General features: G+C 45.3%; 77 protein-coding genes, 1 tRNA gene and 1 pseudogene (1 of these 79 only partly in view). 12 read left to right on the forward strand and 67 right to left on the reverse strand.

What is annotated here, in order from left to right; genetic code table 11:
* Positions 1-305: 305 nt before the first annotated feature.
* The gene (locus ACIFQM_RS00685; RefSeq protein ID WP_430039488.1) at positions 306-962 is read right to left on the reverse strand and encodes a hypothetical protein; all 657 of its coding nucleotides are present in this window, start codon (positions 960-962) and stop codon (positions 306-308) included.
* 270 nt (positions 963-1,232) lie between these two features.
* On the opposite strand from ACIFQM_RS00685, the gene ACIFQM_RS00690 reads away from it, so the two are divergent.
* The gene (locus ACIFQM_RS00690) at positions 1,233-1,457 is read left to right on the forward strand and encodes a helix-turn-helix domain-containing protein (RefSeq protein ID WP_283655091.1); all 225 of its coding nucleotides are present in this window, start codon (positions 1,233-1,235) and stop codon (positions 1,455-1,457) included.
* An 80-nt stretch (positions 1,458-1,537) separates the two neighbouring features.
* Here the strand turns inward: ACIFQM_RS00690 and ACIFQM_RS00695 are convergent, their stop codons facing one another.
* The 13 genes and pseudogenes from ACIFQM_RS00695 to ACIFQM_RS00755 form a co-directional block, all read right to left on the reverse strand.
* On the reverse strand, positions 1,538-3,463 hold the full coding sequence (locus ACIFQM_RS00695; RefSeq protein ID WP_430039485.1) for a DUF6382 domain-containing protein: 1,926 nt from the start codon (positions 3,461-3,463) through the stop codon (positions 1,538-1,540).
* A gap of 67 nt (positions 3,464-3,530) precedes the next feature.
* A complete protein-coding gene (locus tag ACIFQM_RS00700; RefSeq protein WP_430039483.1) occupies positions 3,531-4,043 on the reverse strand; it encodes an A24 family peptidase in 513 nt (170 codons plus the stop codon).
* 112 nt (positions 4,044-4,155) lie between these two features.
* The gene (locus tag ACIFQM_RS00705) at positions 4,156-5,148 is read right to left on the reverse strand and encodes a pilus assembly protein (RefSeq protein ID WP_430039481.1); all 993 of its coding nucleotides are present in this window, start codon (positions 5,146-5,148) and stop codon (positions 4,156-4,158) included.
* Positions 5,117-7,333, reverse strand: coding sequence for a hypothetical protein (locus tag ACIFQM_RS00710; RefSeq protein ID WP_430039478.1), 2,217 nt, complete (start codon positions 7,331-7,333; stop codon positions 5,117-5,119). Before ACIFQM_RS00710 ends, ACIFQM_RS00705 begins: the two co-directional genes overlap by 32 nt.
* A 39-nt stretch (positions 7,334-7,372) precedes the next feature.
* Positions 7,373-8,041 carry a TadE family protein gene (locus ACIFQM_RS00715; RefSeq protein WP_430039475.1) on the reverse strand — a complete coding sequence of 223 codons (669 nt, stop codon included), beginning with the start codon at positions 8,039-8,041 and terminating at the stop codon, positions 7,373-7,375.
* Positions 8,041-8,232 (reverse strand): Flp1 family type IVb pilin, encoded by a 192-nt coding sequence (locus tag ACIFQM_RS00720; RefSeq protein ID WP_013309278.1) that lies wholly within the window; start codon positions 8,230-8,232, stop codon positions 8,041-8,043. Before ACIFQM_RS00720 ends, ACIFQM_RS00715 begins: the two co-directional genes overlap by 1 nt.
* 13 nt (positions 8,233-8,245) lie before the next feature.
* Complete coding sequence (locus ACIFQM_RS00725; RefSeq protein WP_430039473.1) at positions 8,246-9,124, reverse strand: type II secretion system F family protein; 879 nt, start codon at positions 9,122-9,124, stop codon at positions 8,246-8,248.
* Positions 9,125-9,136: 12 nt separating this feature from the next.
* Positions 9,137-9,934 (reverse strand): type II secretion system F family protein, encoded by a 798-nt coding sequence (locus tag ACIFQM_RS00730; RefSeq protein WP_430039470.1) that lies wholly within the window; start codon positions 9,932-9,934, stop codon positions 9,137-9,139.
* Positions 9,931-10,299, reverse strand: a pseudogene (locus ACIFQM_RS00735) (CpaF family protein); the annotation flags it as partial. The gene ACIFQM_RS00730 and the pseudogene ACIFQM_RS00735, both read right to left, overlap by 4 nt.
* Positions 10,300-10,375: 76 nt before the next feature.
* Positions 10,376-10,636 (reverse strand): hypothetical protein, encoded by a 261-nt coding sequence (locus ACIFQM_RS00740; protein WP_430046220.1) that lies wholly within the window; start codon positions 10,634-10,636, stop codon positions 10,376-10,378.
* 352 nt (positions 10,637-10,988) lie between these two features.
* A complete protein-coding gene (locus tag ACIFQM_RS00745) occupies positions 10,989-11,366 on the reverse strand; it encodes a hypothetical protein (RefSeq protein ID WP_430046222.1) in 378 nt (125 codons plus the stop codon).
* A gap of 13 nt (positions 11,367-11,379) precedes the next feature.
* On the reverse strand, positions 11,380-11,505 hold the full coding sequence (locus tag ACIFQM_RS00750) for an AgrD family cyclic lactone autoinducer peptide (protein ID WP_430046224.1): 126 nt from the start codon (positions 11,503-11,505) through the stop codon (positions 11,380-11,382).
* 817 nt (positions 11,506-12,322) lie between these two features.
* Positions 12,323-12,658: a YolD-like family protein gene (locus tag ACIFQM_RS00755; protein ID WP_430064779.1), complete on the reverse strand. Its 336-nt coding sequence runs from the start codon at positions 12,656-12,658 to the stop codon at positions 12,323-12,325.
* A gap of 234 nt (positions 12,659-12,892) precedes the next feature.
* Between ACIFQM_RS00755 and ACIFQM_RS00760 the strand changes: the two genes are divergently transcribed.
* Positions 12,893-13,321, forward strand: a complete 429-nt coding sequence (locus ACIFQM_RS00760; protein ID WP_430064781.1) for a hypothetical protein — start codon at positions 12,893-12,895, stop codon at positions 13,319-13,321.
* The gene (locus ACIFQM_RS00765; protein ID WP_430064783.1) at positions 13,314-13,829 is read left to right on the forward strand and encodes a hypothetical protein; all 516 of its coding nucleotides are present in this window, start codon (positions 13,314-13,316) and stop codon (positions 13,827-13,829) included. Before ACIFQM_RS00760 ends, ACIFQM_RS00765 begins: the two co-directional genes overlap by 8 nt.
* A gap of 64 nt (positions 13,830-13,893) precedes the next feature.
* On the opposite strand, the gene ACIFQM_RS00770 is transcribed toward ACIFQM_RS00765, so the two are convergent.
* Positions 13,894-14,091, reverse strand: a complete 198-nt coding sequence (locus tag ACIFQM_RS00770; RefSeq protein ID WP_430064785.1) for a hypothetical protein — start codon at positions 14,089-14,091, stop codon at positions 13,894-13,896.
* Positions 14,092-14,248: 157 nt separating this feature from the next.
* Positions 14,249-14,410, reverse strand: coding sequence for a hypothetical protein (locus ACIFQM_RS00775; RefSeq protein ID WP_430064787.1), 162 nt, complete (start codon positions 14,408-14,410; stop codon positions 14,249-14,251).
* A 124-nt stretch (positions 14,411-14,534) separates the two neighbouring features.
* Here ACIFQM_RS00775 and ACIFQM_RS00780 point away from each other — a divergent pair, with 124 nt between their 5' ends.
* The 4 genes from ACIFQM_RS00780 to ACIFQM_RS00795 all read left to right on the forward strand — a co-directional run bounded on the left by ACIFQM_RS00780 (position 14,535) and on the right by ACIFQM_RS00795 (position 15,593).
* Positions 14,535-14,669, forward strand: coding sequence for a hypothetical protein (locus ACIFQM_RS00780; RefSeq protein ID WP_430064789.1), 135 nt, complete (start codon positions 14,535-14,537; stop codon positions 14,667-14,669).
* 106 nt (positions 14,670-14,775) lie between these two features.
* The gene (locus ACIFQM_RS00785) at positions 14,776-14,967 is read left to right on the forward strand and encodes a hypothetical protein (RefSeq protein ID WP_430064791.1); all 192 of its coding nucleotides are present in this window, start codon (positions 14,776-14,778) and stop codon (positions 14,965-14,967) included.
* A 170-nt stretch (positions 14,968-15,137) separates the two neighbouring features.
* Positions 15,138-15,356 (forward strand): hypothetical protein, encoded by a 219-nt coding sequence (locus tag ACIFQM_RS00790; RefSeq protein ID WP_430064793.1) that lies wholly within the window; start codon positions 15,138-15,140, stop codon positions 15,354-15,356.
* A gap of 51 nt (positions 15,357-15,407) precedes the next feature.
* Positions 15,408-15,593, forward strand: coding sequence for a hypothetical protein (locus ACIFQM_RS00795; RefSeq protein WP_430046055.1), 186 nt, complete (start codon positions 15,408-15,410; stop codon positions 15,591-15,593).
* A gap of 42 nt (positions 15,594-15,635) precedes the next feature.
* Here the strand turns inward: ACIFQM_RS00795 and ACIFQM_RS00800 are convergent, their stop codons facing one another.
* Positions 15,636-16,997: a DUF2325 domain-containing protein gene (locus ACIFQM_RS00800; RefSeq protein WP_430064795.1), complete on the reverse strand. Its 1,362-nt coding sequence runs from the start codon at positions 16,995-16,997 to the stop codon at positions 15,636-15,638.
* Position 16,998: 1 nt separating this feature from the next.
* Complete coding sequence (locus ACIFQM_RS00805) at positions 16,999-17,211, reverse strand: helix-turn-helix domain-containing protein (protein ID WP_430046241.1); 213 nt, start codon at positions 17,209-17,211, stop codon at positions 16,999-17,001.
* A gap of 172 nt (positions 17,212-17,383) precedes the next feature.
* On the opposite strand from ACIFQM_RS00805, the gene ACIFQM_RS00810 reads away from it, so the two are divergent.
* The 5 genes from ACIFQM_RS00810 (at position 17,384) to ACIFQM_RS00830 (ending at position 20,257) form a co-directional block, all read left to right on the forward strand.
* Positions 17,384-17,791 carry a hypothetical protein gene (locus ACIFQM_RS00810; RefSeq protein ID WP_430064797.1) on the forward strand — a complete coding sequence of 136 codons (408 nt, stop codon included), beginning with the start codon at positions 17,384-17,386 and terminating at the stop codon, positions 17,789-17,791.
* Positions 17,792-17,901: 110 nt separating this feature from the next.
* Positions 17,902-18,240, forward strand: coding sequence for a hypothetical protein (locus tag ACIFQM_RS00815; RefSeq protein ID WP_430064799.1), 339 nt, complete (start codon positions 17,902-17,904; stop codon positions 18,238-18,240).
* A gap of 66 nt (positions 18,241-18,306) precedes the next feature.
* Positions 18,307-18,984 (forward strand): hypothetical protein, encoded by a 678-nt coding sequence (locus ACIFQM_RS00820; protein WP_430046243.1) that lies wholly within the window; start codon positions 18,307-18,309, stop codon positions 18,982-18,984.
* A gap of 264 nt (positions 18,985-19,248) precedes the next feature.
* Positions 19,249-19,788, forward strand: coding sequence for a hypothetical protein (locus ACIFQM_RS00825; RefSeq protein ID WP_430046245.1), 540 nt, complete (start codon positions 19,249-19,251; stop codon positions 19,786-19,788).
* Between the two features lie 40 nt (positions 19,789-19,828).
* On the forward strand, positions 19,829-20,257 hold the full coding sequence (locus tag ACIFQM_RS00830) for a helix-turn-helix transcriptional regulator (protein ID WP_430046246.1): 429 nt from the start codon (positions 19,829-19,831) through the stop codon (positions 20,255-20,257).
* Positions 20,258-20,748: 491 nt separating this feature from the next.
* Here ACIFQM_RS00830 and ACIFQM_RS00835 read toward each other — a convergent pair whose 3' ends face one another.
* The 49 genes from ACIFQM_RS00835 to ACIFQM_RS01075 form a co-directional block, all read right to left on the reverse strand.
* Positions 20,749-21,216, reverse strand: coding sequence for a NucA/NucB deoxyribonuclease domain-containing protein (locus ACIFQM_RS00835; RefSeq protein ID WP_430064801.1), 468 nt, complete (start codon positions 21,214-21,216; stop codon positions 20,749-20,751).
* A 134-nt stretch (positions 21,217-21,350) separates the two neighbouring features.
* Positions 21,351-22,229 (reverse strand): hypothetical protein, encoded by an 879-nt coding sequence (locus tag ACIFQM_RS00840; RefSeq protein ID WP_430064803.1) that lies wholly within the window; start codon positions 22,227-22,229, stop codon positions 21,351-21,353.
* A gap of 78 nt (positions 22,230-22,307) precedes the next feature.
* On the reverse strand, positions 22,308-22,466 hold the full coding sequence (locus ACIFQM_RS00845) for a hypothetical protein (protein ID WP_430064805.1): 159 nt from the start codon (positions 22,464-22,466) through the stop codon (positions 22,308-22,310).
* Positions 22,467-22,627: 161 nt separating this feature from the next.
* Positions 22,628-23,179 carry a phage holin, LLH family gene (locus ACIFQM_RS00850; RefSeq protein ID WP_430064807.1) on the reverse strand — a complete coding sequence of 184 codons (552 nt, stop codon included), beginning with the start codon at positions 23,177-23,179 and terminating at the stop codon, positions 22,628-22,630.
* A 2-nt stretch (positions 23,180-23,181) separates the two neighbouring features.
* Complete coding sequence (locus tag ACIFQM_RS00855; RefSeq protein ID WP_430064809.1) at positions 23,182-24,189, reverse strand: GH25 family lysozyme; 1,008 nt, start codon at positions 24,187-24,189, stop codon at positions 23,182-23,184.
* The gene (locus ACIFQM_RS00860; protein WP_430064811.1) at positions 24,155-24,610 is read right to left on the reverse strand and encodes a phage holin family protein; all 456 of its coding nucleotides are present in this window, start codon (positions 24,608-24,610) and stop codon (positions 24,155-24,157) included. Before ACIFQM_RS00860 ends, ACIFQM_RS00855 begins: the two co-directional genes overlap by 35 nt.
* A gap of 106 nt (positions 24,611-24,716) precedes the next feature.
* Complete coding sequence (locus ACIFQM_RS00865; RefSeq protein ID WP_430045805.1) at positions 24,717-24,902, reverse strand: hypothetical protein; 186 nt, start codon at positions 24,900-24,902, stop codon at positions 24,717-24,719.
* Between the two features lie 22 nt (positions 24,903-24,924).
* Complete coding sequence (locus tag ACIFQM_RS00870; RefSeq protein ID WP_430045807.1) at positions 24,925-25,404, reverse strand: hypothetical protein; 480 nt, start codon at positions 25,402-25,404, stop codon at positions 24,925-24,927.
* Positions 25,405-25,416: 12 nt separating this feature from the next.
* Positions 25,417-27,909: a hypothetical protein gene (locus tag ACIFQM_RS00875; protein WP_430064813.1), complete on the reverse strand. Its 2,493-nt coding sequence runs from the start codon at positions 27,907-27,909 to the stop codon at positions 25,417-25,419.
* On the reverse strand, positions 27,902-28,450 hold the full coding sequence (locus tag ACIFQM_RS00880; protein ID WP_430064815.1) for a YmfQ family protein: 549 nt from the start codon (positions 28,448-28,450) through the stop codon (positions 27,902-27,904). The genes ACIFQM_RS00875 and ACIFQM_RS00880 overlap by 8 nt, the downstream gene beginning before the upstream one ends.
* Positions 28,443-29,510 carry a baseplate J/gp47 family protein gene (locus ACIFQM_RS00885; RefSeq protein WP_430064817.1) on the reverse strand — a complete coding sequence of 356 codons (1,068 nt, stop codon included), beginning with the start codon at positions 29,508-29,510 and terminating at the stop codon, positions 28,443-28,445. Before ACIFQM_RS00885 ends, ACIFQM_RS00880 begins: the two co-directional genes overlap by 8 nt.
* Positions 29,503-29,910, reverse strand: coding sequence for a DUF2634 domain-containing protein (locus ACIFQM_RS00890; protein WP_430064819.1), 408 nt, complete (start codon positions 29,908-29,910; stop codon positions 29,503-29,505). The genes ACIFQM_RS00885 and ACIFQM_RS00890 overlap by 8 nt, the downstream gene beginning before the upstream one ends.
* Positions 29,907-30,266 (reverse strand): DUF2577 domain-containing protein, encoded by a 360-nt coding sequence (locus ACIFQM_RS00895; RefSeq protein ID WP_430064821.1) that lies wholly within the window; start codon positions 30,264-30,266, stop codon positions 29,907-29,909. The genes ACIFQM_RS00890 and ACIFQM_RS00895 overlap by 4 nt, the downstream gene beginning before the upstream one ends.
* The gene (locus ACIFQM_RS00900; RefSeq protein WP_430064823.1) at positions 30,266-31,264 is read right to left on the reverse strand and encodes an XkdQ/YqbQ family protein; all 999 of its coding nucleotides are present in this window, start codon (positions 31,262-31,264) and stop codon (positions 30,266-30,268) included. Before ACIFQM_RS00900 ends, ACIFQM_RS00895 begins: the two co-directional genes overlap by 1 nt.
* A 4-nt stretch (positions 31,265-31,268) precedes the next feature.
* Positions 31,269-31,976 (reverse strand): LysM peptidoglycan-binding domain-containing protein, encoded by a 708-nt coding sequence (locus ACIFQM_RS00905; RefSeq protein ID WP_430064825.1) that lies wholly within the window; start codon positions 31,974-31,976, stop codon positions 31,269-31,271.
* Entirely contained in the window at positions 31,976-34,195 is a 2,220-nt protein-coding gene (locus ACIFQM_RS00910; RefSeq protein ID WP_430064827.1) for a hypothetical protein, read from the reverse strand. The genes ACIFQM_RS00905 and ACIFQM_RS00910 overlap by 1 nt, the downstream gene beginning before the upstream one ends.
* A 55-nt stretch (positions 34,196-34,250) precedes the next feature.
* Entirely contained in the window at positions 34,251-34,604 is a 354-nt protein-coding gene (locus tag ACIFQM_RS00915; RefSeq protein ID WP_430064829.1) for a hypothetical protein, read from the reverse strand.
* Between the two features lie 64 nt (positions 34,605-34,668).
* On the reverse strand, positions 34,669-35,598 hold the full coding sequence (locus ACIFQM_RS00920) for a hypothetical protein (protein WP_430064831.1): 930 nt from the start codon (positions 35,596-35,598) through the stop codon (positions 34,669-34,671).
* Complete coding sequence (locus ACIFQM_RS00925) at positions 35,595-35,729, reverse strand: hypothetical protein (RefSeq protein WP_430064833.1); 135 nt, start codon at positions 35,727-35,729, stop codon at positions 35,595-35,597. The genes ACIFQM_RS00920 and ACIFQM_RS00925 overlap by 4 nt, the downstream gene beginning before the upstream one ends.
* Positions 35,729-36,187, reverse strand: coding sequence for a hypothetical protein (locus tag ACIFQM_RS00930; protein WP_430064835.1), 459 nt, complete (start codon positions 36,185-36,187; stop codon positions 35,729-35,731). The genes ACIFQM_RS00925 and ACIFQM_RS00930 overlap by 1 nt, the downstream gene beginning before the upstream one ends.
* A gap of 118 nt (positions 36,188-36,305) precedes the next feature.
* A complete protein-coding gene (locus ACIFQM_RS00935; RefSeq protein WP_258012599.1) occupies positions 36,306-36,440 on the reverse strand; it encodes a hypothetical protein in 135 nt (44 codons plus the stop codon).
* Between the two features lie 228 nt (positions 36,441-36,668).
* On the reverse strand, positions 36,669-37,094 hold the full coding sequence (locus ACIFQM_RS00940; protein ID WP_430064837.1) for a phage tail assembly chaperone: 426 nt from the start codon (positions 37,092-37,094) through the stop codon (positions 36,669-36,671).
* Between the two features lie 25 nt (positions 37,095-37,119).
* Positions 37,120-37,587 (reverse strand): phage tail tube protein, encoded by a 468-nt coding sequence (locus tag ACIFQM_RS00945; RefSeq protein WP_430064839.1) that lies wholly within the window; start codon positions 37,585-37,587, stop codon positions 37,120-37,122.
* Between the two features lies 1 nt (position 37,588).
* Positions 37,589-38,911 carry a phage tail sheath subtilisin-like domain-containing protein gene (locus ACIFQM_RS00950; protein ID WP_430064841.1) on the reverse strand — a complete coding sequence of 441 codons (1,323 nt, stop codon included), beginning with the start codon at positions 38,909-38,911 and terminating at the stop codon, positions 37,589-37,591.
* The gene (locus tag ACIFQM_RS00955; protein ID WP_430064843.1) at positions 38,911-39,114 is read right to left on the reverse strand and encodes a hypothetical protein; all 204 of its coding nucleotides are present in this window, start codon (positions 39,112-39,114) and stop codon (positions 38,911-38,913) included. Before ACIFQM_RS00955 ends, ACIFQM_RS00950 begins: the two co-directional genes overlap by 1 nt.
* Positions 39,107-39,532 carry a phage tail terminator family protein gene (locus ACIFQM_RS00960; RefSeq protein ID WP_430064845.1) on the reverse strand — a complete coding sequence of 142 codons (426 nt, stop codon included), beginning with the start codon at positions 39,530-39,532 and terminating at the stop codon, positions 39,107-39,109. Before ACIFQM_RS00960 ends, ACIFQM_RS00955 begins: the two co-directional genes overlap by 8 nt.
* A 4-nt stretch (positions 39,533-39,536) precedes the next feature.
* On the reverse strand, positions 39,537-39,935 hold the full coding sequence (locus tag ACIFQM_RS00965) for an HK97 gp10 family phage protein (protein WP_430064847.1): 399 nt from the start codon (positions 39,933-39,935) through the stop codon (positions 39,537-39,539).
* On the reverse strand, positions 39,932-40,303 hold the full coding sequence (locus ACIFQM_RS00970) for an ABC transporter ATP-binding protein (protein ID WP_430064849.1): 372 nt from the start codon (positions 40,301-40,303) through the stop codon (positions 39,932-39,934). The genes ACIFQM_RS00965 and ACIFQM_RS00970 overlap by 4 nt, the downstream gene beginning before the upstream one ends.
* Before the next feature lie 2 nt (positions 40,304-40,305).
* On the reverse strand, positions 40,306-40,689 hold the full coding sequence (locus tag ACIFQM_RS00975) for a hypothetical protein (protein WP_430064851.1): 384 nt from the start codon (positions 40,687-40,689) through the stop codon (positions 40,306-40,308).
* Positions 40,682-40,873 carry a hypothetical protein gene (locus ACIFQM_RS00980; protein ID WP_430064853.1) on the reverse strand — a complete coding sequence of 64 codons (192 nt, stop codon included), beginning with the start codon at positions 40,871-40,873 and terminating at the stop codon, positions 40,682-40,684. Before ACIFQM_RS00980 ends, ACIFQM_RS00975 begins: the two co-directional genes overlap by 8 nt.
* Before the next feature lie 46 nt (positions 40,874-40,919).
* The gene (locus ACIFQM_RS00985; protein WP_430064855.1) at positions 40,920-41,963 is read right to left on the reverse strand and encodes a major capsid protein; all 1,044 of its coding nucleotides are present in this window, start codon (positions 41,961-41,963) and stop codon (positions 40,920-40,922) included.
* Positions 41,964-41,981: 18 nt separating this feature from the next.
* A complete protein-coding gene (locus ACIFQM_RS00990; RefSeq protein WP_430064857.1) occupies positions 41,982-42,353 on the reverse strand; it encodes a hypothetical protein in 372 nt (123 codons plus the stop codon).
* 15 nt (positions 42,354-42,368) lie between these two features.
* Positions 42,369-42,998, reverse strand: coding sequence for a phage scaffolding protein (locus ACIFQM_RS00995; RefSeq protein ID WP_430064859.1), 630 nt, complete (start codon positions 42,996-42,998; stop codon positions 42,369-42,371).
* A gap of 100 nt (positions 42,999-43,098) precedes the next feature.
* Entirely contained in the window at positions 43,099-43,440 is a 342-nt protein-coding gene (locus ACIFQM_RS01000) for a hypothetical protein (protein WP_430064861.1), read from the reverse strand.
* Positions 43,441-43,608: 168 nt separating this feature from the next.
* Positions 43,609-45,306: a minor capsid protein gene (locus tag ACIFQM_RS01005; RefSeq protein WP_430064863.1), complete on the reverse strand. Its 1,698-nt coding sequence runs from the start codon at positions 45,304-45,306 to the stop codon at positions 43,609-43,611.
* Entirely contained in the window at positions 45,303-46,775 is a 1,473-nt protein-coding gene (locus tag ACIFQM_RS01010) for a phage portal protein (RefSeq protein ID WP_430064865.1), read from the reverse strand. The genes ACIFQM_RS01005 and ACIFQM_RS01010 overlap by 4 nt, the downstream gene beginning before the upstream one ends.
* 20 nt (positions 46,776-46,795) lie before the next feature.
* Positions 46,796-48,058, reverse strand: a complete 1,263-nt coding sequence (locus ACIFQM_RS01015; protein WP_430064924.1) for a PBSX family phage terminase large subunit — start codon at positions 48,056-48,058, stop codon at positions 46,796-46,798.
* Positions 48,039-48,479, reverse strand: coding sequence for a terminase small subunit (locus ACIFQM_RS01020; protein ID WP_430064867.1), 441 nt, complete (start codon positions 48,477-48,479; stop codon positions 48,039-48,041). Before ACIFQM_RS01020 ends, ACIFQM_RS01015 begins: the two co-directional genes overlap by 20 nt.
* Positions 48,480-48,759: 280 nt before the next feature.
* Positions 48,760-48,832: transfer RNA gene (locus ACIFQM_RS01025), tRNA-Ile, on the reverse strand.
* Between the two features lie 229 nt (positions 48,833-49,061).
* Positions 49,062-49,457 (reverse strand): hypothetical protein, encoded by a 396-nt coding sequence (locus tag ACIFQM_RS01030; RefSeq protein ID WP_430064869.1) that lies wholly within the window; start codon positions 49,455-49,457, stop codon positions 49,062-49,064.
* 14 nt (positions 49,458-49,471) lie between these two features.
* A complete protein-coding gene (locus tag ACIFQM_RS01035) occupies positions 49,472-49,684 on the reverse strand; it encodes a hypothetical protein (protein WP_430064871.1) in 213 nt (70 codons plus the stop codon).
* A gap of 209 nt (positions 49,685-49,893) precedes the next feature.
* Positions 49,894-50,376 (reverse strand): hypothetical protein, encoded by a 483-nt coding sequence (locus ACIFQM_RS01040; RefSeq protein ID WP_430064873.1) that lies wholly within the window; start codon positions 50,374-50,376, stop codon positions 49,894-49,896.
* Positions 50,373-50,726 carry a hypothetical protein gene (locus ACIFQM_RS01045; protein WP_430064875.1) on the reverse strand — a complete coding sequence of 118 codons (354 nt, stop codon included), beginning with the start codon at positions 50,724-50,726 and terminating at the stop codon, positions 50,373-50,375. The genes ACIFQM_RS01040 and ACIFQM_RS01045 overlap by 4 nt, the downstream gene beginning before the upstream one ends.
* Positions 50,723-50,956, reverse strand: a complete 234-nt coding sequence (locus tag ACIFQM_RS01050; protein ID WP_430064877.1) for a hypothetical protein — start codon at positions 50,954-50,956, stop codon at positions 50,723-50,725. Before ACIFQM_RS01050 ends, ACIFQM_RS01045 begins: the two co-directional genes overlap by 4 nt.
* Before the next feature lie 150 nt (positions 50,957-51,106).
* A complete protein-coding gene (locus ACIFQM_RS01055; RefSeq protein ID WP_430064879.1) occupies positions 51,107-51,538 on the reverse strand; it encodes a hypothetical protein in 432 nt (143 codons plus the stop codon).
* Entirely contained in the window at positions 51,531-51,899 is a 369-nt protein-coding gene (locus tag ACIFQM_RS01060) for a hypothetical protein (protein WP_430064881.1), read from the reverse strand. The genes ACIFQM_RS01055 and ACIFQM_RS01060 overlap by 8 nt, the downstream gene beginning before the upstream one ends.
* A 40-nt stretch (positions 51,900-51,939) precedes the next feature.
* Positions 51,940-52,305, reverse strand: a complete 366-nt coding sequence (locus ACIFQM_RS01065) for a hypothetical protein (protein WP_430064882.1) — start codon at positions 52,303-52,305, stop codon at positions 51,940-51,942.
* Between the two features lie 49 nt (positions 52,306-52,354).
* Positions 52,355-52,564 carry a hypothetical protein gene (locus ACIFQM_RS01070; RefSeq protein WP_061829343.1) on the reverse strand — a complete coding sequence of 70 codons (210 nt, stop codon included), beginning with the start codon at positions 52,562-52,564 and terminating at the stop codon, positions 52,355-52,357.
* Between the two features lie 32 nt (positions 52,565-52,596).
* Positions 52,597-52,632: the 3' portion of a hypothetical protein gene (locus ACIFQM_RS01075; RefSeq protein ID WP_430046737.1), read on the reverse strand. Its footprint extends 420 nt past the window's final position; 36 of the gene's 456 nt are visible here — the last part of the coding sequence; the start codon falls outside the window, past its right edge — the gene reads right to left on this strand; its stop codon occupies positions 52,597-52,599.

Below are 52,632 nucleotides of genomic sequence, written 5' to 3' on the forward strand. Positions count from 1 at the left end.
CATCAAATATAGCGACGAAGCCAAAAAGACTCAGCCCTGAGTATCAGTAAATCGTCACTAACATGTTCTTTTCACAAGAAGAATGAGCAATCGAAGGCTAACCCATTTACCGTCGCAAGTCTTGAGAAAAAGTTTACCGTCAATGAGTCTTCCGGTTTTGTACATAGATAAGCTCCTTTACGGAATAGAGGGATTGTTGATATCTTCTATTCGTTTATGTGCTTCTCAAAAGGAAAGGCAGGATTAAAACTGGTTATATTTTGGGTAGTCAGATACATCTTCCCTTTATGTAGGTTATAGAGAGGTTAATATCCAGATGCCAAACCTCTTGTTTCATCCTCAGCACGTTCTATCGCCTGAATCAAAGTCATCAAAGGTTTTTCAAATTTGTATTGAATGGCTTTTTCACACGTACCACCAGCAGCTTCCCACTCCCAAAACGCAATGATGTCAACGGGTTCAAGAAAATATAAAGCTAAGGCATTCACTGGATTTGCAGTGTACAGTTTCATAAACTCTTCGTCTAAAAGTTGATTATACGTAAGATATTGCTCTTGCATCGCTCTTAGGAGAAAAAGCGTACTTTCCTCGTTCACATTAACCATTCGATTAACAAAAGCATTTCGTCTTTCAACCGTATTCAGTATAATTTGTATAGCATTTCGAGTACGCGAAGCTTCAGAAGTAATACCAAGCATATTAATTAGATCATTAGTAGTGAGATCAGAATTATATGGGGCTTGCTCTATAATATACGTCCATTTATCGTCACTTCCATTTTGAAATACTCGAATAGCATCGGAAACGTTATAGCCAATCGTTTGCCATTTTCGATTAAGCACGTCAAAAATGTGAAAATAGTACAACTCTGTTTCTCCGTTGCCTACTTCCTGTCCCCAGACCTTTTTCATACGAACAATGTTTTTAATATCTTGTTTATTGAACTTTTCTTTTAAAATCATAGGTGTCATCTCCAGTTCTATTTTGGTAAAATGTCCATAGCAAAGCTAAGGGTGTTGTACATCATTGTTTTAGGATGATATGATATAGCTTAGCTTTATTTCATCAGTTCCTCTTTATATTTTTTCACTTTATCGTAAATATTTACGACTTATTATAAATAATATCATCAACCCTTTCATTATTCAACTGTTTTAACGTAATTATTTCCGACTTATTGGAATTAAATCATATTTTCTATGTCATCTGGTATTAAAGAAGGAGAATGATAAATGATTAGTTTTGAACCATTACAAATAACTTTGATTAAAAAGAAAATCTCTAAAATGGAGTTTATAAAACTAATGAATATCTCCCCGTCAACTGCCGCTAAAATGTGGCGTAACGAGTACATAGCTATGAAAATTATCGACGATATATGTAACAAGCTAGAATGTAATTTGACAGATGTCATTGAACATACTCCAGATGATAAATTGAATCAAAGTACTCAATAGCTACCCCCAAATTAAACGTCAAAAAGAAGCCCATAACATTAATCGGGCTTCTTCTTTATACATATCAAACTATCCTTAACTCAAGAGGCATTGGAAGAAGATTTAAAAGATTCCAGCCGATAAGTATAGGATACTCCGGCTATTTTAAAAGTGTCTCCGTCCTTCATTGCATACTCCTTGTAAGGCACCATCGCCTCTCCGTTCAGAACGGTTCCGTTCGTCGAGGACAAATCCTTGACGATGTGACCTTGTCCTTCTGCATCTATACAAAGCTCAATGTGAGAACGGGACGCTCCCTCCATATGTTCTACAAACTGGACCAATTGCGAGTCTCTTCCGATGAAGAAGCTGCCTGCAACAAATTGATCTGGCTGCAATCGAATGCGCTCGTCCGCTCCACTTCCTGGTGGCTTGCGCTCCAGACAAGCCATCGGTGCTTGCTGAACGTGTGGAATATGTACTGCCTGATCAGCACGGAGCAGCACCGTTTCCTGCCTCGATGTAGCATTTAGCAGCTCCGTCACACCAGACAAGGACTTATAATATGCCTCGCTGGTATCACTGGCTTCCAAATCATTTCTTCGAGACATACCTATCCCCTGTGGCTCGTGCAAGTCGTGACGTGCAGAAGCTTTATCTCCTTGTCCCGTATCCCGGCTACCCATATTTTCAGATTCCTGGTCAGGAAAAGACCAGCGCCAGCTTTCCTGTCCTTGATCACCTGAATCGGAAGATTGCTTATCCTTATTATGACGTCCTGCTACGAATCCGGTTAGCTTATCGACCTGATAACGGTCATTTTTCCGCTGTGCATGAGAAGCTTCACCGAGCCATTCCGAATCCAGTATAGGGACTGAATCAGCATAGGTATGCGGCGAAGCGTCCTTGCGCCCCCATTTTCCCGTCCAGCTCATATAAGCAACGGCTACGAGTACCAAGGTCAGCACAACGGAAATAACGAGCGGTACCGTATCTGGATGATCCAGATAAATATAGCGCCACACAATGGCCGAAGCGAGAAGACAGCCTAAAGCAATGTAAGTTTTATATTTCTGCAATGCTGGCTCCATTTCTCCTATTTTTACATCTGCCTCATCATTCTCCTGTGGCTTCACGGACGGCTTGAGCCGATTAATCCGTTTAAGCTCCTGAATCTCCTGTAGCGTATCCTGATCCTCATGCATTTTTTTCTGGATTCTCGAATCCCTTGAAGCGAAAAATTTGTATTCCTCTCCTAGCCCACTTCCTTCTTGACTCGCTGAATAATCACGCGTTGATGAATGACCGGATAAGGATTGATCAGCATAAGGAAACTCTTTTCGATATGCTGTTGAATGCAATCCATCACGCTCTCCCTGAACTCCCATTCGAGCATGAGTATCTCTACTGCGTGCTTCTCCAGCTTCGCCTTGAACGCTAACGCTGTCTGCACCGACCGTCATCCCTTGCAGCAGCAGCTCCTTCAGCGCCCCCGGATCAAATTCATTCCTGTCGCACAGTTCAAATATGCGCTGCATATGGTGTCCTTGAAAATGAACCACACGCGTCATCAAGCGAATAACCAATTGCTTAAATTGGCTCCCAGCCTGTCCTTCATACAAAACACCCTGCAAAGGGACATAGGTTAAACTGACGTTTTCCCTTGAGCCTGAACCGCTAATAAAAATATAATCCTCATGAAAAATAAATTGGCGCATATCCAGCATATACTGCGGACTACGATGGAGGGCATCCGCCACTTCAAAAAGAATCCTATAGAAATCGGAAGTCGATACTCCTCCTCCCTTCCATACCTGGGACAGCATACGTTGACCCGAAATATCGTAGTGCAGCTCCACCTGAAAATCGACTTCCTTGATTCTTAGCTCCAGAAGACCGGGAATCCGATTGCCAGTCATCATTCCGGTTTGCACGGAATTTAAATCATCGGTCTTAAGCCCGCCTTCCTTGTTCAAAATCATAAATGTCCCGCCGTTGCGGGCAAAATCCCTGCTTAAACCAAACAATTCATGACCTCCTTAGCATTTTTTCCCGATCTCCGTGAGTACCATAATATCTACCTAACCGAACCTGTTATGGCAAAAAGTAAAGATAAGCGCTGATCGCTCCCGGAATGACAGCGGTCATAAAAGGAAACCTGAGGTGTGCCTCCCTCCCGTTCGTCAGCGCCTTGCCGCTGCGAAACAGAAAAAATCCTCCTAAATTAAAAGCCACACGCCGCAGTCTCATCATGGTTTCCCGTCTCCACAGCAGGATCACCACGCCAATAATACCCGCGAAAAAAATCGAATATAGAGCCGATTGCCATGCAAAAGCAGCCCCCGTCCATGCTCCGATCAAGCCAAACAGCTTCACATCACCAGCACCGACAGCTCCCATCCAGTACAGAATCAACATGAAGCCGAATCCCGTCCCCAGTCCAGCCGCTGCAAATAAAAATCCATGCCAGCCCCCAAACACCGTATTAAATAGCAAGCCCACCGCCATACCGGGCATCGTAAGCTTGTTAGGAATTTTCATACTACGTAAATCCGTGACCAGCGCAATCGCCAGCAAAACACCACATACGATATACATCCACGTCAATGCAGTTCCCCCTTAATGATAAGCATGAAGCGTTCCAAACCTTTTTCATCGTTGTTATCTCTATCTACTCGCGTAATGCCTATACATCCGGTCATGATCCATCTGTGTTCCTCTATCCGTCCGCCGTCTTCTCCACCGAAAATGGAACCTCGATACGTTGTCCATCCTCCGTTTCGATCACAAAGCTCCATTGACCGGGTGTCGTATTTGTACCTACAAACCAGTTCCATTCAATAATCCCGTCCGCATCGGCAGAGGTCCAGCCCAAGTGTTGAGCCGTGCTTTGACCCGACTTATAAAGTACAGAAAGATTAGCAGACGTTCCAGGTTCCACCTTGGCCTTGATCAAATTGTATACACCCTTCACAGCAGGCTCAGGCTTGGCAAGCAGTTGTATGGAACCCTGCGCATCCTTAGCCGATGTAGCTCCTGTACCTGCTCCCTCTCCTGTATCTCCGATCCAAAGACGTTCCTCTGCCGCCGCCTGAAGCACAATGCTACGATACAGAAAGGGAACCTTCATCGGCAGCTCATAAGACAGCTCCACCCTAAAATAAGGGTCCTTAGTTCCCGTAAGAGACGGCACATGCACGCTCGTTACGTGTATACGGTCATACTCCAGAATGCTATCCTCTATAAAAGGCTTTAAGAGCGGCTTTAGAGCAGGATCAAGCACGGCTTCCGTCAAGCGTCCTCGTAGCTCCTCCATGGGCTTTTTGCCCCCCTGCACAGCGCTTTCTACCCAATCACCGATGGGAGGTGGCAGTTGGGCAGCAAATTGGCTTGCATATTCACTCACAGATAACTTGGGCAGCTCATCCAGCGGTTGGCGGACCGCATCTATTTTCGCAGATGCCGCATCCACAGCCAGAGACACCGGATAGATTTTAGCCGAGACTTGTTTAACCGCTTCTGAAGCGGTGGTCTGCAAGGCCGTAGATACCAGCGTCATCTGTACCATATAAATCAGAAAAATAATAAAAAACAGAAACAACGGCAACACCAGCGACGCCTCTAAAACGATACTTCCTTGTTCACGGCAACTCCGTCCACCAATCCGCTGTAAATACCGATTAATAAGAAAAATGCGCTGTTTTCGTAACATAGTACACACTTCCCTTAATGCTTTCGCCTTCCTCTGAGGCCAGTCCCAGCATCTTCATCACCCCAGGTAAAAACAACAGCCGCATCCCGTTTTTAACCTCTCCCCTTGCATACGTTTGCCGTTCGGCAGGATTGACATCTGTATTCAGGCGGATCAGGGCCAGCATACGAGACATTTTCCGTTCATTATTACTATGGAGCATGAGGAACAATCTCAAATGATCCTTGTACGTCATTCGAAATTTCAGAAAATCAGACAAAGGCACATACCCCTTCTGAGCCAGCATAATCATATCTTCAATCGCCTTCTCTACCCCATATAGAAGAGCTGCCGCCAAAACGACCAACGGATTGCCTTTGGAGCTATTTTTGACCAATCCCTCCATCGTACGAATGGCCAGCCTCATGGCAAAAATCTCGCCATAAGCGGAGGCCAGGTTTCCTGTCGGATTATGGAAACCGTACAGAATGTACTCGACTTCCTGATTATTCAACTCCAGTTGGTCTCCCAAAATTTGCGCTGCGTTTCCCACACTTCTGCCTGATCCGGCTAAACTGCCAAATCGACTAAAATTCACGTGATTAAAGTAAGAAAGCGCATATTCATTCTGGAAAAATTCATCCCCCAGTTGCGTCAGCAAGCCGGATGCTGCCCCGTATAGACCATCCATACTGTCCATGGATGCTCCTGCCGCATCATAGGTGTCATAGGACAAATCAGCCGATACAGACGGACTGGATGCAGACTGGTTAAAAGAAATACTTTCATTGTAATACTGCTCCAGCTTTTGAAATTGTCCGGCACCTTGCGTACCTTTGGAGAGCATTTCAATGATCTTATAGGCTTGCTTGAGCTTGTTCTTCGCCTCTTTTTCCATTTTTTTACGTTCTTTATCAGATCCACGTCGCATGTCCATTGTTCTGGCTTCATCATCGAGTACATTAGAAGGCCCCGACCAGGCATACGCATTCAAGTATTTATCCATTTCCTTGAGCGTTGAGATCACTTCTTGTCTGAACATATCTGTATTGAGATTCGGATCTGTATAAAAGGATAATGTGCGGATCATACTCGTTAATCTGTTGTTAACCGTATGAATAGCCGTTCGTTGCTCTTCTATAGTCGCTTCCATCTGGTCAAATTCCTTATCAGGAATCAATAAGTCGTCGGCCTCCTGCCTTGCGCTTCCTACAGACGGATCAGCACTGGAGGTCCCTCCACTCGGAGTAGGGGCTGAGGAAACCTCATCATACCCTGCATTGGCAGCCCTCTGTTTATATTGAGCAATGACTTGACGCATCTCTTCGTTAATCTGCCTGGCTTCATTCAACGGCTCCTTAGCCTCTACAAGCAGCTCATCGTGCTCTTCCCCAATGTTAGTCATGGCTTGGCCCAGACGATCAAGCGCCGATCTCGCCCTTCTCGCATATTTCTCGATCTGCATGATTTTAACGTCGTCTACACTCTTTTTATTATCCTCATACACATGAACATAATGCTTATATTGAGCGGCAATATCGGCTACAACCTCAAGTGAATCCCAAATATACTGATTAGGGATATACGCGCCCCTCTGTTTAATAATCCGTTTGCGAACCTCTTCCATATAAGCTCCTGCCTCACGCTGCTTCTCCAGCATGTCATCCAGCTTAGCCTCGCGTTTGTCATACAGCTTTTGCAGCCGTTTCAGCAAATCAACCGTATGGGAAGCCTCTTTCATATTCTGAGATAGCGGCTTCAGCTTTTCGAGCACTTCCACTGTAAAATCAACAGGCGCTTTATACTTCATTTCTTCTCGAATCTGCTCATTAAATATGGCATATCTACCAAGCTCTCTTTCCATATGCAAAGAGCTTGAATCCAGCTTCGTAGTCATAAGCGGCAGTGTGTCTGCCCGCGGCGTGCGCTTGGCGCTGTCGTTCAGCACTTTGACCATAATTTCTTCTCCGCTGCTCTCACCATAAGCAAACAGACCGTAATCCTGTTGCAATGTTGGATCATAGGCAGACATGACTGAACGAACCGCCGCATGGGTCAACCGTTCGGTTTGCACATGCAGCGCGGCAATTCGTGCATAATCAATAAAAACAGCAATAAAGCCGAACATGACCGCCATAATCAGAATCAAAAAGACCGTGACAGCACCTGACTCTCCATCCTTTGCATTACGTCCTTTTCCAAACACCCGCTTCCTCCCTTCCAGTCCATTCGCGTTCTCCGCTCCTTACGGACCGTTCTGTCCATATTGCGTCAATACTTGTCCTGCAACTGCCGGGTTTACCTTTTCCCCCGATCCTCTGCCCATAAACTTTGCTCCATAATATCGAGTCAGCTCCACCGTGCGAATCCATTCCACAGGCTCCACTACCCCTGAACTCATGGTCCCCTGCAAATCCGTCTGATCCAGAAACTGATTCAGCAAAGGCACTTTCACTATTTTATTCAACTCTGTAGTCACCTTACGGCTGATCAGACTGTTCTCATATGTCATCTGTCCCTGCATACCAGCAGGCATGCCTCTCTCAGCATTGGACAGCTTCTGACTAGGCAAATCGCCTCCCCCGCCACCACCGGGCACCTGCACACTTGCCCGATTATGAGCTCCAGCCCAACCAAACAAAGCTCCCAGCATCACATCATCCTTCAAGCGCCAATAAAGCGAATCCCGTTGTCCTTGGGTGAATGCGCCTGTACGCGGTTCCTTGAAGCTGTTATCCCAGCTATAAGCAGCTCGTTCCGAAGCAGTAGAAGCGACCTGCACCAAGATGGATTTTTGATATATGTACAGGCAAAAAAATAACATCACAAAAATGACCAGCAACAGTATAGGAAAGACGAGGGAAGCTTCCAAGGAGAAGCTCCCTTCTTCTTTGTGTGCCAAATTGCGCAGCATTATGAATCCATGAAGTCGTTACTCTTTTTATCCGCTTTTTTCAACAGACCTTCTACAATCTTCTTGATCTGATCCTTGAAAATAATTGCCACCGCAATCAGAATCGCGATAATCAAAATCATTTCCAACGTACCCAAACCGTCCTCATCCTTGTACAATTTACGAATACTGCCTGTTACTAATGTCATCATCGTTGTATTCCTCCTACATATTCATCATCATTAAAGCGGGAGCACCCACAAGCACAATAACCGTTAGCAAAATCAGCGCCATCGGAAATACCAGCTTAGATGAAGCCTGCTCTCCTCTTGTGCGGCTAATCGAAGTCCGCTTGCTCCACAACGTCTGGGACAACTCACGTAAAGCCATCACAAAATCGCTCCCGCCGCGTCTCATATTCAGCAACACCGTTGTCGTAAACACCGTCATTTCCTGAATGCCGCAGCGCTTGCTCAAATGCTCAAATGCCTGTTGAAAGGAATAGCCACTTTCCCATTCCCCCACTGTCTGACGCAGCTCCCGATACAACGGATGTACCGTATCCGCTCCTTTGCGCTCCACGCAATGAAGCAATGCCCGCTGTACCGTCTCGCCTGCGCCGACCAAAAGCATGATTTTACTCAGCAATTCAGGTAACTCCATTAAAATTTGCTGATCCCGCTTCTGTACCTTTCCGTGCAGATCCTTGACCAGCGCTATGGGTACCAGAATGCCCAGCCCCAATCCGAGCACCAGCCCGGTCGCCTCCCCGCCCATCATGAGCGATATTAAAGCTCCACCAGCGGCCATCATGTATCCATAACCCACCATCTCGGCCAGAAAAAGCATCGTTTTCTCCCCGCTGTTGCGCATACCGTACAGCTTTTGTACCGAGCGCTGGAGCTTAAACATCAGTAAAGGCAGTCTTTGGGCGGCACGTGAAGCATGGATCATGTGTACGAAAGGAACCGAGAGCCTTTGCAGCCGCAGTCCCTCCAGCTTCATATGACGAAAGCTCGCATACTTAGCAGCGTACATCCGGTTCAGCACCACCCAACCTCCCACTTGCAGAACCAGCATGACCAGACAAACCAACATCACCATGCCTATCTCTCCTTACACCTCAATTTTCATAATGTGGTTGATCCACACGAGACAGCCACCAAGCACCAATAGGCAAAAGGTAGACAAAATCATACCTGTCCCGCTGTATAGCGGCATCATGTAATCTCCCGCAGTCATGGTCATAAACAGTACAAACAGAAAAGGCGCCGCAAACATAACCCTCGATTCAAAACGTTTCTGCGCGATCATCACACCGATCTCTTGCTGAATTTCCAGCTTCTCCCCTATAACACTTGAAGCCCGTCGCACGACCTCCACCAGATCACCCCCGGTTCGTTTGCAAGCTGCAAACACGTCCGCAAAATTCGTAATATCCTCCATCTGCGCCCGATGAGCAAAATCCTGTAAAGCCGTCTCCACGGGTTGTCCAATTTCCAGACAGGCTGTAATAATGTTAAATTCAAAAATCAGATCATGATCTCCATCCGGGCTAAGCAGCCTTAAATCCTCCACGGCTTCACGAAAGCCGTTCTCCACCGACCTTCCCGCCGAAAGGGAAGACGAGAGCGAATATAAAGCCTGCTTGAATTGAATGCTTAAAGCCGACCTGCGCCGTTGCAGCAAATGCTGACGAAAATAACGTGGCGTCACCAAAGCCCCAGCAGCGCATAGCAACGACAATATCCATTGATGATAAAAAAGATAGCCGATCATCGCGAATAGCACGCCACTAAAGAGGATACACAAGCTTTTTTGCACAGGTGAAAGTGTATATACCGTATAGTCCGGCAGGGAAGTAGTCTGACTGGATGCTTGCTCCGGCTTCACAGCCGCTTTTCCTGGCTTCATACCGACGCTTCCCCCCTGCTCCAGCTTTCCGACTTCATCCCGGCCATTTGCAGCTTCAATGTATGCTGTAGACCTTCACCGCAACGCTCCAGCCCTCCGACGATACGTCCTTTACTTTCGCCCCGCTCCTGAAAACGATAGAGCGGATTAAGTATCACTTCACCGTTTTCAAAGCCAGTTACCTCACTAATTTCCAGCACCCGTCTGGATTTGTCTCGCAATCGTGACAGATGCACGAATATATCAATGGCCGAGCTGATCTGTTGTCGTACGACACCAAGCGGAAGATCAGCCCCGCCCAGTACCATCGTTTCCAATCTGCTGACCATATCGCGAATATTATTCGCGTGCCCCGTTGAAAGACTTCTTTCGAATACAAAATGGTACTCAATTATAGCACCAAAAAAGCCCCTGCTACAGGGGCCTTTCTCTTTTACTCGTTTATTTATTATTAGGATGCACAAGTCTGAGAGCGTCTTCGAATCCTAGTCTATACGATTTATCCGCGAAATCAATATTAGTTTGAATCAAAGAGTCTTCTAATTCCAGTAAAATCCGATGCTCATTATAAGGCAAAATATCCTTCAAATCTTTTAGTATTTTATTGAAATTTTCTTGAGAATCTAATTCTTGATTATCACAGTATTTAACTGCCTCCAATACTCTATTCTCAATTGCTGTCTCCATCCACTTTTCAATCATCTGATCCACTCCCATGTTGTAATTGATAAAAACATAATTTCACTGTATACTCACGTTGATTAATTTTCCGTGGGTTTTAACTTGGCTATCCTGGCAGGGATGCCAACCCACATTTGTGCGCCTCTCTTATAAGAGGCGTTTTTTATTGCATCCGATATATGTAATTATCTAGGCTTACCGCCTCCCTTTATTTTCAAAATCAAACCTCTTACCTATATTAAATCCCAATATTAGGCGTCTTGGCAAGATAAATTGGGGATTCCGAGTTCGTTCTACGAATCGACAAAATACTACAAAATATACGTATAATATTCGACAAAAAAGACCGCTACGATAGCGGTCTTGGTAATATTCAGGAGAATGATACGCTTGGATTGTAAACTTCCAATTTAGCCATCGCCTCTACGAAACGGTTATGGGATATTTCGCATTTTGATTTCTTTCCATTAACACCCTCTTTAAAATATGCATCTTTAAAGAGGGTGTTAACTGATACCACATTGTCCGCATTGAAAATACTGCTCCGCGTGGCATATATAAATTTGTACCCACTACTTTTAAGTGCATTTTTGCAATAGTTAAGCGGTCCTGTCATGTAAAATACACCCGTATGAGCATGTACAACAAGTCTTTTGCTCAATCGGTCATATTCGATAAAATTAACTAACTCGACGTACAAGTCTGTGTAGCCTGACGTGCCGTCTGCATTTGCCGTCACAGTTAGTTTCAATTGTGGCACCTCCTTATTTCAGTAATTCTTCTGGTGGTTCGGGGCTGTGGATAAATGCCACGCTTGCTGTTGCAACAGATAAAATCGCCGCGAAAGAAAAAAAAGATGCAGCCTTAAAGAAAAGTTCTTGTTTTTTCACCCTCTTCACCTCCTCTCTCAGTCCTCTTCATCCTCTTGTAAGTTTTCCCGCTCCTTTCGGAGCGCATAGTACAAAAACATGGCTGATACAATGATCAAAAAAAGCATAATGTACAGCATATTATTAACAAACATAACAACGGCTGACGCAGTGAGCGCAACCAAAATAAATACTATTACTATTATGTGTTCCCATTTTAAGCGAAACCTCTCGAATTCAGCGTCGAAGCCAATTTTAAACTTATTAAGTAACCAACTTATAAAAAGGGTCCATAAGCTGGTTACTATTTGAACTACAGTGCCTTTGATGGAAAATTGCATGTCCTCATTTAGATCGCCGAACAGAGCCATAATGACAATAAGTTGCAGTAAAGTGTACAGAAACATACCTGTTACGGATATTATGCCTGCCCACAAAATCGGGACCCTAACTATAGTAGCTATAAGCAATATATAAACTATTATTGTTATGGCTGGCACGAGGAAAGACAAATTTAACGCCTCACGGAGAAAATAACTTTGGAGATTCATAGCAAGAAAAACGAACATAGCAGGCCAAAAATAATGCCATGATTTCAACCTGAAAATTGATAGCATAATAGTAAAAACGGCAAAAGCCTCTATATTTGAAAAAAACAGAAACCTAACGGCCTCCCACACCACAACATACCCCCGTCACGTTTTTACATAATTGTATCTCTTTATGAACGGGAGTGGCAATCCAATTGCTGGTATTAATAGGACGTGTGAGGTTTATTTTTAAGCATACTATAAAGTGCTTTACCTACTAATAGTATCGGATATAAGTGTGTATGTCTTTAGATTTGGGCCGATATAACATCTTCCAATTTGATCCAATCAAAATCATCTTCCCCGCGAGACAGCTTCACTTCCCGTCTGGCTGTGTTTATAGACGTAACCACACCAGTCATAACAATGTCATCGAACGGGCTAAATACAGACACTGTGACAGCCGTACGTGAATTGTAGGAGTCTATAAGAGCCTGCTCTATGAGTTGGACCTCCTGTTCGTCCAGTTCTGGTTTCCCACGGCGCTGACGATCCTTCATCAACTTCAAGTATGCTTCCTTGTGTTCTGGTATGATAATCCGGCTGCTTTCCCATAAGCCGTTACCTTCTAATTTTTTCGACATGTATGTACCCTCCTGTTGTGTTATAAATTGATTATATTACGAACGCATGTTCTGTACAATAAAATATTATTGCCAAAACAAACACAAAATTATCACTTTGGTTGTTTTCTTACTCCTATATTCACCTATATTGTATTGGCAGATATAGCCAAAGGCGTATCAATAGGGTAAACTATATTTACGGAAGATGATCAGCAACTACTCCAGCCGATGGAGATTCATGACGGTGAGACAATGAAACACGAAATACGAACTCAAATATCCTACATCCTATTTTCGGAAAGTACTACGAATTTAAAGGCCAAAGGTAGATCTAACTTTTTAATTTTTGAACCTTATGTAAGAAAAACAGTAAGTTTCCCATATAAGTTTTCGTTTTACTTGACCGTAGGAATTATGACCCCAAAGACAGAAATAGAAGACCTTTATATTAAAGTTTTTGACCCGATGATGAAAGAGTTGACTCAGATACCTTTAGGCAAAATGATAGAGGATCAATATTCTGTTCCTTCTGATTTAGTGTTTACTGGTAATTTCAGTTTATATACCGAAAAAGGAATAGACATCGAAATGCCTGGTTTGATAACGATAGTTGTCTTTTACCAAGACACGCCTTTAGCTGAATCAAGAATACTATTTGATGAGGTTGAAGATAATGAGTGATTCTTTATTTGAATTAAAAACACCAAAAGAAACAGATGCTGTTATTGACATTGATCAATATAAAGAAAATAGAGTATCGCAGCCCAAAGGTACAAAGTATCAAGGGCGCCTTAATAGAACTGTACTTGAAGAATCTGCGAATACTAGCGAAACACCAACAGGAAGTGGAGGTGGAGGCGGAATGAACGATATACTGCGTCGGATAGATAATTTGGAACAAGGTCAAAAAGACTTGAAAGACGATTTGAAAGATAAGGTTTCAAAATCTGACTTGGACAAATCCACTTTAGAGTTAAAGCTATACATGCGTGAACTTTTCGAAAAAGTGCCTACCGAAGACAGAATCAAGACCATCTTTAGTGAACAACTTAAGTCCCACGGTGTAGCCACTGAAACATTTGTTTCCAATAAGGTTGGTGAAGCAAGGCTTTCAACAATTCTTTGGATTATAGCAACAACGATTGCTATTGCAGGCTTGATTTTTACGATTATAAGATTATATTCATAAGAGCATTAGCATGCTAAAAAAGCGAAAGCCCAGCGCTGTATGTCGCGTTAAGGGCTTTCGCTTTTTAATATTCCGTGTAGTATCTATTCGCTGCACCCGGGGGCGTGACTATCTTTTGATCCCTATCCCAGCCCTCTATGATTACGATATGCCGCGTATCAGATTTGTTTTCCCATACAATATAGTTATCCTTTTCCAGAGCCAACAGCCCCGCCTTTATGTCCTCTGTACGCCTTCCTGTCTTTATCTCTAGTTCCTTCATGGTGGGCAACCGTCTTCGCCCAGCTGAATAGTTGTAGAGTATCCGCAGTAACTTACGCTCGATATCTGGTAGCATTTCCGCCCACCGCCTTTCCAAATACATTATATGCAAACAAGCGTTCGTTATTCAAGACACAAAAAAAGGAGCAGCGAGGATATTACCCCTCCTGCTCTTTTTGCTTTTCCACCATTTGATTAACGACCACGCTAACGGTACACTTCTGCTTTTCGGCCTTCTCCTGTAGCCATTCAAGCAACTCAGGCTCGAAGTAAATAGCCTCTCTGACCTTTTTATCCTTTTTCGGTGGTCTTCCCGCCATAAAATCACGCTCCTATTTACGCACATTTTACAGCATTTAAAATATTTTAGCAACACTCAAAAAAACTATTTACAAAGCATTTTAAATGCTGTAAAATAGTAAATGTAAGGAGGTGAGCAAAGCAATGAAGGATTGGGTAAACCTTATTACGGCAATCATACAATTGGTCACAGCACTGGCTATACTCCAAGTACACAACGCCAGCCGTAATAAAAAGAAAAAAGGAACCAAAAAACGACGCGGCGCACGCAGACGTTAAGGATTCCTTCCGAGGTGGCGGCTAGTATAGCGCCATCTCCACCCAATCTTAACATAACGGATTGACATACACAATTGGCGGCGGCCTTACGCGGGAGGTAATGAAAATGTTTATGAAGTATAGAGCAACAAAGACGAATGTAATTTTGCTGGAAAGCGCCATGAAGGCACTGGGCTATCCAATCGAAAAGGTAAGTGCCGCAAAAGATTACAAGGAATTTAAGTATAGTAACTGGCACATCATGTTTCACAACACAGTGAATTCAAAAATGCAAGAACTGGAGGCTGCTCACAATTAATCATCAAGGGGCTTCGGCCCCTCAATAACAGGAGGTAAGCGCATGGAGACTATAACAATGGTTGTGAGCGTGGCTGCATTGGTCGTTTCAATATTCGCGCTGGTGAAAGTATTGCGGAACAGATAACATAGCGTTAAAGTAAAAATATGCTGCACAAAGGAGAAATCAAAATGGAAATGGAACAATTCATGGAAATAAACAAAAAAAACATACAAGATAAGATAAAAGAGCAGATGCCTCATGGTGGAACTCCTGAACTAAAACAGGTCGTGGTATCATTGTATATCTGCGATGTTTTGAAACACTTTGGACTAACTCGCAAAAACCTGACGATGGAACAGGTTTTGGGTCTTGCTGAAATATACAAAGAATACAGCGTTACAGAGTAATTAAAAAGCTCTGCCGAAGTGGTTTTCAAAATAAAACAGGAGGAATCGGGCATGAGTAATAATGCACTTGATGACCTGCTAAAGTCCATATTGGATCGTCACCACAAACATGGTCTACTGTCCTTAGACCTTACCAACGATGACGATATAAGCATATTGAGAGGTCATTTAGGAGCTGCACACAGTTTGGGGATGCAGCGGAGTATCGAAATATTTGAACGTGTACAAAGCAAATAAAAAAAAGCTCTGCCGACCAATTAAGGTTAGCAGAGCTTTTTTTTATTTTTGTGCCACTATATTTAGAATAGAGCCGATATTTATCTCTTGAGCATAATGGATGGGTTTGTCCTCCTGTGCTGCCACTGTCCTAGCCTCCCACATGCTGGCGTGTGATATAAAACGTGTCAGCACGACGATGATATCCGCCTGCTGCAATGCGGCGTAAAAGTCAGGGTCGTGTTTGCGCCCGTCATGCGTTGTGATCTCGCAAGGGTAGTCGCCGTTGTCTCTCCTGCTCCGGTAGCCGCCTATTATAGCGACTGTCTTACCCTCTAATGCAGACAAATCTGGATTAGATGTGTCTGCTCCATCCGTACCTGACTCGTCCAACATAGGAGACTCGCCAATGTCCTCTGGCTCGTCTGGACGAATCGCTCGAAGCTCTGCTAACAACTCCCCTACAAAGCTTTTAAGCTCTCGTATGCGGCGTATGTCGTCTTTGTTGCGTTCTTCGGCAGGCTGCTGATTCGATAAACTAGCAATTTTTGCGTTAGCAACGCCTACCTTGTCCTGCAATCCTGCGATCTCATGCTTCTGCTCGTCCACTTTGCGGATGAGCTGGTTAGCTCGTACTGCTTGCTTTTGCATATCCTCAGTGAGTTGCCCAATGCGCCGGAGTAAAAAGGCGTTATCCCCTTTTTCTTTGCGGAATAGCTGCCCTATGTACCGAGTGCGTAATGTTTCTAATGCCTCAGCAATCGGAAAATACATAATAGCAAAACGTGTACGCCGTGATCCGTAGCGTTTAACCAATAATTCAGGCGGCCACCCCATTGCCCCGATGTTAAGTATCTCATCGGTAATAAACTCGTGATTAGCTGCTTGCCAAAAGGCAGATCTATCAGCATCCGTTTTAAACCGCGTGGACATATCCTTCCTGGCTTGCTGTTCCGTTCTCCACTCACCAGGAGTGATGCCAAGAGCGGAACATCCTGCCTCTATCTCTGACCGCAACAACTCACCGACTGCTGCACGCCAATCCTCCAACGCAAATCCCGTGTAGGCTGCCCAAAATTCACGCTCATACTCCTTAAATATATCGTATCTGCGGTCATGCCCCTCCGTCATAGCTGCGCTAGTCTCAGGATCAACTGGACTGCTGTAGTCTATTTGGACTCGTACCACATCCTCCTTCCGATCCACATCCCTGTAAACCAGATGTTGAGGAGGATATCCCGCACCGCACTTTTTACACATAATCGGATGAATGCTGTGGTTCGTGCGGTCCATTTGATCCTCAAGCTCACGGTACGGCAAATTACCATAGTCGTGTGTCATCACCTCGTTGTAGTGTTTGCACTTAGTACATCGCCCTGTTAGGTACGCTTTTAGGTGGACAGGACGATCAAAAAGGTCAGCCATATTAAATATCCTCCTGCTCTTTTTTGCGTCTCACTACATCATGCAGCTCAACATCTAACGCCACACAAACCTTGTCAAGAACATCCAAAGCAACAAGTTTATCACTAAACAACTTGCCTACTGTGGGTCTAGTAATGCCTGTTAGTCTTACAAGTTCTTCTCTATCCAAATTCCTCTTTACCATCAGCAGGCGCAGAGGCTCATAAGTCAACATATTTTCACCTCTCTTCTCAATAAATATAAATCACAGTTGCTTCGTTGACAACTTTTATTATTTAATTATAAAAGATCGTTGACATTATGTAAAAGAACGTTTATAATAAAAAGTGTAAGGAAGAGCGAAACAAGCCGCAGACACAACAAGGTGTCGGGCAAAAGGGAGAAAAATGAACATCATCCAAATGTACGAAAAGGTAAAAGCAATTTTCGAGGCTAACGAGGACAAATACACGTTCGTCGGTCTTCGTTTTGAAGACCGTGACCTTGAAGTAGGAGTTGAATGTGATTGGAGCAAATCCAATCATGACCGGGAAGACGAAAGAGAATTCCCGGACTTCGACTCCGAAGAATATGAGGAAATGGAGTCGATGGGCGGTACGAGCGCCTGGAACATGGCTTCCCCCGCGATTTACAAAATAGATCGCGGAACAGACTTGGAAAAACCTTGCGACCAACATTTTAGCACGTGGCACTGCTACGTGATCGCTGGTAACCGCAAGTCCCACAAGGACATGCCGCTGGATGATAACGAGATTGTTATCGCTGACGCGGTGGTTATCGCAAAAATTTTTTAACCGCCTGATGATGGCCCGAGGGAAACGGGCCGAAACGCTGTGAAGCGTCGCGGATATCCGCAAGTTAATCGCCGGAGGCTCACTAAGGAGCCGGGTAATGGAGGGAAAAAATGAGCATTGCAAAGATGGGAAAGAAGAAAAAAATCGTTTTGGAGAAATGTGGAAGAACCACCCTAGGACACACTTATACTGTGTATAAGATTGTGAAATTGGAAGGAGTCGACATATTCGACTCAAAAAAAAACGTGAAGCCTCCTTTTGTAGCGAAGAGATTACGCAACGAGGGAAACCAATTGTTGTTTCAACCCATCGGAAACGAATTTATTTATACGGTTTCCGTAGATTGCAACAAATATGTTGGCGGAATACCGGAGGAATGGCTCCCCCGACTAATAGCTGCAATTAGCGAAGACCCATCCGCAGATTATGATCTACAAATTATATTTTAGGGTTTAGCATTGGATTTATATATTAGCCGCAGACACAACAAGGTGTCGGGCAAAAGGAGAACTACCATGTTTATTAATTCAGAGTTGGGTTCAAAAAATATCGCTGAGTGGAAAAACGTTATGGAACATAGCGGGCGAGTGTTTTGGTGTAACTCGAAACGATTGGATGCAGTCCCTAAAATTCTTGATACCTACAGTCTACCTCAAGATATGCAGTTCTCCCTACGCCCAAGGGGGTACTACAATACAGATAGAATATTACAACAGTTAATTCATGCAATATATGGATTAACACCGGAGTCACTACTTCCGGCGTTGAGATCTGGAAGGGAGGGAAAAACAACACTTTCCGACCTATTGGCTAAATATAACGAGAGCGTTTGGGACGCTCTCGAAGATGGTGAAGACTTGGCAATAGTCTTCAGTGAGCAGAGCGCTGAATTGGGCGCTCGTTCATTTGATGAAATCCTTACCTTGCTACGAGGTCGTAGCTACAAATCTTATGAGCAGAGGCATGAGTATGCCATCAAGCAATTTGTGAAGGGTAAGGCTATAAAGCTGGATTTCATACAGGACAATAGCTATAATACGGTTCGCCATGGATGGGTGGGGTCTTACTCCGGGTCAGGAAAAGTGCAAACTCCTGAGGGGAAGTTCTATACCATAGAAGGGTATGGTTCTAAAGGCAGCCCTGAATGGGTTGACTTTGAAGGTGGCGTCCGTATTAGACAAGTTTCTGAATAAATTCAACACAAAAAAACCATCTGGCTCTAGCGCTGGATGGTTTTTTTGTGTATGTAAGCAAGTACATTGCAATCCACGCCCTCACATGGAAGGCGGCAACTTACATACAGATAATACCACCATACCAATATAACGTAAACCTCTCCCATTATTATTTTTAGTTTTATCAAATAAAACTTTTTCACTAATAATGGTTGACGAAATAAAACAAATATAGTATTATAGGTTTATAAAATAAAACAAGTGAAGGAGGAGGAAATTAAAATGAAGAACGTAATGGTGAGAGCTTGGGAGATCGCGAAGGCGGCAGTAGTTAAATTTGGTGGTAAGGAAAAAGAATACTTCCCTCAAGCTCTCGCCCTTGCGTGGAAGGAAAATAAGAAAGGAGTGACTGGTGTGAAAGTTCACACCTGGACCACTGAGAAGGGTGCAGAAATCGAACTGCACACAGAACACGTAACAGAAGAAAAAACAACTACGGACTGGGGGATGGTTATTTCAAAAAAGGTTAACTTCGTGTTTATCCAAAAAGTATTCGTTAACGGTAAAAAACACGTTAACGACCTTCGTCGGAAAAAAGTAAACGGAGTGTCAATGTTGTCCCTCGGCTATGCCAGCGCCGTTATTCCGGCAGATGTTGAAAAAGCGGCATGGGGAGAATACGATTCCATCGAATCTGCTAAACGCGCGGCTAAACAACAAGCCAGCGTTCGCCGGATGAAAGAACGTGAAGCTCTTAGCAAAAAGCCAGGATACTGCACTAAATGCGGTAGCTTTTGCTGGGGAGACTGCACAGCTAACTAATGCCGCAGGCTCACCAAGGAGTCGGGCATAAGGAGAAAATATGAGCAGGAACATCGACAAACTAGCAGGCGGCAAAGAGTCTGCGGAAATTCTAGGCTGGAGTACCCAGCAAGTTACAGAGTACAACAAACGAGGAAAATTTCCAAAGCCGATACAACAACTGGCCTGCGGGAAAATCTGGCTTGTATCGCAGATTGAGCAGTATAAGAATGCCCGCACTTACGGTTTCCTTGACTTCGAGGGACGCGAGTACCTTATGCAGGATCAGGCGGAATTTACAGGTCGCCAGTTGTCAGACTGGCAGACCGAGGAAGGTTTCGCGGAGTTTTCCGCTCCGGCTGTGGACTGGGACGGCAACGAATATAGAGTCTTTTGGGTGCTACGCACCTTACACGACAATGGTGAAGAAGTCGAAGACCTTTCCGACCTAAACTGGGATAAGATCAACCGCGTGGAGCCTGTTTACTAATGCTCCAGGGTCGTAAATGCAAAGACTGCGGAACACCTTTTACGGGCGGACCCCGTGCCTACTACTGCCATGTGTGTCGGTCCATAAGACAAAAGCAGGCCAAAGCAGCGTACCAAAGTCGTAAGCGCCAAGGGTACGTAAGGACACTTGGCAGCAAGGACAAGTGCGAACGGTGCGGGAAAGAATACACTGTGGAGGGCGGCTTGCAGCGATTTTGTCCGGATTGCCAACCGATCCACGCTTCAGAGCACGACCGCAAAACCGCTCTGAGTTTTTATCACGAGAACAAAGAGCGAATAAACCCTCCACGAAAGGTTAAACGTCGAAAGCGCGACAATAAGTGCCTGTGGTGCGGCAGCGTATTTGAACCGGTAAACGGAAGCGTAACCTGCTCAGATGATTGTCGACGACAGCACCGGAATCGTAGTGACCGTGAACGGGGCAAGCGTCAAAAAACAGACCCGCCGACCAATAGGTTAGCGGGTCTTTGCTTATTTAACGATAAATTCAACTCTTGTACCGTCGGCGTAGTCGTCGAGTTTGTGACCTACCCATGATCCAGCTCCACGGTTATCCTTCGGTGATATGTACTTTATGTCTGCACCCTCTCCACCTTCTGAGCACATAGCCATCGGCCATTCATCCCGATCTTTTCCCTTTTTGGTGGGTACGCCCCGTAAAGATGCATCCCGGTTGCTGTCGGCTCCGTCACGGTCAATGGTGCATGTGTTGGAGTGTCCGGCTGCTATGGCCTCTTTAATGTGCTGTGCTGTTTCTGGATAACGATCCGAAGGGAACTCCAATTGCACGGTTTCTCCTGGCACTGTTGTAGCCACAGGAGCAACGGTCTGTATGGAAGGTCTCGTACCCCCCCACTCTGCGTGGGACAGTGTATTTATGAATCCACCTAATACTATAAGCGCCCCAAGCAAGCATATCGTAATACATGTCTTACGCATAATGTATCCCCCCTAAACGTAAAAACACCCTACCAGCGTATGCCAGTAGGGTGTCACCGATACTTTCGGATTGCACGACGGTGCTTCCGTATGTGTTGTTATCAGTATAATTGGTTTGGTTGATTTTGTGAATGCTACAAACCCAAATCAATACGGAATAATTCGATTTCCGATCTTCTTTGTGAAATTTGAGCCGAAATATAATCAATTGCTGTGATCGGGTGAGTGTATAGATCGATGTCATTGACTTTAAACCTTTTGAACCCACTTTTATTAACCTTATTCTGCCGACCCGCTCTATCCCAATAGATAAGTTCCTCTATATCTTTTGACGGAATAGAAAGCAGTGTCTTTGCTAACGGAGATGTGCGTAAATCACCCTCTCCAGTTTGACCAGGTGCTTTAAGAATTATGACATTTGTATTGCTGGCATCTTCATTCCAAGCTTGTATCCAGTTATCATTAAGAGAAGGGTCATCAAATATCTTAGCCTCATCTCGAAGAAGGCGACGATGCTCCCCGATTCTCACTCTAAGGTAACTGACGCGATATTCATTAAAGAGTCTTAATAACTCTTCTTCGTCATACTCCTTTTCGGTTGGAATAAGGTTTATTTGTTGATGATAGACCTCAATGAAGGCAGCGTTTAAAACTCGTGATAGTCGATTTCGAGTTACATCCTTGTCCAAAGTCTTAGGCGAGTAATCTCGATATTGAATAAGAAGGAATTTCTCTTGGAGGTCAATTGCGAAGAAGGTGTGTAATGACGGAATATCCTCAGGAGCATATACAGCTTTTTCCTCGTCCACAGAGTCAGTAAGTGGTAAATGTTCCTGGCTAATGTTACCTGTGATTATTGAGTTTTGAATACTCAAGTCATTTGTTATACAAAAATGCAAGCCACGATCTTCTTCCTGTCTCGGGAAGTTAGAAAGAAATTTATAAAACTCTCCCTCTCTCGGAGTCAGATCGTCTGCTGTACCAATTTGGAAAACAACAAAATCCATTGACATAAAAAGACTCACCTCTCATATTTTAGTGTAGTTCAATTCGACTATACCATGAGGGTGAGTCTAAAGTCCTGTAAATTTTTAACAAGGTTCAAGGTTTTCCGAATTTGTCCAGTATTGATCTCCGTTGTCAGTGGCAACCCTTACGTTTTCACCATTAATTTCTGTAATTTTCACTGTTTGTCCGATATAATCCTCGTTCGAAGAATAAACCACTTCTACCCAATCGTTTACTGCCATCCCTAAATCTCCTCCTATTTTGGATTTATAGGACTTATTCTCCATCGGCTTGTTCAACTCCTTCTTAATCTTGATATTTATTTATACTTAAACACAATTATTCCACTTCATGACAAATATATAACCCGCTAGGTCTACTGGCACGGGTATACTCAATCCGTTTATTCTACCGCTACTCCTGTTACATTCGCCTGTGGTGCTGGAGCAGTATCTTGCTGCCTTTCAGGTGCCGCGCTTGTCACGGTCTCATCTCCAGTAGCTTGAGAAAGAATAGCCGTGACTTGAGCGGCAAGTGAAGATACAGCCTCCTTAGCAGCTGCTTGAGTAGCTTCTTCGTTTGATTGTGATTCTGTAATGATAGCCTTCGTTTTGGAGTTGTACTCCAAATATGCTTTTTCTATCGCGGATCGAATCTCTACTGCCGACACAGTAATGCCCTGTTCTGCCAAACGCAATGTAGTATATTGCAAAGCCTCCTGAAGCTTACGTTCACCCCCAGCCTGCTTGAAAGCTGTTTGTGCAAAAGCAAAACCCTCTCCAGCAATCTTGTGGATTACTTCTCTCTGCGCTTCCGTTGTACGTGCCTCAAGCCATGTGTTTGCTTTCCCTTTAACAGTGTTCAACCCAGCCAAAACGAATGTCGTGAGTACGCCTATGGCGGCTGTAGCAATAGTGGTCACGTATGGTTGTACACCTTCGATTAATGTTTGCATGATTATTTATCCCCTTTCGTTTTCAGGTGAGCAATTTTATTTTTAGCATCCCATGAAATCTCTGCTCCGTAAGATTCAGCAATGGGCCGCAATTGTACAAAAGCAGTTCCCTCAACCAATTTAACTGATTGCAATTTACGATTATTCAGATATGCTACCTTTTTAGCATTATCCCAACGTAAAGGGATACCGAGAGCATCCGCCAGCACGCGCAACGGAACGTGAGTCTTTCCATCAAACAGCAGAGCTTTACCCGCATTCTCTCCGTTAATCTGGAATGATCCATTCTTAACAGTCGAGTCCTCCTCTTTGGGTACGGATGGTTTCTTGCTGAACCGCGTCCGAAGCTCATCTGCCGTACCGTCAAATTCATTCAAATCGACTGGACCCGCTACGCCAGCCACCTTACGTGTGCCGGACGGCAATGTGCCACCAGCCGAACCATCGCTATACTGCCAGAAATCCCAGCGTGACCATCCAGACGCGCCAAACGGAACTTGTGTAGCGCTGTATCGGGCGATCCATAACGGATAATTTGACAAACCAGTAAAATTGCCGATGAATGATGGATATGTGTATACGATTGGTCGCACACCAGTAAGGCGCTCAACCTCCTGCAAAAACGCTTTGGCTACGGATGTAAGGGCCGCTTTGCTCAAGCCGGACTTGTTGGACTCGTAATCCATAACAGGCGGCAGATCAAACGTGGGTGCGCCTCCTGCGTCATTAATTGCCTTTACAAAGTTTTCTGCCTCTTGTCGGGCCAACTCTGGAGTGGTGGCAGAGTCGTCAATGTAGTGGTACGCCCCGATCATCAGGCCAGCCGCCTTCGCATCTTTCACAAATTTCAAAAAGGTTTTAGAACGGAAAGACCGTCCCTGTGTGGCCTTGATAAAAACAAAGCTGATCCCGTCTGCAGCTACCTTTTTAAAATCGATGTTGCCCTGGTGATGCGAGACGTCGATTCCCTGCGCGTTATCTTTCTTCCTTGCCTGCATTTTCCCCGTCACCTTCCTTTTCTCCACTTTTGCTCTTTAACACTTCTACGGCCTGCCGGATGATCGACGGGACTGGCGCACCAAGCCTGCCGCCGTTTTCGACTATCGAAAGCAATTCATTTGCCATATAAAAATAGGCGACCGCATCCCGGAAAAGATGCGAATCGCCTAAGACACCATCAATCAGATGGGATACAGCAACCATTGCAAAGATAAAAACCTTACGTGCAATACCGATCATGCCTACCTTGCTTTTTAAACCGGGGCCAGTTCCCATTTTTCCTTCTGTTCCTGCTGCAATTAATCCAGTCACATAATCAATTATTGTAAATGTAAGAAGTGCAGCCAAGGCGAATGACCACCCTCCAAAAAAATACGTTATTGCGCTCCCTCCAAAGGCTGCGCTAAATTTATAAATCTCCGACTTGTCCACTTGCTTCCCCCGTCTCTATAGGTCAGGACAATTTTCCTGGCCTGAATATAAAAGCCCCCAACCATTGTGAGGGCATAAAAAAACACGCTCCGTATGGGCGTGCTGGTTAGGCTTGCTCTGTTTCCGCCGCAAGGTCTGGACGCTTGGAATAAATCTCTGCAAGCACCAAATTGCGGTCGTCCTCTTTAAGAGGATAGCTGTCCAAAATTACGATAACGTCCGGTTCTCCGCGCTCCAGCCGGGTAATGCAGGCATTGGCGCAGATACGGACTCTTGGCATAGACATAGCCATGTAAGTTCACCTCCCCTCAATTTCAATTTCCCAACATCAGCTCGGTAATTACTAATTCCAGATCCTTTAACCTCTGTCGTAGTTTGTCTCCCTCACTCGGCGCAGACGGTTGAGTCAGCTCCGCGATTTCCTCCGGCGTAAGTCCTTCTGCCCAAAGGCTATCAGGCTGTTTAGGAGCAACATATACAGGCTGATCCTCTGCAACCCTGCCCTTAGTCTTCCAAGCATCCAGCGCGGCTATATACGCCTCCTGCGCCTCATAAACGGCATCCTGATACGCCACCCACGCCGCCAAGTCAAAGCGCGGCTTGTACAGGCCGGGCGTTGTAATCGGCACACCCACCGTGTATCCGACAGGCTCTGACGTTGTTGGCTCAGTATCCGCGTCCTGATCCGCGTTATCCGGCAGGACATAAAAAGGGACGACACCCGAATAGGCATCGTCCACTAGCTCGTCCTCCAGATAAAGGCCGTTTGTATTTACTTTGGCTACTGATTTCATGCGCTGCCCTCCTTAGTCCGTTGTGAATTCCAAATAAATATTAACTTCGTTATTACTACCACCCGACACGATGAATTTACCGTCAGCGTTTATCAGAACCGCCCCAAAAACATCGGTAGTAGAGTAAGTTTGAACGGGTCTTACCTGACCTACAAGCGGCCTGTATCCATCAGGCAGGACCATGAATGGCTGGCCTATCACTCCGCTTTTTATACGGGCCTTGACCTGCACTATATTGTCTTTCTTCCGGTAGCCCAGTACACCCATGCTCACCCAACCGTTAAGTAGCGTAGTGGGAGTAATCCACGCCGGGTTATCCTTCTCAGCCTTCTTATTCTCAAGCACCGACACCCGCGCCGTATTCTGCTGTACGCTATCTACCAAATCCGCAAGCAGTGTCTTTTCGTTGGCTGCGTAGGAACCAACAAATGCAGCGACAGGCGATTTGTCCAGCATTAGGTACGTGACGCTGTAGGATGCTGATGGATCGTATAGAGATGCATCCAGCCTAGCCTGCTTAAAGCCGTATAAATTTTGGTTTGCAGGTACGCTATGCGCGATTATCTCCCACGCCTTATCATCCTTGCTATTGCGATAAATACGTAAAATGTCACCGACTCTATTTTTAAGAGCGGAAGACGTAGTCGTAGCACCATTAATAAAATATTGCCCATTAAGCTGTGGCTTGACCACTTCGCGCAATACAATCCCCGTACCTACTTCAACCTGATTGTCCCCCTCAACAAAGGATAGCTGCCCTTCGCTCGTGATAGGCTCCACGGTAGGCGTTGCAAGTTGGTATACAAGTTGGTACGGCGTGTACCCTGCATAGGATGCCTGTGGAACGGTTTGCGTGAAGTTAGGAGCGCCCACGCGTTGCACCCAATACTTAGTACCTGTGCCCGTCCACGTTGCTGTGGACATGGCTTGAGCATTTGCAGGAGTGATAGTATTAGCGTCATATGCTTTATAACCGTAAAAATAAGCCTTGATGTCGTCTGTCGTTGGCGTGTATCCGTCTGCCCATCCACTGTCCGCAACCGATATAGACAGACCCACAACACCAGCGGACGCACTCAAATGGGATTGATCAGCGGCAGAGAGTGGGAAAGCATGCTGTATTAGCTTGCCATCAAACTTGGTCACTCGTTCCGTGTCCGATAACCCATTTGCGACAGGTAGCCTTACAACCTTATAGCCCGCCGCTGTGTCAAAGTATACCCACGCTTGATTACCGTCCAAGACAATCCCTTGCCACTTCTTAGACTTGAAGTATTGCCCGTCGCGCTCGAATATCGTATCCGCGTTTGCTCCTGTCAATGGATCGGCGTACAGGTCTGTTTGTAAGGCCAGCATGGAATCCTCACGTGGCTTGAATGGCTTGGCTGTGCTGCCGACGTTGAGCATTGGGTTTTCCAATGTGAAAGTACCTGCGCCTGTGTTCGTACTGTAAACACGCACTTTCGTTGTGGTCGCCTTGGTCGTGAATGTTACTGTGACAGTCCGATTTTCGTTGTCGTCCGTTTTGTATACGCTAGATTCAACGCCAGCAGAATCCAATTCAACCATAGTGAGCCTTCCATTCACCTTAACGGAAAACATATAAGTCTTGCCTGCGACAACAGCAGCGTCAACACTCGACAAATCCGTTGATACGGTAGCTGCCGTTTCTAGTTTGTACGGGTTAATTACCTTAGCACGTGGGCTAAGGGTCCACTCGTAAAACGGTGGGATTAGATTTTCCCCATACCGAATCGCATATGGATTACGCACAGGCGTTACACTATCCACGTATGAGTATTTAGCTGCTGCTTGTGCTGGCGTAAGGGTTGCCGCTGCTGCATAGTCTGCGTCCGAAACCTCGTAAACGCGTACCGAATCCATATTAAACGTATTACCAGCCGCACCCGTGCCTGTGACCGTAACGATGTGGAAAAAGTCCGTAGCTGCGAAACGGACAACGGATGGAGCAAAGGTGGAGGCTGTTGTTACCTCGTTGCCCACTGTGCCAGTTACGTTTATGGATATGGCCACCTTGCTGGTATTTCCGTTTTTCACATCTGCAACAGCTACATATTTTTTCCCCGGCGTGGTCAAAAAGCTTGCTGAAGCTGTGGCTGGAACGGAACCAAGGGTTAATTTGAACGAACTGGTCCCGCTGGTTTTATTAGCTGTATCCGTTACGATTGTGGTATTGGACGACCATAGCCCTACGCTTTCGCAGTTTCCCATGCGGCCCAGCAAATTCACCAACATTCGCCCGGTTACACCGTCCAAAGAAAACAAAGCCGACTTAATGGCGGTGATGATCTGCACTCCTGCATTCAGCGTTACTTCCTGTCGAGATAAAGTATCAAAGCGTTCTTTAACCCCATCCATAACACCAGCAAAACCGTCTATCTTCTCCCAGTTATCATTCATCATCGTTTCAACGTCGAAAAAATCATTCCCGTCTGCCACTGGGTCCTTCATGTATAGGCTCAAATTAGGTGTATTACTAGCCAATCCTTACACCTCCTGCAAATTTGTTTAATTGAGTGTTATTAATTTCACTGATCCTCATCACGTGGTGTATCTCACGTATAACAAGGTACCTAAACTGATACCGTACTTCTAAGTGTGCTGGTTTGATCTCTTCTATGGCATCTTTTAAGTCTTGGAGATTTGGCGGCAATCCTAGTGTCCCGATAAACCTGATCACAAAATAGTATTCAGACGGAAAAACAGTAACATCAACCTCGCCGCGATCATAGCTATCTGCCACATTTTTAATCATGCTTGCCGACACCTTGCCGCTCCCGCGCATCTTAGAGATAACCACGCTGCGGCGCTGCTCAATTGGCTTAGAGGGCATGGAGATTATTTTAAGGTCCTTTTCCCAAAACTTAATGCCCCAGGTTGCTGTCTCCGGGTGAAACTGGCGGAATGTATCCACCATTGCGGCATCCAAGTTGGCAAACTCAATATCTTCCGACTGCATTATTTCTACGAATTCTTGAATTTCCTCATAATAGTCCGGCAAGTATGACATTAGTTTTTTAGACATGCACATCCACCGTCCCAAGCACGGCAACCGAATCCAAAGGTACTTGGATGTTGCTAGTCACTCCGTTAATGGTCAAATCAAAATAGTCAATAACAGGCGGCACATCCAAGATAAAGTTTGCTATCCGTGTAATCCGCACCAATGTGTCGGTATCGTTAAAGGCCAGTCCCTCCAGATACTTAGCGATGCTGGCTTCCAACTGTTCTTTAACATCCTCTGTGGTGGCATCCCGTGCCAACTGCACGCGAACACTGACGTTTATAGGTACTTCCCCGGCTCCGACAACCGTTACCACCGGGCCAATAGGTGCGGCCCCCTCACCATGTCCATCCTGGGTAGGATCTATATAAGTTTGTACTGCCTGCACGACTGCCACCGAAGGAGCACGCTTGTTATTGTCCAAGATTACTACTTTAACCGTACCCGGACCATTCCAAAGCGGGAAAGTTTTCGCATCCCCTACCCCACTTACTTCCCGGGCCCACACGACATACTGGTTTTTGTTTGCGCTAGTGATTGGCTTTGTCACTTTATCCTGGTAACGGTCAAACAGCGCTGCCCCCGTTTCAGTATCTTCTCCAGACACCAACAGATCGACCAATTCCGCTCGTGCCAGCCCGTTAATAAAGTCGATTGGCAGCAATGAACCCGAAAATTGATTACCTATTACGCCAGCCGTTTCACATTCCACGACAAACTGTCCGACACCCAATTTGCTGAGCACGACATAATTTAGATCCTCATAGCTGTAGCGACTACCAATAGGTACATCCATTAACGCCCCCTGGTTATCATAAAACTTGCCCCGCCAGTGTGCCTTTGTTGCCGCCTTTCGCACTATGCCGGACCATGCCACAGCCGAGTCCAAATATTCCTCGTTATCCGCGTTCGGGAATATTAGGCTTATATTCGTATTCAATTCGACGTACATTTGGGCCAGTTCGTTCGCTGCCGGGGCCAGCGCATCGAAGATGACGCTCCCCTCCCGTTTATCCATAGTATCCGGTATACGGGCCAACAGGCGTTCTAAGATAACCTCTTCGGTTTGATCCTCATACAATGCCACCCACCCCCGTTTCGTCTCTAAAGTTACCTTGCGTAGTTATAACTTCAAACTCCGCCAGTACATCGCTGCCGTTAAACGTAAACTGAAAATCCCTCACATCCGTAATCCGATCATCCGCCAGTAAAGCTTCACGGACCAGCCGCTTAAGCTCTGTTTGCACGAACAATCGGCTCTGCCCTTGTAACTGATCTACTTCCGCGCCATAATCGTCGGAATAAATGAGATTTTCATAGCGCAAAGTTTGAAGTATCTTATATACCACCTGCCTCATAGCCGCTAGACCGTCTACAATGCCGCGTGCGCGTCCGTTTACAAAGTCTAAGGCATATGTCTTGGTGGGCATCTCTTCTTCCTCAATCTCTTCATCAACGATGCTGCCGCCCTCTGGAATCATGCGCTCACCAACTTATCTATAACGGCAAACTGCTGACCGCCTTGCATACGTTGTAAAAGCACAGCATCACCGAGTTTGAGGCCTTCGCGGATAACCAGCACATCCGGCAGCGCGGTTTGAGTGGTCTTGGTAGCTGTTTCCGTTGGAGTCTCGTCTTTGTATACATGGCTATGTGTAAGACTGACCTCATACCGGGTTACTCGCTCCGTGATAAGCAGGAAGTCTTCATCCAGCACTAGCCGCTGATCCACCGTGATTTCAAGCGGCGCGACACCCGTAACCTGTCCAACCATACCCGTAGACGGCTTGGATGCTTCCACGCTACCCAATGCTATTTGTTGCAACTGTTTTATCATTAAATCACCTTCAGTTCTAGGCTCATTGTGTGCTCAAGCCCTGAAAATTTATGTGTGCATGAATCCACCAAGTAAACTTGACTAACCTTCAAGTCGTCGATGAATACAGGCACATAACACCCGGCCCGGATACTCAAGTCTCCCATGGCCTCTACACTCAGGCTTTTGCTCTCCCGGTTGTGTAAGGTAAGCAAATTTTGCGCCTTCTGCTTAATCTGAGCTGCGTTCATTTTTTCGTCTACCTTATCGTAGAGTTGGAGTTTACCCCACTTTTTTATATTGTTGCTGTCTTGGTAGACGTAGGTATCACGCTTGCCACTCTTTTTATTGTCCTGCACCAGCTTTACATAGTTGTATGTCTCGCTGTCTATAGACCGTTTAAGCGCGTATCCAGTCATTAGGCTGCCGTCACCCACGGATACGGATACAAGCATGTCACTGGCCCGTTTAAGGGCCAGAGCGCCAAATTCGTCGTAAAATACATAGATGGTCCCGGTAGACATAAGCGTCTGGTCAATAGCCTTGTAAATGATGTCTAATAGCTTTTGATTGTCTTCGACCATAGCCGGGATTTTGTATCCCGTATTAGCAATCATCCCGGTCTTAAGTTTAAAGTCCTCCGCAATGCGCTTGATAACCGCCCCGGCTGTAAGGTTCTTAAATACATAGGTATCGTTCGCATTGAGATACCTTATTTGGTCATATGCGGTTATCTTCATGTCGGATTTCTCCGATTGCTCCACCGAAAACACATAGCCGTAAAATATCTTGTGCTTGCCTTTGGTAATCCGAACGATATCCCCGTTCTGCACCTTGAACTTTTTGTTTTGATAGATACCATCCTTGACCAGTGTAATATCCACGCTACCTGGGCTCCCAGTGCGTTCGGTTTTCCATGTAAGCTCAGCCACCAGGCCAGAAGAGTTCTCCTTACCAGCCAAAGCCTCGCCGGATACTTGCCACACATTTCCATCCCGGTTATCTATAAAAATGTCCATACCATCACCCCGGCAGTCTTATTACTTGCCCGACCTTGAGACGTTTGGCCGAAGCGTTTGTAAGTTTGTTGAGCTTTTGTATCTCCTTGTAACGGGACCCGTCACCCAGGTATTTCTTGGCTATGATCCACAGTGTATCGCCAGCCTTTACCTTGACCGATTTAGGCTTTGCCTTCTCATTGGGTCGCTTGGCCTTCGCCTTTGTGGTTGTCGTCTTTTTTGCGCCTGCCTTGGTTGTGGTTTGTTTAACCTTGGCCTGCACCGCATTGTAAAAAACGTATTTTTTGAAGCTAATGCTGTATTCAATATCAGATGTGCCAGCAACTGGCTTCCACTCGAATTCCTCGATGGTCACTGGCATGTTTATAGCTATCTCCTGCGGACTCTTTTGTGCGCCTGGTTCAAAACTTATGGCGGAATAAATAAAGCGGATGGGCCGCTTGGCATCCATCCACTTGTTTATTAGCTCTATATACTCCGGTATGGGCCGTAGCTCATCCGAATTTACAAAGGGGTATGCCTGACCAGGAAAGAAGCTTTCGAACGATATTTCCGTAAGCTTGCGAGACTGGATCGCGTTTATCTCCCCGCCGTCCACTATTTTAAATGTGGACCCGTCTCCAGCTTCTTTTATGCTCATTTCTGGTGGGTTGACTGGGATACGGAATGCTTCTTCTCCGTTGTTATAGCTCAATAGTATGGCGTGTTCCATTAGGTGTATACCCCCTGTGCTACAGAAACAAATTGCTCGTCCAGATGGTCCCCAATCTTTTTAATGATAGTGTCGATGTCCGCGCCGCTATTAATGTCGCCTGTTTTGACCTGCACTGTAGGTGTAAGAGTAACAAAGTTCTGTATAGACTTCATTTCTGCTATGTCACGCATGACCTTCAAATCCTCAGAGGAAATGTCTACTTTGTCTTCGATTTTGCCCACTTTGCCTACTTTACCGACTTTACCAACGTCATTTTTTCCCTTTTTAGCAGCATCAGCAGCAGCATTCCATTTTGTGAAGTCGAAAGGCTTATCTGCTGCGGCAGTTTGGTTTTGCTTGCGCTTATCGAAATATCTCTGCCGTGTATACTCCATCGTTTCTTCATGCCTCTGCTTCGCTTTAGCGGCAGCATTGGCTTCCATTGCAGCGATTTTGGAGTTGCTTTCGTTTCGAAATTTGTCAGCAGCTATCTTGGAATCATCTGCGAATCGCACCTCATCTATAAATTTAACGTCAACCATACCTGTTTTACCCAATGCATCAAGCATATCATTAACGCCTCTTATGACTCCGTTAGTCATGTCTTGCATCGTTTGCATTACGCTGGCCTTTGCATTCATGAATGCTTGAGCGATACCGACCCCGACTTTTGCGAAAAAGATAGGCACTTGATCGAAAAAGTTCAAAATCTGATCCCACTTTAACAACATCGCCGCAGCCACCATGTCGTTGGTTTGGTACACCTCGTACATCCACGTCACAATAGCCACCAGCACAGTTAATATGGCGATAAAGACATTCGCTTTCATCGTAGCGTTTAGAGTCGCCCATGCCGCAGAAAGCCCCCGTGTAGCCAAGGTTTGGGCGAAAATCACAGCGGTACTACTTCCTGTGGCAAAAGCGATAATCCCTTGCGTAACCGCTACGGCCTTCATAGCGATGTTCCAAGCGATAAATGCCGCAGCTACCCCTTTGACAATAGGCGCGATGTTTTGCCAATTGCTTGATACGAATCCATATACCTGAGATATAGCATTAAAAGCTTTAATCGCATTCTGCACTACCCAATCCAAACCTTTGCTCAAATTATCGAAAAACGCATCAAATTTACCTTGTTTGAAGGCGTTATTAAGCATTTGAATCATTGGCAATAACGACTTGGTAGCGGCTCTCCCTGCATCGGCAAACATTGACCTCACGTTGTTCTGTATAATTTCAATTTGTTTAGCGGGACTTGCTAACATGGTTTCAAACGCCTTTTGACCCATCTTCTGAGATTCTAACAGCTTGTCAAAACCCTTGATGAAACCGTCGATATTCCCTGCTTTTGCCATGTCCACAATGCCAGACGCGCGGATATCACTTTTCCCCATATTGAAGCGTTCAGCCAAAGAGACAATATCACCCGAAAGTGCCTCCTTAAGTGCGAAGGCAGCTCCTTCCATACCATTACCTGCACTATCGAAGGCGTTCAATCGCTGAGCAAGGTTATTCAGTTTATCCAGTTGATCTACATTTTGCGTTGCTGAGAAAAAGGAAAGACTCCCTTTCAAAGACTCGTTCACATCTTGTCCAGCTTCCAATGCGTTTTTCTTGAAGCGGTCAAACATCGCACGCCCTACATCTTCCTGCCCTGTTCGTGCAATGAACATATCTTCCATCTTCTGCTGATCCATTGCGCCGCCAATCGTCGCGCTGAATAACTCCTTAATCCCTTGGAGAGACAAATATGCCGCAGCCATGCCTTTCAGGTTAGCCAGTAATCCAGAAGATGCGCCTTCCCCTCTTCTAAGGCTACCGTTTATTTGTTCCTGTAATTGAGCTATTTTTCTTTCCAAATCTGCTATCCGTTGCAATGCATTTTGTAGTTCAGCGGCGTTTGCACCACTGGTTGTCCGTAGTTGCCGCACAACCCGTATAAGTCTCAACACAAGCATTTGAAGATTGCCGAACATAGCCTGTAACGAAGCGGGTAACTCAATTTGTATACGAGCGTGAATAACTCTTAGTTGGCTTTGAATCCGTTGTCTAATGAGCCTTACTTGGTTCATCAAAATTGCCTCATTGGCGATTTGGATATCAAACCTCATGTGTGCATTTGTTGCAGTTCTTAACCTTTCCATCTGCCTAGTTGTGGCTTGTACAGCGCTATTAACCGTGTTCAAACGCTGTGAGAAATTGTCGAATAGTTGGAGACTTGCTGATACAGTTGCCATCGTTCCTCCTTTCTGGCATAAAAAAGACGCCTATGAAGGCGTCTTCTCAACCAATTTATTTTAGTTCATCAAAAATCTTTTTTGCTTCCTCGCTTTGAGAGCTTAACAACACTTTCCCTCGCATTGACCAATTCTTGAGTTTAGGTTGTTCTTCTTTGGCTTTCTGAGCATCTCCCTCTGAATCAAATTGGATAATTTGAATAGAGTCATTGCTTAATGAAAGAAACCTTCCACTGGATGCGCCAACTAAGGTATAAGCGTTTTCGCCTCGGTCTTTTGCTCCTGCATCAGTATAAGCTTTTACATAATCATCAAGAGTAGGCGTAGCCGCTTCCTCTTTAGCAGAAGAACAAGCAGAAACAATTGTTAATGAAATAACCAACAAAAATAAAGTCAGGACTTTTTTCACGTATAACCCTCCATGAATGGGTAGATTTTACCATCATTCTACCAAACAAGGAGGGGTTAGTCTATTATTTTCGCTTCGATAAAATCTTCAATTCTCGTTCAAGAATTCCCTCGACATTATCAAATTGCGTGAACGGTATCCTGATTAATTTGATTTCATTATCTTTGCAGTATTGGTTTTTAAGTTGATCCCTCTTTTTGCCCTTCGCAAATCCCTCTTTTCCGCCAAATGCTTTGACAGGTTGGAAGTGCTGTTCTCCGTCATATTCAACCAAACACAACAACTTTTCGTCTTTGAAAACAGCGAAGTCGAAGCTTAATTTAGCCTTGTATTTAAGATTAGCAAAGGAATATTGAGGGATGTATTCAATGTTCGCATCTTTCAGGAAATTAACTATTTTTAACTCACCCTTACTTTTCCTGCAAATAGGACATCGCGCGCCCTTAGAAAAATCATTAGGCGTTACGCGGTATTCATGTCCGCATTCATCATGCCTCATAAGGATTTTTGTTTTTGAATTCTTATACTGACCCAGTACGGTATACTCGCCTATTCCTTGTTCAGCAACACTAGCAAGAAACTCTTCGTGACTAGTCCTCTGTTTTAAATTAAAGCAGTTCGAGCAACGGTGCCCCTGAAAAAAGTTGTTGGGTTTGACTTTGTACTCAAATCCACACTTATTATGTCTGACCATCAAAGGTATGCTACTAAATTCGTAAGGTTGGAGAAATGTATACTCCTGCCCGGTTAGTTTTTCGACTCTAGCAAGAAACTCTTCCTGACTAATATAGCGCTTAGGTTTTGAATGAAAGCATCTCGGGCAGCGACTTCCTTGAAGAAAATCATTGGGTCTGACTCTGTATTCGTATTCGCACTTATTATGCCTTACTAATATCAAGGTCTTGCTAGTCGTGTATGGTTGAAGAAATGTGTACTCCCGCCCAACTAATTCCTCAATTCTGGCAAGAAATTCTTCATCGGTTAGTCGCCTCATTCCTCGGAAGCCCCCTTCCGAATGCCCGCAAGGAACAGCATGTCCGCGATTTCCCTAGCCTTCTTGTATTCACCGTTCCCGAGGATTGCAACACGTTCTAAGAACATTTGATGATCGAAATAACGCGGCATTAGAGCGGAACCCCCTCATATAGAGGGAAGATAGCTTCTAGCTCGTCCAACGTTTTTATAATTTCAACAACATCAATTTTGACGTGTTCTTTGTCGTACAATTCATCGTCGACTATGGCTAACAATATTTCAAAACATTGCTTTTTGAGTTTATTTTGATACTGCAAAACATATATTTTCTCCGCTTCGGGTATTTCCTTGGTGATCGCCTGTTGTTCTTCGGTATCGCATATAGTTTTAGTATTTTTCGAGCGTTCAGCACGTTTGCCTTCTTGGATTCCGAAAGTGCAAACAGCCCCTAACGCCAACCAATGAAGCTTGTCAAACCGTTCCATAATATGATTATAAATTTGAGTTGCTTCTCCAACCTCATGATCACACGGTGATGTGTGTAACCAAGTTTCGATAAATTCACTAACCTTTTCAGTCATACAGGTTTCTTTGGACATGTTTTCCATTGATGTTGCCTCCTTGTTAATTGCTAGGAGGTTGCAACCCGTGCTATAATATTTCACAGGTTGGCAACAACCTGATCGGGAAGTCCTTTTATCTCTTGTCGGGGAGAAGGGCTTCCTTTTATTTTTTATCAAGGTATTCCGAAAAAACAATCCTTGCCAACGCAGCTAAAGAAATGCTTTTTTTCTCAGCCTCTTTTTTCAACTCGTTGTACATTTTCTCGGGTATCATGATATTCAACGCTTTATTACTCACCTCGTCACCTCCTACTACAAGAATACTACAACTCTTGTAGTGGATCAAGAGGCTTGGGAAACTTTTCTGCTTATTTTTTTCGAGCAGCTTTCTCTTGGTCTATTCGATAAGAGATCATAGCGTAAATTGCAGCGCGTTCCCGTTGACTCATTGCCATAAGGTCATGTGGCAGGATATGGAGTTCATGAAGGGCGTAGTATGCATAGTTAGCATTGCCGCTATCGCCCTTTATGAGTTTTTTACTTCATCAACCAATTCGTTCATATCTCGATCATAACCACTCAGAGACTGCACTTTATCCAGTAAAGTAGAATACTCACCGGACAGTAACATCTTCTTAATGAGCGATTCTGCACCCAGGACACCATGCGATTTTTGTAAGTTTGCATCCTTCAAGTTAGGGAATACAACCGCCGATACCACCATCTTGGACATATATGTCTCTGAATCAAATTCATTGGAATAGACGCCGTTCTTCCCTTTCACTTTCTTCGTCGATTCCTTGCGCAAGACAGAATTCTCAGTCTCAGGAATACTTCGAATAACCCACTTCACAGGTTTCCCCTCTTTATCCTTAAAACGTGGAGAAATAGCTACCTCTTCTGTTAATTCAGATTCCACATTCTCCGCATAAAACAAAGTCAAGTCGCTCATTATATTAATCTCCTTTTAATTTAAATTAGGCTCCCAATGTAGGGGCGGTAAAGCTATCTTGAATATCCACATCATCAAAAGTAAAGTCGATATCCTCATCCAACACTTCGGAGTCAGTATCAACTTTGGCCATGATCACACTATCCAGGTTCACGCTTTTCAGAACTACAGTTTGTTTTCCGATTGAAGAGGAAGGATCTTCGTTAACAATCAAAATTTCAAAGTAGGTATCCTTACCCGTCTTGATGTAATCTAACATCAACTGCCGGAATCTCGTTGTTGTATAGTAAATCGTCATGCTACCCGAGCCGCTCCAGCCGTTGGCCTTGTGCTGGGTGCCGCGCTTACCGAGTGTTTTAACATCGGTCTTTTCCTTCTCTGCCGTAGCCTCAAGGGTTTTGACGTAAAACATTTCTTCTACGTTGCCGTTAATCGTGGCATAGGCCCGTCCCTCTTGACCAGAGATTGTATCTCCAGCTTTTAAGTACGCCATATTATCTCACCCTCACTAACTGATAGATTTTTTCGATGCTGTCCACTGGCTTAACGTAATACTCAGCGTAAATCGCATCTTTGTCTGTGCCAGGTACGATTGTTACATCCGTCTGAGGATTGAATTCCTCAATTGCACTGATTTGTTGATTGAGTTCGAACAAATTGATAGCTTCTTTTTTAACGAGATTACGCCCGTCAACGTTGTTATCAACTTTGCCGATGTAGGAGTTTTCAAAGACTCTCTGTAAATCAGTATTGATGCCATCTAGCGTACGGATAACACGATTCTTGCGGAAATATTTATTTTTCGTAGGTGTGAAACTACGGAAAGTGTTGATATCTTTCTGAACCTTAGCCTTGCCTTTCTTGAATATAAAGAAGAACTGTCCGCTTTGATCAGCGGCAATAGCTTCACGGTTGGTAAATCTAACGTCCACGTCAACAGCATCGTCGTAGTCAGTGTAAGTAAGTGCTTGATTTACATTTGCCGCTGCGGTTGCTGCTGCTACCCAAGCGACTGCTTTAACCTTGTCGATCACTGTACCGTCTGAAAGAATTACGCCGTTTGTGACGTTTATTACTCCTTCGCTATCGGCCGCGCTGTAGTTTGGTAGTACCACCTGTACATTTTTGCCCTCGTCATTGCGCAGGCGATTAACGTAAGTGGTGTACAAAGGCTTGAGTGTTGCGTCGTCAAACGGGACCCCAACTGTGTTAAAGTCTTGAGTCTCAATGGTCGCCATATAGTCAGAGTGATCGGCATTGGTTGTTGTACCATTCGCCCCACCAGTCAGCGGCGCTCCGGCTGTTGCTGCCAATGTTTTATCTGTAGCGGCTGCCTTAAATGTCACCCAGTCATTGGCGACCAAACCGTCAATATCGGCGGCTTTCTGCAAGTCCACTTCCCGGCCCTCGACCAAAGTCCGAACGTTGAAGCTGGACGGAGTATCAATATCGGCTTGAATAACAATGGAAATGTCATTGCCTCTCACACCGCCATGCTTTGCCGTAGTGACAAGATTGCCACTTGTGGACGTAGCCTTTGTTCCTTCGTTTAGGCGGTAAACAAGCAACGTCTTGGCACGTTTAAGAGCCTCCTTAACCAGTAGCAGGCTTGAGTGTGTAATGTCGTATCCCAACGCTTTTGCAATATCATCGCCAGCGTCGATTGTGATGATCTGCTTGGCTGGTCCCCAGCTTAATAGCAACGGCAGAGTGGCAATACCGCGATCACTTAGCGTCCCTAATGGCTTAGGCTCGGAGACAACGTTGGTGTATACGCCGGATAAATCCTTGTTTTGTGTAACCCATGTACCCGCCATTATTTAACCTCCTTTTTCAACCATTCAGCCAGGATCCGTTTAGCCTCACTAATGGAGTAATTGCGTCCGTCCTCAAGCAAGACGTTCAATGTATCTTTTTCAATCTGCGTAAACTGTTCAGACCCTTGGAATTGCTCTTTGGCAAATTCCGGCGCTACAGTTTTGGCAGGCGTTTCTTTTTTTGGAACAACTTCATCAGCCACGTATACCAGCCTCCTGTTTTAAAGTCCTCATTTTTGTTTCTGGTGTTTTAGGCTTCATGAGGTGGACGTTCACATCCAAGAAGAAATGCAACACATCATCAACGATTTGGTGTTTCATCCCCACCGCCCTGTACATGCTGTCTTCCCATTGGATGTATTCCATTTCCTCGTATAGCCTGTTTACCACAGCTTCACATTCACGGCGCTTTTCCGGGTTCTTCGGGTTCGGGAAGTAGTGGATGTCGAAACTGTCTGTCCGCATGTAACGGCGATTAAATTCCCGGTTCTGTGCACCATCTATAAGCAACACAAAAAAACACGGTTCATGAAAACCCTGCTCAATTCGTTCGTCGTACACCGTAACACCCGTTTGAAAGGTGCTCAGGTGCTTCAATATTCCGTTTTTAACATCTTCCATTGCATCACCTCAAATGGTCCTCTATGAAGCGTTTAAGATTACGATCCATGAGCGCAGGTAGTTCGCGTTCAAGTTCCCTTTCGGAAATAGTCAGCATAAACCGCCCCTCCACCCATCCGGTGTGCAGCCTTGTGCGGTGCCCATATTCCACATAAGGCGCATATTCGATAGGGTTAAATAGTTCGATGCTATAGCCTCCGCCTACACGCTCAACAGGGCCTAACTGCCAGTTGCGCCGGAGCATCCCCGTATCTACGGGAGTCCTTGCCACCGTTTTAGCCAGGAGCCTACTAGCAAGCTCTCTTATACAGTCCTCCACAAAGCGAGGATAGTCGGATTGCATCTTTCGCAGGCTCTTGCCCAGCTGTTCAAACTCGCTAAAATCAAACTCAGCAAAGCTCATGCCTTACCAACCCGCTTCATTTTTACTTCTTGGTGAGTTGGGTAAATGAACGACTCGCCCGACTGCTGAAACTCATAGTTCATTCCGTCCTGCGTCACATAAATGCGGCTTCCAGACGGAATTGTGATATCTGGAGCAATAAACAACTTCCCGTCATACGAGACATCGTTGTTCGTGTCCGTTTGGGCCGCGCTTGGCAATGATGCCTGAGACAGCGCACACGGCTGATTATCCAATATAACGCCGTTGGTGGGTCGTTCTACGCCCGTTACTGGGTCTTTGTAGGTTATCTGTCCTTTGACCCGGCAAACGCCCGTATAGGTCATTTCTAGCAGCCTGCGTTCTGTTGTTGGATTGCCCAATTGCATGGCTACCACCTCAATCTTCGAAATGCATTAAGCTGCGTGGCGTACGACTTGATAAAGGCCGTGCCCTCTACGCCCACTTTGGCATCTGCGAAGAAAGTAAACTGCACATCGCCCCGCTTGATGCTCTGTACATTCTTCTCGCCTTCACCAGCCGTTGCAGGGGCCACGAACTGGTTTAGGTAATAGTCCTTTGCGATCAGCAGCACCGTGTTTTCCAGTTGTTCCGGTATGTCGGATATGTTGCAGTAGTTCTTAATGCCATCAATCGTAAAGTTGAGAGCAAAAGACAGTTGCACATCCTTATCCGTTTCGGTTACTGGTAAATTCAGTAGCACCTTAAGCTTAGTAAGTAACTCCTCAAAGCGGATCGGGTCCATATTACTCACCAGCCGTTTTGGTCTTCTTCAGAACGTCATCCTTTTTGGTGGGTTCTTCAACCACTTCTGTATCAGGACTAATAACTTTATCAGCAATCAACCCTGGCACATGTTTTGGATCTACCTCAATTTCCTGACCCTTGATGTAGAATTCACCGCCGTACTTTGCACTATTTGTAAGAGTCACTTTCACTCTATTCACTCCTTCCAAAATAAATAGGAGAGACGATTGTCTCCCCTTAGTTGACCTTAGCGATAAAGATGTTGTTCATTTGTTCGAATGAAGGCAATACAATCTCCGACACAATGGTGTTTACGTTTACTGGGTGCGGCTCTTTGTACGTTGTTACCGCAACCCCTGTGTTGACAATCTGTACCTGAGCGTCCGTTCCACCACTCATCAAATCGGCTTCCTCAGGTGTAGTACCATACCAAGTATTGCCCAGTGTGTTAGCTGGGATGAGGGTAAAGTAATCATCCGGGTAAAACAGCCCTGTTGTGCCATCTTGCAAAGCAAACTTCTTGTTATATACAGCTACTGTCAGCCCCAACTTACCGACAAGGTATTGCCGCATCATTGCATCCGTCATAATGATGTTCTGACCACCAAGAGGATTCATGTCCAAACGGATACCAACGTTTTTCAGGATATAATTCCACGTTTTCCGCGTACAGATAGCATTCTCTGGGCGAACGCCTGTATCATCTTCGATCAGATCCATCCATGTTTGAATGTCCTGTACAATTTGTGCATCAGGAGAATTCCACTTAGCATCTGCTGTAAGAGTAGTTTTGTGTTCATCGGACATTTTGTAATCGTATTTGTATTGCAGGCGATTAGCCACAATGTCGATTCTGCCCAAGGAAAGCAACTGCATAATCATTCGTTCAGGTACTACAACCGCACCATCAATCAGTGTTTTTCTATCGTCGTAAATTTTATCAATTAGTGTTTGATAGTACGCCGCATTAGGAGACGACAAAAGTTTAAGCAACTCCTGACGTTCTTTCTCATCAATCTTCATGCCTTCGCGAAAAAACGGCATTTCTGTGTCCACTTTTTCAAGGCCAATACGCTCACGCAGTGTCGCCTTAGCATCAAATTCGGACGGCTGTAATGATACTGGCAACCCGCCAGCTCCTTTAATCCAGCTCAAATCCAAACCTTGCTGTTTCTTCGACGGAAATAACGTAGCCCCCAAATAAGGGATTGAATTGGATGCTGTCTCCTGATAGTAAGTAGCAATATTTTCGGCTGTTACAAGATCATAAATTGTTGGCATGTCTTCACCTATCCTCTCTTATTTCAAAAATGTGATTTGTTTGAGTGCTGCTACTTCCTCTGGCGTTGGAGCCGTTGGAATCTTGCTCAGATCCACGAAGCCATGAATCATCATTGCGCCTGACGATGGGCCATAAGTAACGTCAACATCTTCAAAAAGAACGCCCTCTGCATTTGATACACCAGTGGTCGTAACTGCTTTTTTGCCCAGTTTCGTAATATCATTCAAAATTCCGTTACCAATAATCGTGCCAGCAGGGACAATTTTCTTTCCATCCGCATTAGCGGTGATTCCCGTATCGTCCACCGTAATAGCCAGGTTCACGTAATGATCGGGGAATTTGGTGATTACCTTCTTGTTGCCGTATTTAGTGGTTACAAATTTACTCATTTTCTCATCCTCCTGTTATTGGAAATAGGATTCACGCGCTTTAGATAGGCCTTCGTTATCCACCGACTTATTCTGTGCAGCAATCTTCCCGTAATTTGGCTTACCATCGCTTGGGTCTTGTTTTCCGCCTGCTCCATCGGCTGGCGTAGCGCCTTTCGGCTGGAATCCCGGTTTCGGGTCCTCTTTTGGCACAAACAAAAAGCCCTTGCTTTCGCGTAGGCCAGTAAGTTGGTCGTCCAAGCCGCCTTTTACAGCGCCGTTGTCGTCCAGTTCGATTTTTGTTTTGTCCAGCAGCCCAGCTACAATATCAGGATCGTGTGCCTGACCGTTCAACGCCAACTTGAGCGCCGTGTTCAAACTCATGTCTTTCAGTTTGGCTTCATACTGATCTTTGGTAGCTTTGTTTTCCCCCTGAAGCTTTTCAATCTGCGTCTTCAATTCCTCGGAAGCTCCAGCAGACTTCTTCAATTCCTCCAGTTGACCACCTACGCTGTCCCTGTCCTTTTCAGCCTGCTTTTTTGCATCGTTAACCTCATCAAAGCGAGTTTTAGGAACAAACCCCTTTAACTCCTCTGCCGATGCTGTAGCCGCCTTTGTAGCCAATTCCTCAGATAGTCCCAATGCGACAAATTGCTCTTTATTCATGTGTATCCGCTCCTTCATCTTCGCTTTTTCCCTGGTCGCGTCCAGTGATGTCTTGTGTTTTACGCCCACAATACCAAACGGCGGTGATTTACCTAGAAACTTAATAAGGTAGTTCCGCTTTTATAGCGGCCCATCCTGTAGGAGATATAGGCAATGTAGCTGACTCAATACGCGGCCATTCATGTTTGCTTACTATCACTTTAAAATTAATAATCGGCGGCCACGGGATGTAAAATGCTGTTGCCAAGTCAATGGTTATTAGTGCAGCTCGTTCGGCGTCATAAAGAGTAGTCCGATCATCAATAATCAGCTTTCCAGTCTTGTTTAGTTCATACTGCCATTCAATGTTCGATGTAGGTTCTCCGGCAAACCCTATTTTCTCTTTTAAAATGTCAATGACCTCAGCATTGGAAAGTGCGTCTGCCTTTACAATTCCACTCATGTCTGCCCCTCCTTGTATTTTTTCGCAAAATAAAAAGCCTGCTGCATCCAATGTGCAATCAGGCTTTAATCCTTACTATTTTGTTTTTCAAACGGCTCTTTGACTTGCCTTAGCATGTCAGCAGCTATTTCTTTAGACGTTTTGGTAAAATCCAGTTTCAGCGGCGTATCATCTATTAAACCGATAGTCCGCTTTGGCTGCTTGGAAGTCTTCGACATACGCCCACCCCAGTTTCTTAATTATTAACTGTAGCCATAGATAATCCATATACTCATTCTTGGCTGTTTCTGACATTGTAGCATAGTTTTCTGCTGATTGTAACTGCTCAAGAGCGGTCATAGCAGTAGATTCAAGCACATTATTAAATACGATAAGGTCAGCGGCTTTACCATTAGATGATACTCCACTTACTCCGCCATCATGCCCAACTGCAAGCAGGCTAGATATAGCCGGATAAATTGCCATGTTGCGAATATCCTTAACGTTAACCCTTGTTCCTCTCGGATGATTGTGAGTCAGGATCACGCTATTCGGTGGCGCTTTTATAAGTGTATCGTGTATCTCAGGAGTAAATGTAACTTTGTTTATAATTCCATCAGCTCTGCCGATTTTCTTGCCTGCTGTCTGATCCATAATAACCATGATTTCTTTGCCTGCTTTGTGACCTTCCCGGGCAAGGCTGCGGTTAACCTCAGCCAACTTTTCCAATACCGGTTCGGATACGTTTGGCAGATCAACATGGTAGGATGCTTTAGGATTGTACTTCCGATTAAAGCTGCCTCCAGGTTCTTCAACCTCAGGGTCAGGAACGTTGCTTTCCGTGGGTTCATTCGGTGCGTTCGGCTTAACATATTCCTTTTCCCATTCGGAATAAGTCATGTCACCCGGTACAGCCTGATTCTTACCATCTTCGTCCCTCGCAACTCGCTCTTGTACATTGTCCTCATAATGTGGAATCGTGGTAGAGCGGCAATAAGCATGCAACGGTGGGTAATTGACTCCTACCTCAGCCTCGGATACCGCAAATACCTCTCCGTCCATGTGTCGGCAGATAGATGATGTGCGTTTATCTAGGGTAGCCGTAAACTTGTATTGCTCTACGCCCAGCTCCTTATAGGCATCCATACGAGACTGGCCTGCAAAGTAGGCTGATTCGGTCTGAATGATCCGGGCCGCTGCTGAACGGGAAACGCCCATACGGTCAGATAAGGCGTTTATCATCTTGTCTGGCGTATCTCCGCGTATCATGCCTTGTGTAAGCACGGTTTGAAGCTCATGCACCAGTTTGTCTCGATCTTTCCAGATACGAGCGCTAAAATTAGATCCATCAGCCGCCCAAGGCTTCGATATAACCGCCTCGATCTGCCGCTTGTCCAGTTTCGAGAATGTAGCACCTAGCCCTGTGCCTTTGTGGAGCTCAAACACAGAATGATAGTACCCATCCTTGTATATGTCGCCCATAAGCTCTTTAGCGCCTGTCTGCCGCTTTCCAGTCAATACCTCGACGTGTTGGCGCATCTGCATCTGTAGAGCCTCTAGGCGAGTCATACGCACTCTGATAGACGCATTCTCTAATTCCTTCATCCACCTTTGATCGACCGCGTTTTCCCGCCCGGCTTTAATGTAATCCTCAACCGTCCACTTAAACTCTTTGAGTTCACCAGCCTTCAACACCTGCCGCGCTTCTGCCAGCCCTATTTCGTTGTTCTTGGCGAACCGCTGATAGAATGTGTCTATATCCCGCTGAATGGATGCGTTAGCTTTGGCATACTCCAGTTCCATCTTCTTAACGTAAGCATCACCTTTGCCCAGCTGCGCCTCATTAAGAGCATCCATACGACCTGACCAGTATTCCTCGGACTTCATGATTGTTCATCCTGTTTCGGTGCTGATTCAGGAGGATTACCACCTGTACCCCCATAAGGCTGGTCTTGCACTGTTTTTAAGGCTTCGACAGCTTCTTTCTTTTTGCGTTCTTCTTCGGCCTGGACATCGGTGACCCAAGGATGATTTGCCATGTTGGTTTGCTCAGATAATATCCCTACGCTGTTTTTGACATTCTCAACGGCTTCAGTTTCATTAATCATCACGTCACGGTTAAGAATGAATTCTACATCATACGTGGAGTAATCAACGCTTGTCGTGTTGTACAGGTGCTGATCCACGAACCAAAGAAGCTGCTCAAGCGATGCTTGGAATTCCGTTTCAATCGTATTTGCATCCAGATCCAAATCCTGATAAAGCGAACGTAGGGCTATACCTGAAGGGTTATTCCCAAACTTGTCCGTTTGCGTGTCAACACCGCGTCCAAACTCATAAATACTCTTCCGCAATTCAGCGATATGATTGCTTAGAGCTGTAGTGTCGATGTCGATACCTAACGTATCAATGCCGCCGTCTGCCTCAACCCTAACCATACGTAATTGAGCTAAGTTACGCCGTGCATCTTCCAACTTTCCGCCACCGTAATTCTTCAGCACTATAATACTGCTTGGCATGTCCTCGATATTGTCCGCATTCTCCGACATCCGCAAATCATAATCATCCACCAAGGTTCTGATCATTTCTATAAGCGGTTGTTCTTCGTCGTTGTACTTGAACGCAACAAAAGGCGGACGCTCCCAGTTCAACGACATTTCTTTGCCATTTACCGTGGCGGTGAAGTGATCTCCAACTTCACCTATTGGCTTGAAATCATGTGACACAATTTTGTCCTGAGTGAATCGCAAAACCCCTTTTGAACTCCAAAACTCAATTATCGTAATGGTCTTCTTGGTTTTAGCTTCATAGTAAACGACATCAAAGAATCGAATTACAGCATCCAATTCTGTATGCGCCGAATCTTTCCACAGCGGGATGATTTCCTCACTTGGTATACTCTTAAAAGCAAGTTCGCCAGTTTCGGTATAATAAACCTGTAGCCAAGCTATACCCTTATTAATAGCGTTCTTGCCTACGTTTTTAAGTGTCCGCTGAAAGTCCTTGCCGAAGTAGTCTCCAAGGCGCTTCTTGTATTCTTCCGGCCCGTCTGTTTGAAGGCTGAAAGGTTTTGAAAGCAAATATCCTGTCTTCTGGTCCACAAGCTTACGAATAAATCCGTGTATCAGCCTATTGTTAGCGAGATTATGGACTTCCTGCCTTACTCCACCCTCACCAATAACAGTCCGCTTCTTCTCCATAATTTTGGTTTTGTTTTCATAGTATGCCTGCCCCAGTAACATAAGCTCTCTTTTAAGTGAACTCTTAAATGTGGTTATCTCTTGCATAGCGATTTCCATATCAGTCATCGGGGAGTTTGCTTCAAGCATGCGAATGATGTCTTGTGTGGTGCTCAATGTGTAACCTCCTTCCTGTATTAATCAAACGAAATACCTGGTTGCCTCATATCGTCCTCAAAGGCGTACCGTGTAGCATCGATAGTATGATTGTCCTTGTCATCCAGCCGAGTCCGTGGATTGCCATCTGCGTCTGTCTGATAGTCAATGTTCTCAAACTCTCGGGCAATGTTTGGCGTACGAACTGGGTCAATGACGATTTCCTCCAGATCATCAAGCCACTTTTCACCATACTCCACTGAACCCGGACCTTTCTTAGCTCCCTTGAAGCGGCAATGTAACTGCATTTTTAATTCGTCCACCGACTTCGGCTCTGCACTATCCGCTATGGTGAGCTGCTGGTCATACTTTTTCTTCTTGAGCTTTTCGCCCAGCTCCCGGTTAGCTATCTTCACGCCGTATACTTCATCCAAGGCGTATATCTTCCGGCGAGTCTTGTCATAATGCCAGCGAACAAACGCCACCGGATCAACACCGTAACCCCAGTCATTTCCCTGGCGAATATTATCGAACGAACTAACTTCATCGTCCGTTATCGTTCGGAATGTAAGATTATCGAACGGCACAACACCACTCCCTATCGCTTTTCCTAGATACTCCCACTCATAACGTTGGAACCTGGTACGTTTTAGTTCCTCCGCCTCTTCGATACTTTCTCTGGACAGATATGGATTGTCCAAATAGGTAGAATGGTGAATATACGTGTTCGAAGGTATAAATTGTGACTCATACAGTTTATTGACCCAACTCTGCTTACGCTTTGGTGGGTTATAAGAGTAATAGAACGCATAAAAAAGACCATCCGGCAGTTTCGCACGCAGAATGGACTTCTCAATGGTGGATACTTCATCTTCATTTTTGAATTCAGCCATTTCCTCTATCCAAAGGAAGGCTATTGGGAACTTGGACATCTTGATTGACTTGATCTTTGTCGGATCATCCGCACCACGGAATATTATCTTATTGCCACGGGGGATGTAGACAAGCTGCAACGGGCTTTTAACCACTCGCCAATACTCAGATACCCCAAGTATCTCTATCGCCTCTTTAAGCTGCTCAAACACCGATTCCTCAAGCGTACGGGCAACCTTACGGATGCATAGGGTAGTCACTGGATATTTCATCATGTCCTTAACGATTTTCAGTCCTATGTGAGCCGACTTGCCGGATGCGCGACCGCCTTTAAGCACGTGCTTCAGGTATTTATGTGAGTTGGACACACGCCAGAAGCTTTGAAAGTGTGGCGTAACCTTCTCAGATAGCTTAACCTTGAGGGCTGTCATCTTCATCACCTAAGTCGTCCACTATTACTACGCCAACGCTTCCGTCAACCTGCTGCTTATCAGTCCACATGGCGTATCGTTTGCCAAGCAGTTCAGCGGCCTTTATGCGATCCTTGCCGTCCAGTTCCTTCTCAACAAGTGATTGTTCACCCATGCCCATGCCAAGAGGGTATTCTTCCTTCACCTTCCCGCGCATAACTTCACTCAGGAACTCCAGTATTTCATCCTGTTTGGCGATCCGTTCGCCGTCTTTGGCGGCAATTTTTTCGTCTATCAAACTTCTAAGTTTATCTAAGGTCTGAGCACCTTGTACGTGTGGTTGTTTATAACCTGCCCGTCTTGCCGCTTCTGTGCTATTCCCTGTCTCAACAAAGTAGTCGATAAACCTCTTTTGCTTCTCTGTTAGCTTCTTCTCTGTCATGTCATATCACCCACCCTCTTTCTGTTTGATTGTCTCTACATGCTATTGTGGAGAATCAGGAGGTTTGCCGTTGCGCCTACCGATCTACCGCTGTGCGTTACGGGTGCCCCTAAAGGATGCAAGGATTTATCCTTGTTCGCGGCCACATATTGGGCTTCCCCTTGCGCGCACTGAGCAGTATGTCCCTCTATCCCCTTGCAGGATCGTCGAGGCTATCAGCCTTTAGTATGCAGGTGTCATCCTACGTTGTAGCGTCTCTCTTCCGCCACCACATCTACAATACTCCCTCTTGGAATCGAACCAAGGACCGCGGCTGTATAAGAACCGAACTCTTACCACTGAGTTAAAGGAGCATATTAAAAGCCCGTATTTCTATAGCGCCCGGGCGGAGTGCCTGAAAAGGAATCCAACCCTTTCCTTCCCCGCTTCCACACCACCGCAACAAGTGCTCTATCACCCTGTGTTCAAAGCAGTGCCTTTAAGCGTGGACGAGTCCTGCCGTGGTAAGGGGCAGCAGGGACACCCGGGCGTTAACCCTATGTCCCTACTTTAAAATGGTTTCTCCCCCAAAAAGCCCCCATGTTACCCCCGACTTACCCCCAGAATTCCGCATAGCTTCAAGGTTTCTGCTATACTTTTGACTCCTTCGTCTATTCGGCGGTCAATGGTGTTAACGCTCATTCCATGGTTCTGAAATAGGATGACTGTAAATTTATATTTGCGCGCTTTAATGAAGCGATGCTCAATAATCTTTTTGACCTCATCGTCTAGGATTAGATTGATTGCCATGTCCAATTCGGTGATCAACTTGCTCCACTCCTGATAGACTTGCCTTTCTTCCGCCGTCAGAGACTCCTTACGGCCTAATGATTCGACGGTAAGGCTCATCTTAGGGTAATTGCCCAGCAGTTTGCGTACAGCCTTCTTATCGGCTTCTGTGATGCTTGGGAATAATTCCATTTGTTCTATCGCCCCCATCTTGCCTCTCCTTTTTATATCAATTCGAACAAATCAACCTGACCAGGATCTACATACTCTGTTGAATCTTGTATAAGTCCCTCATCCAGCCATTTACGCGGTGCTTCGTGGAGATAATGCGACCATATCGCCTGCCCTTCAACGGACCGTGTAGCATTATTACGCTCTGCTTTGGCTGTCCATACCCAGTGTGTAGTGGCGGTCACTCTTTCATTGTTAGCCGACATCAGCAATCCTTCCTTCGCTTAATGTGTCTGGTTGAAACCTCTCTATAAGCATATACCTATCTACTTGCACTACACCCACAAAAAACAGTACAGCAGCTAATATAGTGGTATATGTGTAGGTCATCGGCTTGCACCCCATTTACCAAGAGCATCACACAGGGCCAGTATAATAAACAGAGTCATCCATGGATGTTCCATACACCATTCTTTCATTGTTTGGCCTCCAGCTTCTTACGCATTGCTTCATACTCCCCACGGCTTACGCAGTCTGCTTGTAACCCTTCATATGCTTTCTCGGCTGCGGCTATCTCTGCATCCTTTTGTTGTATAAGGGATTCAACCTCGCATGATTTTTTAGTATACGCATCCAATATACGATCGTAGTCGGCTTTAAAATCCTGCGCTTGTCTCCACATGTCTTCTGCCCTTACTTCCTCTTTTTTAGCCTGTTGGAGCCAGTAAGGAAGGGCTTCACGGGCTGCTAAGATAAAATTAGAATCGTTCTGCGATATATATATTGACTTGCCACGCACAGACGTTGCCAGCGTTACCACAGGCGCATGAGCTTTCAATTGTGGATGGATATCCTTCGTTCCTATACAATGACCATCACTATCGTCAAAGCCCATCCATGGACCTCTTGTAGCCTTCTCACACATTTTCATATCCTCTTGCCAGTTACGTTCTGTCATACCTCTTCACCTTCTACCTTTTGGAGTTTGTCGAAAGGGTAGTATCCGTCTGTACCCTTATGATTGGAAAATAGAATCCCAGCTTCTGGACCAGTCGCATCTTTTATGAGGATCACTTTTCCCCATCCCCATTCTGGATGTTCTGTATGTGTCACCTTATCGTTCCTTTTGATATCTTGCTGCTGTGGTGGGTCTGGATGAAACTTGCCTCCATCTAAAAGCCTCAGCAGTAGTTCCAAACCATCCGCTCTACCTCTTGCATAATTGGATTCCCCATCTTTAAACTCTGTCTTTTCACTAATAATCCAATTTCGGATACTATTTTTATCTACATAGTGTTTATCTGTCATTGTTGTTCCTCCCCATCCTCTTCGCCTTCATATTCGTCATCAAGGGATTCTACGTAACGTGTATGGTCATCTTCCGAACCGCCTACATACTCGTCGTTAATGTAATAGCTGTACGATGTGTATGGATGGGCAGTGACGCAATCCGTGCAGTATACTTCATCATTGATATCATAATGTGCCGTTTCTGGCGGCAGGTCTGTTTTACAGTGATGACAAACTCTTTTAGCCATCTATATATCCTCCCTTAGTGGGTACAGTTGTTACCTACACCCTGTACCCTGTATAGGCTTAATCCTCTCTAATAACCAACTCGTAAGTATCTCTTACAAGTTAGTGTATAGACGCTCCTGCACGCTGCCTGAGCGTATTGTATTGGTGGGTTACTCCCCTATAAGCGGGGCTATTGCCTTCATTCCTGCCTCTGAGTGATCGGCAGCGAATTGGCTTTCACTCAGCTCGGAGATTGAATGAAAACGTGAGTACGCTTCTTCCAGTGCCTTACGTAGTCCGGCTGCCTCGACCACCATTTTATCTATGGTACGATTCCAGTCGTGTACATTATCCTTGTGTATTTCTATAGCAACATTGAGTTGGGCTATTGTCCGGTCCCTCTCTGCCATCTGCTGCTGGAGTGAGTCTACCAGGGCAAAAAGGTCTTCAAACACTCCGTCAGGATAAATAGTTAACGGCATGCTTTCGGGGTTGGAACGGCGGAACAAAACTCTGTCCTCTTCCGCCCAAAGCACTTCCGATCCATCCGGCAGAGGGTATATCTTGTATCCGTTTTGGTCACGTTTGATTACTTCACTCACCTTTACCGCCTCCTTGGGGCTGTAGCAGCTCCGGGTTATCGTGTATGTTGCCTATTGGTTTGCCATGATCATAAATTCCTGTCAACATCCATGCATTTACTGCCCATTCTGCATTTTCAGTGTATTTCACAACTCCACGTTCCAGCGCACCATTTGACCAGGGTCTTGTAAATTCGTAAATGTCATCTTCCCATACACCGTAATTCGGAAGAGTTATGAACTGACCTACTGTTTCAGGGTCTACCGGATGTGACTGTGCTCTATCGTCCACGATGTCCACCCTGCCGTTATGCTGCCAGATATCTCCGAATACCCATTCTCCGTTATCCAGTCGTTTACCACGGAATTTAATATCTCTCATGCTTATCGCTCCTTTATATAGGGGGTATTAGCCCCCTGTTTTAATCTAGTGTGTCAATAACCACTTCCGGGCCATCCAGCATCCAGTATTTCGTAGCATGGTTGCTACTGAACGCATCATCAAGCACTGCCTGAATACGGTCATAATGCTCTTGTTTCAAGCAATCAAACGCCCTTTCATCCCAATCTTCGTACATTTCGTCATATTGCGTTTCGATGTACTGTCGAAGCATATACTTGGCGTCAGGCTGCCAACGATGCTCTGTGGCGATATACCATGTGTGCAGCAGCAGGTCTCCGTCCTCTTTTGCTTGTTCGCGCAATTGCTCTGGAGTCAGCGTGTAATGTGCATCCTCATAGCTCAACATTGTGTCACTTGGCAGTTCAGACAATTTCACGTTTTCCATTTCTAAATCGCTCCTTTGGTATTTGTTTGGGGTATAGGGTAAGAGGCTGTTATGCCTCTCCCGGCAGATTTATAATTGCCCAATGCGTAATTTGTTCTCGGGCCACAGGACTCATATCCGGTGGATACCACTCAAAAGCTTTTTCCCAAGAATCATACTGATAGACAGCTACGTCTACATGCTCCCCATCAGAAACAAGGTATTGCCCTTCCACCTCTGGATTGCATTTGTTCGACGGAACCCACGGAATGATGGACATTGTATATCGCTCCTTTATAGGGTAAGAGGCTGTTATGCCTCATCCCTTGGTTTGCAAGACAGCAGTGC

Source organism: Paenibacillus sp. NRS-1782 (genome assembly GCF_050467685.1).
GTDB lineage: Bacteria > Bacillota > Bacilli > Paenibacillales > Paenibacillaceae > Paenibacillus > Paenibacillus terrae_A.

What these genes read in the sequence shown, in the direction of transcription:
- ACIFQM_RS00685 (WP_430039488.1), bottom strand. Translation starts at nt 962, where the DNA reads ATGATTTTAAAAGAAAAGTTCAATAAACAAGATATTAAAAACATTGTT.
- ACIFQM_RS00690 (WP_283655091.1), top strand. Translation starts at nt 1,233, where the DNA reads ATGATTAGTTTTGAACCATTACAAATAACTTTGATTAAAAAGAAAATC.
- ACIFQM_RS00705 (WP_430039481.1), bottom strand. Translation starts at nt 5,148, where the DNA reads ATGTTACGAAAACAGCGCATTTTTCTTATTAATCGGTATTTACAGCGG.
- ACIFQM_RS00715 (WP_430039475.1), bottom strand. Translation starts at nt 8,041, where the DNA reads ATGCTGCGCAATTTGGCACACAAAGAAGAAGGGAGCTTCTCCTTGGAA.
- ACIFQM_RS00720 (WP_013309278.1), bottom strand. Translation starts at nt 8,232, where the DNA reads ATGATGACATTAGTAACAGGCAGTATTCGTAAATTGTACAAGGATGAG.
- ACIFQM_RS00725 (WP_430039473.1), bottom strand. Translation starts at nt 9,124, where the DNA reads ATGGTGATGTTGGTTTGTCTGGTCATGCTGGTTCTGCAAGTGGGAGGT.
- ACIFQM_RS00730 (WP_430039470.1), bottom strand. Translation starts at nt 9,934, where the DNA reads ATGAAGCCAGGAAAAGCGGCTGTGAAGCCGGAGCAAGCATCCAGTCAG.
- ACIFQM_RS00740 (WP_430046220.1), bottom strand. Translation starts at nt 10,636, where the DNA reads ATGATTGAAAAGTGGATGGAGACAGCAATTGAGAATAGAGTATTGGAG.
- ACIFQM_RS00755 (WP_430064779.1), bottom strand. Translation starts at nt 12,658, where the DNA reads ATGTCGAAAAAATTAGAAGGTAACGGCTTATGGGAAAGCAGCCGGATT.
- ACIFQM_RS00760 (WP_430064781.1), top strand. Translation starts at nt 12,893, where the DNA reads ATGAAACACGAAATACGAACTCAAATATCCTACATCCTATTTTCGGAA.
- ACIFQM_RS00765 (WP_430064783.1), top strand. Translation starts at nt 13,314, where the DNA reads ATGAGTGATTCTTTATTTGAATTAAAAACACCAAAAGAAACAGATGCT.
- ACIFQM_RS00770 (WP_430064785.1), bottom strand. Translation starts at nt 14,091, where the DNA reads ATGAAGGAACTAGAGATAAAGACAGGAAGGCGTACAGAGGACATAAAG.
- ACIFQM_RS00775 (WP_430064787.1), bottom strand. Translation starts at nt 14,410, where the DNA reads ATGGCGGGAAGACCACCGAAAAAGGATAAAAAGGTCAGAGAGGCTATT.
- ACIFQM_RS00780 (WP_430064789.1), top strand. Translation starts at nt 14,535, where the DNA reads ATGAAGGATTGGGTAAACCTTATTACGGCAATCATACAATTGGTCACA.
- ACIFQM_RS00785 (WP_430064791.1), top strand. Translation starts at nt 14,776, where the DNA reads ATGTTTATGAAGTATAGAGCAACAAAGACGAATGTAATTTTGCTGGAA.
- ACIFQM_RS00790 (WP_430064793.1), top strand. Translation starts at nt 15,138, where the DNA reads ATGGAAATGGAACAATTCATGGAAATAAACAAAAAAAACATACAAGAT.
- ACIFQM_RS00795 (WP_430046055.1), top strand. Translation starts at nt 15,408, where the DNA reads ATGAGTAATAATGCACTTGATGACCTGCTAAAGTCCATATTGGATCGT.
- ACIFQM_RS00800 (WP_430064795.1), bottom strand. Translation starts at nt 16,997, where the DNA reads ATGGCTGACCTTTTTGATCGTCCTGTCCACCTAAAAGCGTACCTAACA.
- ACIFQM_RS00805 (WP_430046241.1), bottom strand. Translation starts at nt 17,211, where the DNA reads ATGTTGACTTATGAGCCTCTGCGCCTGCTGATGGTAAAGAGGAATTTG.
- ACIFQM_RS00810 (WP_430064797.1), top strand. Translation starts at nt 17,384, where the DNA reads ATGAACATCATCCAAATGTACGAAAAGGTAAAAGCAATTTTCGAGGCT.
- ACIFQM_RS00815 (WP_430064799.1), top strand. Translation starts at nt 17,902, where the DNA reads ATGAGCATTGCAAAGATGGGAAAGAAGAAAAAAATCGTTTTGGAGAAA.
- ACIFQM_RS00820 (WP_430046243.1), top strand. Translation starts at nt 18,307, where the DNA reads ATGTTTATTAATTCAGAGTTGGGTTCAAAAAATATCGCTGAGTGGAAA.
- ACIFQM_RS00825 (WP_430046245.1), top strand. Translation starts at nt 19,249, where the DNA reads ATGAAGAACGTAATGGTGAGAGCTTGGGAGATCGCGAAGGCGGCAGTA.
- ACIFQM_RS00830 (WP_430046246.1), top strand. Translation starts at nt 19,829, where the DNA reads ATGAGCAGGAACATCGACAAACTAGCAGGCGGCAAAGAGTCTGCGGAA.
- ACIFQM_RS00835 (WP_430064801.1), bottom strand. Translation starts at nt 21,216, where the DNA reads ATGCGTAAGACATGTATTACGATATGCTTGCTTGGGGCGCTTATAGTA.
- ACIFQM_RS00840 (WP_430064803.1), bottom strand. Translation starts at nt 22,229, where the DNA reads ATGTCAATGGATTTTGTTGTTTTCCAAATTGGTACAGCAGACGATCTG.
- ACIFQM_RS00845 (WP_430064805.1), bottom strand. Translation starts at nt 22,466, where the DNA reads ATGGCAGTAAACGATTGGGTAGAAGTGGTTTATTCTTCGAACGAGGAT.
- ACIFQM_RS00850 (WP_430064807.1), bottom strand. Translation starts at nt 23,179, where the DNA reads ATGCAAACATTAATCGAAGGTGTACAACCATACGTGACCACTATTGCT.
- ACIFQM_RS00865 (WP_430045805.1), bottom strand. Translation starts at nt 24,902, where the DNA reads ATGGCTATGTCTATGCCAAGAGTCCGTATCTGCGCCAATGCCTGCATT.
- ACIFQM_RS00870 (WP_430045807.1), bottom strand. Translation starts at nt 25,404, where the DNA reads ATGAAATCAGTAGCCAAAGTAAATACAAACGGCCTTTATCTGGAGGAC.
- ACIFQM_RS00880 (WP_430064815.1), bottom strand. Translation starts at nt 28,450, where the DNA reads ATGTCTAAAAAACTAATGTCATACTTGCCGGACTATTATGAGGAAATT.
- ACIFQM_RS00890 (WP_430064819.1), bottom strand. Translation starts at nt 29,910, where the DNA reads ATGATTCCAGAGGGCGGCAGCATCGTTGATGAAGAGATTGAGGAAGAA.
- ACIFQM_RS00895 (WP_430064821.1), bottom strand. Translation starts at nt 30,266, where the DNA reads ATGATAAAACAGTTGCAACAAATAGCATTGGGTAGCGTGGAAGCATCC.
- ACIFQM_RS00900 (WP_430064823.1), bottom strand. Translation starts at nt 31,264, where the DNA reads ATGGACATTTTTATAGATAACCGGGATGGAAATGTGTGGCAAGTATCC.
- ACIFQM_RS00905 (WP_430064825.1), bottom strand. Translation starts at nt 31,976, where the DNA reads ATGGAACACGCCATACTATTGAGCTATAACAACGGAGAAGAAGCATTC.
- ACIFQM_RS00910 (WP_430064827.1), bottom strand. Translation starts at nt 34,195, where the DNA reads ATGGCAACTGTATCAGCAAGTCTCCAACTATTCGACAATTTCTCACAG.
- ACIFQM_RS00920 (WP_430064831.1), bottom strand. Translation starts at nt 35,598, where the DNA reads ATGAGGCGACTAACCGATGAAGAATTTCTTGCCAGAATTGAGGAATTA.
- ACIFQM_RS00925 (WP_430064833.1), bottom strand. Translation starts at nt 35,729, where the DNA reads ATGCCGCGTTATTTCGATCATCAAATGTTCTTAGAACGTGTTGCAATC.
- ACIFQM_RS00930 (WP_430064835.1), bottom strand. Translation starts at nt 36,187, where the DNA reads ATGGAAAACATGTCCAAAGAAACCTGTATGACTGAAAAGGTTAGTGAA.
- ACIFQM_RS00940 (WP_430064837.1), bottom strand. Translation starts at nt 37,094, where the DNA reads ATGAGCGACTTGACTTTGTTTTATGCGGAGAATGTGGAATCTGAATTA.
- ACIFQM_RS00945 (WP_430064839.1), bottom strand. Translation starts at nt 37,587, where the DNA reads ATGGCGTACTTAAAAGCTGGAGATACAATCTCTGGTCAAGAGGGACGG.
- ACIFQM_RS00950 (WP_430064841.1), bottom strand. Translation starts at nt 38,911, where the DNA reads ATGGCGGGTACATGGGTTACACAAAACAAGGATTTATCCGGCGTATAC.
- ACIFQM_RS00960 (WP_430064845.1), bottom strand. Translation starts at nt 39,532, where the DNA reads ATGGAAGATGTTAAAAACGGAATATTGAAGCACCTGAGCACCTTTCAA.
- ACIFQM_RS00965 (WP_430064847.1), bottom strand. Translation starts at nt 39,935, where the DNA reads ATGAGCTTTGCTGAGTTTGATTTTAGCGAGTTTGAACAGCTGGGCAAG.
- ACIFQM_RS00970 (WP_430064849.1), bottom strand. Translation starts at nt 40,303, where the DNA reads ATGCAATTGGGCAATCCAACAACAGAACGCAGGCTGCTAGAAATGACC.
- ACIFQM_RS00985 (WP_430064855.1), bottom strand. Translation starts at nt 41,963, where the DNA reads ATGCCAACAATTTATGATCTTGTAACAGCCGAAAATATTGCTACTTAC.
- ACIFQM_RS00990 (WP_430064857.1), bottom strand. Translation starts at nt 42,353, where the DNA reads ATGAGTAAATTTGTAACCACTAAATACGGCAACAAGAAGGTAATCACC.
- ACIFQM_RS00995 (WP_430064859.1), bottom strand. Translation starts at nt 42,998, where the DNA reads ATGAATAAAGAGCAATTTGTCGCATTGGGACTATCTGAGGAATTGGCT.
- ACIFQM_RS01000 (WP_430064861.1), bottom strand. Translation starts at nt 43,440, where the DNA reads ATGAGTGGAATTGTAAAGGCAGACGCACTTTCCAATGCTGAGGTCATT.
- ACIFQM_RS01005 (WP_430064863.1), bottom strand. Translation starts at nt 45,306, where the DNA reads ATGAAGTCCGAGGAATACTGGTCAGGTCGTATGGATGCTCTTAATGAG.
- ACIFQM_RS01015 (WP_430064924.1), bottom strand. Translation starts at nt 48,058, where the DNA reads ATGACAGCCCTCAAGGTTAAGCTATCTGAGAAGGTTACGCCACACTTT.
- ACIFQM_RS01020 (WP_430064867.1), bottom strand. Translation starts at nt 48,479, where the DNA reads ATGACAGAGAAGAAGCTAACAGAGAAGCAAAAGAGGTTTATCGACTAC.
- ACIFQM_RS01030 (WP_430064869.1), bottom strand. Translation starts at nt 49,457, where the DNA reads ATGGGGGCGATAGAACAAATGGAATTATTCCCAAGCATCACAGAAGCC.
- ACIFQM_RS01035 (WP_430064871.1), bottom strand. Translation starts at nt 49,684, where the DNA reads ATGTCGGCTAACAATGAAAGAGTGACCGCCACTACACACTGGGTATGG.
- ACIFQM_RS01040 (WP_430064873.1), bottom strand. Translation starts at nt 50,376, where the DNA reads ATGACAGAACGTAACTGGCAAGAGGATATGAAAATGTGTGAGAAGGCT.
- ACIFQM_RS01045 (WP_430064875.1), bottom strand. Translation starts at nt 50,726, where the DNA reads ATGACAGATAAACACTATGTAGATAAAAATAGTATCCGAAATTGGATT.
- ACIFQM_RS01050 (WP_430064877.1), bottom strand. Translation starts at nt 50,956, where the DNA reads ATGGCTAAAAGAGTTTGTCATCACTGTAAAACAGACCTGCCGCCAGAA.
- ACIFQM_RS01060 (WP_430064881.1), bottom strand. Translation starts at nt 51,899, where the DNA reads ATGAGAGATATTAAATTCCGTGGTAAACGACTGGATAACGGAGAATGG.
- ACIFQM_RS01065 (WP_430064882.1), bottom strand. Translation starts at nt 52,305, where the DNA reads ATGGAAAACGTGAAATTGTCTGAACTGCCAAGTGACACAATGTTGAGC.
- ACIFQM_RS01070 (WP_061829343.1), bottom strand. Translation starts at nt 52,564, where the DNA reads ATGTCCATCATTCCGTGGGTTCCGTCGAACAAATGCAATCCAGAGGTG.